Origin of the sequence: Bradyrhizobium sp. CCBAU 51745 (genome assembly GCF_028128715.1) — a bacterium.
Taxonomy (GTDB): Bacteria; Pseudomonadota; Alphaproteobacteria; order Rhizobiales; family Xanthobacteraceae; genus Bradyrhizobium; species Bradyrhizobium manausense.
Genome location: NZ_LBJP01000090.1, coordinates 1 through 57,671, shown reverse-complemented (window position 1 = coordinate 57,671; position 57,671 = coordinate 1). Strand labels below are relative to the sequence as shown.

General features: G+C 63.2%; 50 protein-coding genes (1 of these 50 running past the window's edge). 42 read left to right on the top strand and 8 right to left on the bottom strand.

Annotated features, from left to right (window positions below; genetic code table 11):
• The 9 genes from nuoL to mtnK all read left to right on the top strand — a co-directional run.
• Window positions 1-613: the 3' end of an NADH-quinone oxidoreductase subunit L gene (gene nuoL / locus XH98_RS31755; protein ID WP_271600535.1), read on the top strand. 1,496 nt of this gene lie to the left of the window's left edge; 613 of the gene's 2,109 nt are visible here — the last part of the coding sequence; its start codon lies beyond the left edge, outside the window; it ends in the stop codon at window positions 611-613.
• On the top strand, window positions 614-2,122 hold the full coding sequence (locus XH98_RS31750) for an NADH-quinone oxidoreductase subunit M (protein ID WP_057756185.1): 1,509 nt from the start codon (window positions 614-616) through the stop codon (window positions 2,120-2,122).
• 22 nt (window positions 2,123-2,144) lie between these two features.
• The gene (gene nuoN, locus XH98_RS31745) at window positions 2,145-3,581 is read left to right on the top strand and encodes an NADH-quinone oxidoreductase subunit NuoN (RefSeq protein WP_271600537.1); all 1,437 of its coding nucleotides are present in this window, start codon (window positions 2,145-2,147) and stop codon (window positions 3,579-3,581) included.
• Between the two features lies 1 nt (window position 3,582).
• Window positions 3,583-4,389, top strand: a complete 807-nt coding sequence (locus XH98_RS31740; protein WP_271600538.1) for a biotin--[acetyl-CoA-carboxylase] ligase — start codon at window positions 3,583-3,585, stop codon at window positions 4,387-4,389.
• Window positions 4,389-6,059: a ribonuclease J gene (locus XH98_RS31735; protein ID WP_271620967.1), complete on the top strand. Its 1,671-nt coding sequence runs from the start codon at window positions 4,389-4,391 to the stop codon at window positions 6,057-6,059. Before XH98_RS31740 ends, XH98_RS31735 begins: the two co-directional genes overlap by 1 nt.
• A gap of 42 nt (window positions 6,060-6,101) precedes the next feature.
• Complete coding sequence (gene mce / locus XH98_RS31730) at window positions 6,102-6,506, top strand: methylmalonyl-CoA epimerase (RefSeq protein WP_271600540.1); 405 nt, start codon at window positions 6,102-6,104, stop codon at window positions 6,504-6,506.
• 9 nt (window positions 6,507-6,515) lie between these two features.
• On the top strand, window positions 6,516-6,791 hold the full coding sequence (locus tag XH98_RS31725; RefSeq protein WP_271600541.1) for a DUF1467 family protein: 276 nt from the start codon (window positions 6,516-6,518) through the stop codon (window positions 6,789-6,791).
• 235 nt (window positions 6,792-7,026) lie between these two features.
• The gene (locus tag XH98_RS31720) at window positions 7,027-7,374 is read left to right on the top strand and encodes a hypothetical protein (protein ID WP_271620966.1); all 348 of its coding nucleotides are present in this window, start codon (window positions 7,027-7,029) and stop codon (window positions 7,372-7,374) included.
• A gap of 84 nt (window positions 7,375-7,458) precedes the next feature.
• Window positions 7,459-8,745, top strand: coding sequence for an S-methyl-5-thioribose kinase (gene mtnK / locus XH98_RS31715; RefSeq protein WP_271620965.1), 1,287 nt, complete (start codon window positions 7,459-7,461; stop codon window positions 8,743-8,745).
• A gap of 117 nt (window positions 8,746-8,862) precedes the next feature.
• Here the strand turns inward: mtnK and XH98_RS31710 are convergent, their stop codons facing one another.
• Entirely contained in the window at window positions 8,863-9,747 is an 885-nt protein-coding gene (locus XH98_RS31710) for a hypothetical protein (protein WP_271620964.1), read from the bottom strand.
• A gap of 215 nt (window positions 9,748-9,962) precedes the next feature.
• Between XH98_RS31710 and XH98_RS31705 the strand changes: the two genes are divergently transcribed.
• From XH98_RS31705 to XH98_RS31685, 5 genes are read left to right on the top strand one after another with little or no spacing between them, the layout of a single operon-like run.
• Window positions 9,963-11,552 carry an ABC transporter substrate-binding protein gene (locus XH98_RS31705; protein WP_271620963.1) on the top strand — a complete coding sequence of 530 codons (1,590 nt, stop codon included), beginning with the start codon at window positions 9,963-9,965 and terminating at the stop codon, window positions 11,550-11,552.
• A 60-nt stretch (window positions 11,553-11,612) separates the two neighbouring features.
• Window positions 11,613-12,536, top strand: coding sequence for an ABC transporter permease (locus XH98_RS31700; protein WP_271600586.1), 924 nt, complete (start codon window positions 11,613-11,615; stop codon window positions 12,534-12,536).
• On the top strand, window positions 12,533-13,354 hold the full coding sequence (locus XH98_RS31695) for an ABC transporter permease (protein WP_271600546.1): 822 nt from the start codon (window positions 12,533-12,535) through the stop codon (window positions 13,352-13,354). Before XH98_RS31700 ends, XH98_RS31695 begins: the two co-directional genes overlap by 4 nt.
• Window positions 13,351-14,331 (top strand): ABC transporter ATP-binding protein, encoded by a 981-nt coding sequence (locus tag XH98_RS31690; protein WP_271620962.1) that lies wholly within the window; start codon window positions 13,351-13,353, stop codon window positions 14,329-14,331. The genes XH98_RS31695 and XH98_RS31690 overlap by 4 nt, the downstream gene beginning before the upstream one ends.
• Window positions 14,324-15,346 carry an ABC transporter ATP-binding protein gene (locus XH98_RS31685; RefSeq protein WP_271620961.1) on the top strand — a complete coding sequence of 341 codons (1,023 nt, stop codon included), beginning with the start codon at window positions 14,324-14,326 and terminating at the stop codon, window positions 15,344-15,346. The genes XH98_RS31690 and XH98_RS31685 overlap by 8 nt, the downstream gene beginning before the upstream one ends.
• A gap of 231 nt (window positions 15,347-15,577) precedes the next feature.
• Here the strand turns inward: XH98_RS31685 and XH98_RS31680 are convergent, their stop codons facing one another.
• Window positions 15,578-15,889, bottom strand: a complete 312-nt coding sequence (locus XH98_RS31680) for a hypothetical protein (RefSeq protein ID WP_271600549.1) — start codon at window positions 15,887-15,889, stop codon at window positions 15,578-15,580.
• A gap of 112 nt (window positions 15,890-16,001) precedes the next feature.
• Here XH98_RS31680 and XH98_RS31675 point away from each other — a divergent pair, with 112 nt between their 5' ends.
• The 7 genes from XH98_RS31675 (at window position 16,002) to XH98_RS31645 (ending at window position 24,652) form a co-directional block, all read left to right on the top strand.
• Window positions 16,002-19,214, top strand: coding sequence for an adenylate/guanylate cyclase domain-containing protein (locus XH98_RS31675; RefSeq protein ID WP_271620960.1), 3,213 nt, complete (start codon window positions 16,002-16,004; stop codon window positions 19,212-19,214).
• A 279-nt stretch (window positions 19,215-19,493) separates the two neighbouring features.
• A complete protein-coding gene (locus XH98_RS31670; RefSeq protein ID WP_271620959.1) occupies window positions 19,494-19,916 on the top strand; it encodes a hypothetical protein in 423 nt (140 codons plus the stop codon).
• A gap of 298 nt (window positions 19,917-20,214) precedes the next feature.
• On the top strand, window positions 20,215-20,958 hold the full coding sequence (locus tag XH98_RS31665; RefSeq protein ID WP_271600552.1) for a sulfite exporter TauE/SafE family protein: 744 nt from the start codon (window positions 20,215-20,217) through the stop codon (window positions 20,956-20,958).
• Between the two features lie 152 nt (window positions 20,959-21,110).
• Window positions 21,111-21,704 (top strand): hypothetical protein, encoded by a 594-nt coding sequence (locus tag XH98_RS31660; RefSeq protein ID WP_271600553.1) that lies wholly within the window; start codon window positions 21,111-21,113, stop codon window positions 21,702-21,704.
• Between the two features lie 28 nt (window positions 21,705-21,732).
• A complete protein-coding gene (locus XH98_RS31655) occupies window positions 21,733-22,233 on the top strand; it encodes a GlcG/HbpS family heme-binding protein (RefSeq protein WP_271600554.1) in 501 nt (166 codons plus the stop codon).
• A 225-nt stretch (window positions 22,234-22,458) separates the two neighbouring features.
• Complete coding sequence (locus XH98_RS31650; RefSeq protein ID WP_271620958.1) at window positions 22,459-22,791, top strand: MmcQ/YjbR family DNA-binding protein; 333 nt, start codon at window positions 22,459-22,461, stop codon at window positions 22,789-22,791.
• A gap of 1,522 nt (window positions 22,792-24,313) precedes the next feature.
• Window positions 24,314-24,652, top strand: coding sequence for a hypothetical protein (locus tag XH98_RS31645; RefSeq protein ID WP_271600556.1), 339 nt, complete (start codon window positions 24,314-24,316; stop codon window positions 24,650-24,652).
• 502 nt (window positions 24,653-25,154) lie between these two features.
• On the opposite strand, the gene XH98_RS31640 is transcribed toward XH98_RS31645, so the two are convergent.
• The 4 genes from XH98_RS31640 to XH98_RS31625 all read right to left on the bottom strand — a co-directional run bounded on the left by XH98_RS31640 (window position 25,155) and on the right by XH98_RS31625 (window position 29,990).
• Entirely contained in the window at window positions 25,155-26,141 is a 987-nt protein-coding gene (locus XH98_RS31640; protein ID WP_271600557.1) for a serine hydrolase domain-containing protein, read from the bottom strand.
• A gap of 275 nt (window positions 26,142-26,416) precedes the next feature.
• Complete coding sequence (locus XH98_RS31635; RefSeq protein ID WP_220005612.1) at window positions 26,417-27,445, bottom strand: ABC transporter permease; 1,029 nt, start codon at window positions 27,443-27,445, stop codon at window positions 26,417-26,419.
• A gap of 12 nt (window positions 27,446-27,457) precedes the next feature.
• Window positions 27,458-28,960 carry a sugar ABC transporter ATP-binding protein gene (locus tag XH98_RS31630; protein ID WP_271600558.1) on the bottom strand — a complete coding sequence of 501 codons (1,503 nt, stop codon included), beginning with the start codon at window positions 28,958-28,960 and terminating at the stop codon, window positions 27,458-27,460.
• 7 nt (window positions 28,961-28,967) lie between these two features.
• Window positions 28,968-29,990, bottom strand: coding sequence for a sugar ABC transporter substrate-binding protein (locus XH98_RS31625; protein WP_057756120.1), 1,023 nt, complete (start codon window positions 29,988-29,990; stop codon window positions 28,968-28,970).
• Between the two features lie 771 nt (window positions 29,991-30,761).
• On the opposite strand from XH98_RS31625, the gene XH98_RS31615 reads away from it, so the two are divergent.
• The 10 genes from XH98_RS31615 (at window position 30,762) to XH98_RS31570 (ending at window position 39,738) form a co-directional block, all read left to right on the top strand.
• The gene (locus XH98_RS31615) at window positions 30,762-31,145 is read left to right on the top strand and encodes a DUF2946 domain-containing protein (protein WP_271620957.1); all 384 of its coding nucleotides are present in this window, start codon (window positions 30,762-30,764) and stop codon (window positions 31,143-31,145) included.
• Window positions 31,146-31,208: 63 nt separating this feature from the next.
• The gene (locus XH98_RS31610) at window positions 31,209-32,240 is read left to right on the top strand and encodes a hypothetical protein (RefSeq protein WP_271620956.1); all 1,032 of its coding nucleotides are present in this window, start codon (window positions 31,209-31,211) and stop codon (window positions 32,238-32,240) included.
• A 39-nt stretch (window positions 32,241-32,279) separates the two neighbouring features.
• The gene (locus XH98_RS31605) at window positions 32,280-32,600 is read left to right on the top strand and encodes a copper resistance CopC family protein (protein ID WP_271600562.1); all 321 of its coding nucleotides are present in this window, start codon (window positions 32,280-32,282) and stop codon (window positions 32,598-32,600) included.
• The gene (gene copD, locus XH98_RS31600) at window positions 32,597-33,547 is read left to right on the top strand and encodes a copper homeostasis membrane protein CopD (RefSeq protein ID WP_271620955.1); all 951 of its coding nucleotides are present in this window, start codon (window positions 32,597-32,599) and stop codon (window positions 33,545-33,547) included. The genes XH98_RS31605 and copD overlap by 4 nt, the downstream gene beginning before the upstream one ends.
• 27 nt (window positions 33,548-33,574) lie before the next feature.
• Window positions 33,575-34,093: a copper chaperone PCu(A)C gene (locus tag XH98_RS31595; protein ID WP_442868664.1), complete on the top strand. Its 519-nt coding sequence runs from the start codon at window positions 33,575-33,577 to the stop codon at window positions 34,091-34,093.
• A 31-nt stretch (window positions 34,094-34,124) separates the two neighbouring features.
• Window positions 34,125-34,643: a YcnI family copper-binding membrane protein gene (locus XH98_RS31590; RefSeq protein WP_271620954.1), complete on the top strand. Its 519-nt coding sequence runs from the start codon at window positions 34,125-34,127 to the stop codon at window positions 34,641-34,643.
• On the top strand, window positions 34,643-36,205 hold the full coding sequence (locus XH98_RS31585) for a copper resistance CopC/CopD family protein (protein ID WP_271620953.1): 1,563 nt from the start codon (window positions 34,643-34,645) through the stop codon (window positions 36,203-36,205). Before XH98_RS31590 ends, XH98_RS31585 begins: the two co-directional genes overlap by 1 nt.
• A 147-nt stretch (window positions 36,206-36,352) precedes the next feature.
• Window positions 36,353-37,672 carry a proline--tRNA ligase gene (gene proS / locus XH98_RS31580; protein ID WP_057756103.1) on the top strand — a complete coding sequence of 440 codons (1,320 nt, stop codon included), beginning with the start codon at window positions 36,353-36,355 and terminating at the stop codon, window positions 37,670-37,672.
• Window positions 37,673-37,745: 73 nt separating this feature from the next.
• A complete protein-coding gene (locus XH98_RS31575) occupies window positions 37,746-39,026 on the top strand; it encodes a lipoprotein-releasing ABC transporter permease subunit (protein WP_057756098.1) in 1,281 nt (426 codons plus the stop codon).
• Window positions 39,027-39,033: 7 nt separating this feature from the next.
• Window positions 39,034-39,738: an ABC transporter ATP-binding protein gene (locus XH98_RS31570; RefSeq protein ID WP_271600566.1), complete on the top strand. Its 705-nt coding sequence runs from the start codon at window positions 39,034-39,036 to the stop codon at window positions 39,736-39,738.
• A gap of 130 nt (window positions 39,739-39,868) precedes the next feature.
• Here XH98_RS31570 and XH98_RS31565 read toward each other — a convergent pair whose 3' ends face one another.
• Entirely contained in the window at window positions 39,869-40,948 is a 1,080-nt protein-coding gene (locus XH98_RS31565) for a quinone oxidoreductase family protein (RefSeq protein ID WP_271620952.1), read from the bottom strand.
• Between the two features lie 562 nt (window positions 40,949-41,510).
• Here XH98_RS31565 and XH98_RS31560 point away from each other — a divergent pair.
• The 6 genes from XH98_RS31560 to XH98_RS31535 all read left to right on the top strand — a co-directional run bounded on the left by XH98_RS31560 (window position 41,511) and on the right by XH98_RS31535 (window position 46,874).
• Window positions 41,511-41,882: a hypothetical protein gene (locus XH98_RS31560; RefSeq protein ID WP_271600568.1), complete on the top strand. Its 372-nt coding sequence runs from the start codon at window positions 41,511-41,513 to the stop codon at window positions 41,880-41,882.
• A 210-nt stretch (window positions 41,883-42,092) separates the two neighbouring features.
• Window positions 42,093-42,866, top strand: coding sequence for a helix-turn-helix transcriptional regulator (locus XH98_RS31555; protein ID WP_271600569.1), 774 nt, complete (start codon window positions 42,093-42,095; stop codon window positions 42,864-42,866).
• Window positions 42,867-43,037: 171 nt separating this feature from the next.
• Window positions 43,038-44,204, top strand: a complete 1,167-nt coding sequence (locus XH98_RS31550; RefSeq protein ID WP_271600570.1) for a serine hydrolase domain-containing protein — start codon at window positions 43,038-43,040, stop codon at window positions 44,202-44,204.
• 149 nt (window positions 44,205-44,353) lie between these two features.
• Window positions 44,354-44,914 (top strand): TetR/AcrR family transcriptional regulator, encoded by a 561-nt coding sequence (locus XH98_RS31545; protein ID WP_271600571.1) that lies wholly within the window; start codon window positions 44,354-44,356, stop codon window positions 44,912-44,914.
• A 70-nt stretch (window positions 44,915-44,984) separates the two neighbouring features.
• Window positions 44,985-45,842 carry a DMT family transporter gene (locus XH98_RS31540; RefSeq protein ID WP_271600572.1) on the top strand — a complete coding sequence of 286 codons (858 nt, stop codon included), beginning with the start codon at window positions 44,985-44,987 and terminating at the stop codon, window positions 45,840-45,842.
• 99 nt (window positions 45,843-45,941) lie between these two features.
• A complete protein-coding gene (locus XH98_RS31535) occupies window positions 45,942-46,874 on the top strand; it encodes a dihydrodipicolinate synthase family protein (RefSeq protein WP_271600573.1) in 933 nt (310 codons plus the stop codon).
• A gap of 14 nt (window positions 46,875-46,888) precedes the next feature.
• On the opposite strand, the gene XH98_RS31530 is transcribed toward XH98_RS31535, so the two are convergent.
• Complete coding sequence (locus XH98_RS31530; protein ID WP_271620951.1) at window positions 46,889-48,151, bottom strand: hypothetical protein; 1,263 nt, start codon at window positions 48,149-48,151, stop codon at window positions 46,889-46,891.
• Between the two features lie 284 nt (window positions 48,152-48,435).
• Between XH98_RS31530 and XH98_RS31525 the strand changes: the two genes are divergently transcribed.
• The 5 genes from XH98_RS31525 to XH98_RS31505 all read left to right on the top strand — a co-directional run.
• Entirely contained in the window at window positions 48,436-49,254 is an 819-nt protein-coding gene (locus XH98_RS31525; protein ID WP_271600575.1) for a transglutaminase domain-containing protein, read from the top strand.
• A 352-nt stretch (window positions 49,255-49,606) separates the two neighbouring features.
• Complete coding sequence (locus tag XH98_RS31520) at window positions 49,607-50,326, top strand: outer membrane protein (RefSeq protein ID WP_271600576.1); 720 nt, start codon at window positions 49,607-49,609, stop codon at window positions 50,324-50,326.
• A gap of 464 nt (window positions 50,327-50,790) precedes the next feature.
• Entirely contained in the window at window positions 50,791-54,294 is a 3,504-nt protein-coding gene (gene dnaE, locus XH98_RS31515) for a DNA polymerase III subunit alpha (protein WP_271600577.1), read from the top strand.
• Window positions 54,295-54,423: 129 nt separating this feature from the next.
• Window positions 54,424-55,164, top strand: a complete 741-nt coding sequence (locus XH98_RS31510) for a carbonic anhydrase (RefSeq protein WP_271620950.1) — start codon at window positions 54,424-54,426, stop codon at window positions 55,162-55,164.
• A gap of 153 nt (window positions 55,165-55,317) precedes the next feature.
• Window positions 55,318-57,671, top strand: a 2,354-nt coding sequence (locus XH98_RS31505; protein WP_271620949.1) for a caspase family protein, incomplete at its 3' end; no start/stop codon positions are given.

Sequence of the window (57,671 nt, the reverse complement as noted above, 5' to 3'; positions counted from 1 at the left end):
GTTCAAGACCTTCTTCGGCGAACCCCACGACCAGGAGCATTACGAAGCCGCGCATGAAAGCCCGATCTGGATGCTGATCCCGATCGGTGTGCTCGCCGTCGGCTCCGTGCTGGCCGGTTTCCCGTTCAAGGAACTGTTCACCGGACCGCACGGCGTGGAGGAGTTCTTCCGCGAGTCCGTGAAGATGAACCCGCATATCCTCGAGGATATGGAGCACATGCCGCATCTGCTCGGCTGGCTGCCCTTCGTGATGATGGTCGGTGGCTTCCTGGTGTCCTACACCTTCTACATCCGCAAACCGTATTTGCCGGTCGAGCTCGCGAACACGCAGCCGATGCTGTACCAGTTCCTGCTCAACAAATGGTACTTCGACGAGCTCTACGATCTCATCTTCGTCCGTCCGGCGAAGTGGATCGGCTACCAGCTCTGGAAGAAGGGCGACGGCTTCATCATCGACGGCTTCGGCCCCGACGGCGTCTCCGCCCGCGTGCTGGATATCACCCGCAACGTCGTCAAGATCCAGACCGGCTATCTCTATCACTATGCATTCGCCATGCTGATCGGCGCCGCCGGCCTGATCACCTGGTTCATGTTCGGCTTTGGAGGCCAGTAAATGACAACCTGGCCCATCCTTTCGGTCACGACGTTCCTGCCGCTGGTCGGCGCGCTGATCGTCTACCTGAGCCGCGGTGACGACGAGGCTAGCAGGAGCAATTCGCGCTGGATCGCGCTGTGGACCACGATCATCACCTTCGCCGTGTCGGTGATCCTGGTCATGCGCTTCGACCCTGGTAATGCCGACTTCCAGTTCGTCGAGAAGTCGGCCTGGCTCGCCACCGGCATCACCTATCACATGGGCGTCGACGGCATCTCGCTGCCGCTGGTGATCCTGACCACCGCAATCATGCCGTTCTGCATCATCGCGAGCTGGAAGGCGATCTCGAACCGCGTCCGCGAATACATGATGGCGTTCCTGATCCTGGAAACGCTGATGATCGGCACCTTCTCGGCGCTCGATCTCGTGCTGTTCTACCTGTTCTTCGAGGGCGGCCTGATCCCGATGTTCCTGATCATCGGCGTCTGGGGCGGTCCGCGCCGGGTCTATGCGTCGTTCAAGTTCTTCCTCTACACGCTGCTCGGCTCGGTGTTGATGCTGCTCGCCATCATGGCGCTGTACTGGAACGGTGGCACCACCGACATCCCGACCCTGATGCACACCGCCGTGCCGCGATCGTTGCAGACCTGGGCCTGGCTCGCCTTCTTCGCCTCCTTCGCGGTGAAGATGCCGATGTGGCCGGTGCACACCTGGCTTCCCGATGCGCACGTCGAGGCGCCGACCGCGGGCTCCGTGGTGCTCGCGGCGATCCTCCTGAAGATGGGCGGCTACGGCTTCCTGCGCTTCTCGCTGCCGATGTTCCCGCTGGCCTCGCACGACTTCGCGCCGCTGATCTTCACCCTGTCCGTGATTGCCATCATCTACACCTCGCTGGTGGCGTTGATGCAGGAGGACATGAAGAAGCTGATCGCATACTCGTCGGTCGCGCATATGGGCTTCGTCACCATGGGCATCTTCGCCGGCACCATGCAGGGCGTCGCCGGCGGCATGTTCCAGATGATCTCGCACGGCATCGTCTCGGGCGCGCTGTTCCTCTGCGTCGGCGTCGTCTACGACCGCCTGCACACCCGCGAGATCGCGGCCTATGGCGGCCTCGTCAACCGGATGCCGCTCTACGCGCTGACCTTCATGGTCTTCACCATGGCCAACGTCGGTCTGCCCGGCACCTCAGGCTTCGTCGGCGAGTTCATGACGCTGCTCGGCACCTTCAAGGTCTCGATCCCGACCGCCTTCTTCGCCACGACAGGCGTGATCCTGTCGGCTGGCTATGCGCTGTGGCTCTACCGCAAGGTCGTGTTCGGGGCGCTGGTGAAGCCGACGCTGATGAGCATGAAGGATCTCACCTTGCGCGAATGCGTGACCCTGTTCCCGCTGATCGCGCTGACGATCCTGTTCGGCGTCTATCCGAAGCCGGTGCTCGACATGTCGGCCGCCTCGGTTCAGCAACTCGTCAATAACTACAACACCGCTGTGACGGCCGTGAAGGCCGCCGCACTGCTCCAGTGATCGGGCAGGTCAGGATATCGTCATGAGCATTACGACTGCAGGTTATCAACTGGCGCCGGTGCTGCCCGAGATCGTGCTCGCGATCGGCGCCATGGCGCTTCTGATGCTCGGCGCTTATCGCGGGCAGGGGACCACCGGCGCGGTGACGACGCTCGCGGTGCTGCTGCTGATCTTGGTCGGCGTGCTCGAATACACGCTGCCCGCGGGCAAGCAGGTGACGTTCGGCGGCAGCTTCATCGTCGACGACTTCGCCCGCTTCATGAAGATCCTGGCCCTGATCGGCTCGGCCGTGACGCTGATCCTGTCGACCGAGTTCCTGGCTGACGCGTCGCGCCGCATCTTCGAATACGCCATTCTGGTGCTGCTCTCGACCCTCGGCATGATGGTGCTGATCTCGGCCGGCGACCTGATCTCGCTCTATCTCGGCCTCGAGTTGATGTCGCTCGCGCTCTACGTCGTGGCGGCCTCGAACCGGGACAACGCCAAGTCCACCGAGGCCGGCCTGAAGTATTTCGTGCTGGGCGCGCTGTCATCGGGCATGCTGCTGTATGGCGCCTCGCTGGTCTACGGCTTCACCGGCACCGTCAGCTTCACCGGCATCGCAACGGCCGCGACCGCCGCGAATGTCGGCCTGGTGTTCGGCCTGGTCTTCCTGCTCGCCGGCCTCTGCTTCAAGGTCTCGGCCGTGCCGTTCCACATGTGGACGCCGGACGTGTATGAGGGCGCGCCGACGCCGGTCACTGCCTTCTTCGCTTCCGCGCCGAAGGTCGCGGCGCTCGCGGTCTTCACCCGCGTCACGCTGACGGCGTTCCCCGGCATCGTCTCGCAATGGCAGCAGATCCTGGTGTTCGTGGCGATCGCCTCGATGGTGCTGGGCTCGTTCGCCGCGATCGGCCAGAGCAACATCAAGCGCCTGATGGCCTATTCCTCGATCGGCCATATGGGCTTTGCCCTGGTCGGCCTCGCCTCCGGCACCGTCGAAGGCGCGCAGGGCGTGCTGATGTACATCGTGATCTATGTCGCGATGACGCTCGGCTCGTTCTCGATCATCCTCGCCATGAAGCGCAACGGCCAGGCCGTCGAGCAGATCAGCGATTTCGCCGGTCTCTCCCGCACCAACCCGCTGCTCGCCTTCATGTTCGCGATGCTGCTGTTCTCGCTGGCCGGCATTCCGCCGCTCGCCGGCTTCTTTGCCAAATGGTACGTCTTCGTCGCCGCCATCAAGGCGAATTTGTTCACGCTGGCCGTGATCGGCGTGCTCTCCAGCGTCGTGGGCGCCTACTACTATCTGGCCATCGTCAAGACCATGTATTTCGACGAGCCGGCCGGCCAGGTTGATCCCGTCAGAGTCGAGGTCAAGACGGTGCTCGCGGTCGCGGGCCTGTTCAACCTGCTGTTCGCCCTGTTTGCGGGGCCGGTGGTGAGCGTCGCCTCCGCCGCAGCAAAATCGCTGTTTTAGGATGGGGTTCGCGCTCGGTCCTCGCGCGATCGCGGCCGGCTACAAGCTCGCCGCCCTTGAGCGGACCGGCTCGACCAATGCCGATGCCATCGAAGCGGCCCGCGCCGGCGAACGCGGCCCGATCTGGTTCGTCACATCGGAGCAGACCGCCGGCCGCGGTCGCCGCCAGCGCCCCTGGATCGCGCCCAAGGGTAATCTCGCCGCCAGCGTCCTCGAAGTCCTCGACGTCGCCCCTGCGGTGGCTGCTACGATCGGCTTCGCCGCCGGGCTGGCCGAGGAGGCCGCCTTGGAGAAGGTCAGCCTCGAGGCCGCGCTACGGCTCGGCGAGGGCAGGCCGCGCTACGCCCTGAAATGGCCCAACGACGTCCTCGCCGACGGCAAGAAGCTGGTCGGCATTGGCCTCGAGGCCGAAGCTGTCGGCGATCGCCTCGCCATCGTGGTCGGTATCGGCACCAACATCGTGGCGGCTCCCGAGGGCACGCCGACGCCCGCGGTGTCGCTCGCCGCCCTCGGCGTCCAGATCAGCGCGGAAGAGCTGTTCGCGGCGCTGTCGGACGCCTGGGTCGAATTTCGCGGCATTTGGGACAATGGCCGCGGCTTTGCCGAGATCCGTAAGCTGTGGCTGCAGCGCGCCGCCCGCCTGGGCGAGCCGATCGCGATCCATACGGGAACCACGGTCTTGGAAGGCATCTTCGACACGATCGACGAAACCGGCTGCCTGATCGTCCGCACCGCGGAGGGCCGCCTTGTGCCCGTGGCGGCGGGCGAAGTGTTCTTCGGGCCGGCCCGGTCGGTGGGAGCTGCGTGATGGCGAGGCCCGACGAACTGGTATTTGCGCCGCTCGGCGGTGTCGGCGAGATCGGTATGAACCTGTCGATCTATGGCCTTGGCAACCGCCACCAGCGTTCCTGGTTGGCGGTCGATCTCGGCGTCTCCTTCGGTGACGAGGAGCATCTGCCCGGCATCGATTTGATCATGCCCGACATCAGCTTCCTGGAGAAGGAACGCAAGAATCTGATGGGCCTGGTGCTGACGCACGCCCATGAGGACCATTTCGGCGCCATCATCGACCTCTGGCCGAAACTGAAATGCCCGATCTACGCAACGCAATTCAGCGCAGCGCTGTTCGAGGCCAAATGCGCCGCCGAGCGCAATGCGCCCGTGATCCCGGTCACCGTGGTCCCGTCGGGGGGCCGAATCGATGTCGGCCCATTCAATGTCGAGTTCATCCCGGTCGCTCATTCGATTCCGGAAGCGCATGCGCTGGCGATCCACACCGAGGCCGGATTGGTGCTGCACACCGGCGACTGGAAAATCGATCCGACCCCGACCTTGGGACGTCCGACCGACGAGAAGCGGCTGCGCGAGCTCGGCGAGGAGGGCGTGCTCGCTCTTATCGGCGATTCCACCAACGCGGTGCGCGACGGCCGCTCGCCGTCGGAAGCCGAGGTCGCCCGCACCATCATCGATCTCGTGAAGTCGGCAAAGGGCCGCGTCGCGGTCACGACCTTCGCCTCCAACGTCGCCCGGATCAAGGCCGTCGCCGATGCCGCGAAAGCTGCTGACCGCGAGGTCGTCGTGGTCGGCCGCGCCATGGAACGCGTGGTGCAGGTCGCGCGCGAGACCGGCTATCTCGACGGCGTGCAGAATTTCCGCTCGCCCGAGATTTACGGCCATCTGCCGCAGGACAAGGTGCTGGCGCTGTGCACCGGCAGCCAGGGCGAACCCCGCGCGGCGCTCGCCCGCATCGCCAATGACGACCACCCTGAGATCACGCTCAACCGCGGCGACAGCGTGATCTTCTCCTCGCGCACCATTCCCGGCAACGAGAAGGCGGTCGGCTCGATCATCAACAATCTGGTGCTGCAGGGCGTCGAGGTCCTCACCGACCGCGACCATCTGGTCCATGTCTCCGGCCATCCGCGCCGCGATGAGCTGCGCGACATGATCTCCTGGGTAAAGCCGCAGCTCCTGATCCCCGTCCACGGCGAAGCCCTGCACCTGAACGAGCACGCCAAGCTCGCGCGCGCCGCCGGCGTGCCGCGCGTGCTGGTCATTCGCAACGGCGACCTCGTCAAGCTCGGCCCGGGCGATCCCGGCGTGGTCGGCGAGGTGCCTTCAGGTCGGCTCTACAAGGACGGCACCATTCTCGAGGATTCCAAGTCCCGCGCCGTGGTCGAGCGCCGCCGCATGGCATTCTCCGGCTGCGCCTTCGTCGCCATCGCCATGACCGCGCAGGGCGAGCTTGCCGACGAGCCCGAGGTCGATCTGGTCGGAATCCCCGAAAAGAACAGGGCGGGCGAGACTTTTGACGACCTGGTTTTCGATGCCGTGATGTCCACGGTCGAGGGCCTGCCAAAGGCGCGCCGGCGGGATCCGGATGCGCTGGCGGAATCAGTGCGACGCGCCGTCCGGGCCGTCATCAACGAAAATTGGGGCAAGAAGCCCCCCTGTCTGGTCCACGTCCTGACAGTGTAGGCTGAGCGTGGTCTTCGCATCACGCGCTGAGGGAGAAGGAACATGCTGGGTCGCCTCAACCACGTCGCGATCGCGACCAAGGATGCCGTCAAGGCCGCAAAAATTTACGGCGCGGCGTTCGGCGCGGTGATCTCCGAGGCCGTGCCGCTGCCCGAGCATGGCGTTATCACCGTGTTCGCGACGCTCCCCAACACCAAGATCGAGTTCATCGAGCCGCTCGGCGAGGCCTCGCCGATCGCAAAATTCCTCGAGCGCAACCCCGACGGCGGCATCCATCACGTCTGCTACGAGGTCGTCGACATCATCGCCTCGCGCGATACGCTGGTGAAGGAGGGCGCGCGCGTGCTCGGCGACGGCGTGCCGAAGATCGGCGCCCATGGCAAGCCGGTGCTGTTCCTGCACCCGAAGGATTTTTCCGGCGCGCTGGTCGAGATCGAGCAGGCGTAAGACCGGATCATGGCCGTCCAGATTTCAACCGCGCTCGCGATCTACTTCGTCATCTGGTGGATCGCGCTGTTCTTGACGCTGCCGTTCGGCGTGCGCAGCCAGCACGAGGACGGTGTCGGCGCGCCCGGCACCGACCCTGGCGCGCCTATCCTGACCGGCATGAAGCGCAAGCTGATCTGGACAACGATCATCTCGGCGATCATCTACGGCCTCGGCCTTGCCGCCTATCACGCCGGCTATCTCTCGCTCGAGCGGCTGTCGAAGATGATGGGAATGCCGTTTTAGTTTCACCTCTCCCCGGAGGGGAGAGGTCGGATTGCTGCTGGCGATGCGAAGCATCGTCCGGTGCAATCCGGGTGAGGGACCGCAATAGACGGTGAGACCGTGACCCCTCACCCGGATCGCATCTTTCGATGCGATCCGACCTCTCCCTTCGGGAGAGGTACAGCACCACGGTGGGACCTTGTTTGGTCTCGCTACTCGCTTAGAATTTTGAGTCTGTTTGTTGTTGGGGGAACGAATGACTTTTCAGAGGATCGTCGTCGCGCTGCTGGTGCTTGTGGTCGCCGGCCTCGGAGCGATCGGCTATGTCGAGTGGAAGATGGCTGTGCAGGTGCGAACGCTGAAGGCGTTCGTCGAGGGCTATGTCTTCAACGAGGCCGTGTTGGCCTGCGAGCAGGCCAAGAGCTCGACGCCGTTCAAGTGGAACGGCGGCAAAAGCACCTCGGTGATCGGCCTGAACTCGGTCAAGACAGATAAATACAACGTCTATGCCAGCTACACGCTGGTGGCGGACAGCGTTTATTGTGATTACGATCCCATCAAAAGAAAGGCCGAGATCGGCTCGAGCTTCCTGGAGCGGGAGTAACGATCCGGACCATCAAGCATGATCCGGAAAAGTGTGAAGCGGTTTTCCGGGAAGATCATGCTCAAATAATGGGAAGGGATCGTCATGGCGCACGGGCAGGGGGATTACCGGATTCTTCAGGAAGCGGCCTTGCGGGATTATCTCGCGGGCCTGCCCGACATCGCGGCGCTGCTTGGCGGCGCGCCAACCGCCTGGTCCATCACCGAGGTCGGCGACGGCAATCTCAATCTCGTCTTCATCGTGAAAGGCGCCAGCGGCGGCATCGCCGTGAAGCAGGCGCTGCCTTACGTCCGCCTCGTCGGCGAGAGCTGGCCGCTGCCGCTGTCGCGGGCGCATTACGAATATCTGGCACTGTCCCGGCAGGCCAAGCTCGCACCTCGCCTGGTGCCCGCCTTGCTGCATCACAACGAGACACTCGCGCTCACCGTGATGGAGCTGCTCGAGCCCCACATCATCATGCGCAAGGGCCTGGTCGCAGGAGTGCAATATCCGCGCTTCGTCGACGACATCACCACCTTCATGGCGCGGACGCTGTTCTTCACCTCCGATCTCGCGCTTGCGGCCGCCGAGAAGAAGGAAGCCATCGCGGCCTTCGCCGGCAATCATGCGCTCTGCAAGATCACCGAGGATCTGATCTTCACCGACCCCTATCGCATCGCCGAGCAGAACCGCTGGACCGCACCCTATCTCGATGGCCTCGCCGCATCCTTGCGCGAGGACATGGAGCTCCATGTCGCGATCAGCAGGCTGAAGCTGAAATTCTTGGCAAGCCCAGAGGCGCTGCTGCATGGCGATCTCCACACCGGCTCGATCATGGTGACGGCGTCAGAGACGCGGGTGATCGATCCCGAATTCGCCTTCTTCGGTCCGATGGGGTTCGATGTCGGCGCGGTGCTGGCCAATCTCCTGATGGCCTATTTCGCCTCCGCCGGCCATGAGGGAGCGCCGGGCGTGCGGCGCGAATTCGAAGCCTGGGTGCTGGAGACGGTCGACCAGGTCTGGAACGAATTCGCGCGAAAATTCCTCGAGCTCTGGCGGTCGGAGGCGAGCGGCGATGCCTATCCGGTCTCGCTCTTTGCCGGCGAGAAGGGCGCGATGCGGCTCGAAGCCGAGCGGCAAGCCTACATGCAGCGCCTGTTCACCGACACCGTCGGTTTCGCCGCTGCCAAAACCATTCGCCGCATCTTCGGCCTCGCCCACAACATCGATTTCGAGCTGATCGAGGATCCGCGCAAGCGGGCGGTGAGCGAGGCGCGCGCTATCAGGCTCGCGCGCGGGATGATGGTGGAGGCGGCAGCGTTCCGGACGGTCGCCGACGTCACCGGCGCGGCGCGGAAGCTGCGGGACTGGCAGCCGGAGCTGACGGGCTGACGGAGCGCTTCTTTGCGCTCCGTCATTGCGAGCGTAGCGAAGCAATCCGGACTGCTGCCGCGGAAAGATTCTGGATTGCTTCGCTGCGCTCGCAATGACGGGGAGACAGCGTCGCGCTCAATACAGCCGTATCGGGAGCGGAGCGCCGTCCGGGCCGACCAGCAGACCCCAGGTCTCATTCGCTGCGACCTCGAGCTCCCGGCTCCGGGCCGCGTTGCCCTCGACCTTGACGGTGATCCTGTGCTTTCCCGGCGGCAGATCGATCTTTTGGATGTCAGACCCTTCGCTCGCTGCGTCGTCGGTATGCGCCAGTTTTTCTCCCACATGCGGCGCCAGGCTGATGGTCCGCTCGTTGACGTTGACGGCGGCCGCTTCATCGGTCTCATTGCCGAGCATCAGCCTCACTTGCCCCGGCTTGGGCGGGATACCGGCCGTCGCGTCCGCACGCTTGCGCACGGACAGGTCGACGATGGTCCTGTTGTCTTGGCGAGTGAGCCGGAGCATCGCCGGTCCGTCCGGTGTCGTGAAGGCGATCTCGGCCCTGTCAGGCGTGATCACCGCGCCGTCCTTCTCGATCCAGCCGCGCTGTCCGAGCGCGGCGCGATAGAAGCTGGCTACGGTTGCGAGATCGAGCGGCGTCTCTACTTGACCCGAGCGGATGAAGAAGGCGTTCTTCGCGGTCATCAGCTCCCAGCTGGCCGGCAGCGGCAGGCCGGCATCATCGGACATTTTGGCCTCGAAGGTCCGGCTGGCGGCCCGCGCCAAAATCCGCAGCGCGCCGCAGATCAAGCGTTCGCCGAGATAATCGGGCGTGCAGCGGTTCCTGGTCGCCCACCAGGTTTCGTCGACATAGGTGTTTGCTCCCGAACTGCGGTACCAGCCGACGTCGATGCCGTCAGCGGGGCCGTCCCTGTCAGGGTCCGGCGTGACGGGGATCGCCATCGCCGCCGTCGCGGCAACCAGGCTGCCCGCGAGCAAGATACCTAACGTTCCGCGCATCATTGTTTCGCGATCCCTGGGGCTCAGATAACGATCCCAGGCTTGGTCGCGTCGATCGCGAAAAATGTTCACTGCCCCTGGCGGCGCGATGACGCACCGCGTCATCAGGCGCCCTGCCTCAGGAACCGACATCGACCGCCCTCAAAACGAAGCTTGCGTTCGACGGGCAGTGAATGATCAAATCCGTGATCGAAATACCTGCGCTATTGGGAGACCACATGATGTTCAGGATGACGGCGATCGTCGCGGGGATGGCATTGGCACTTGCCGGATCGGCGGAGGCCCAGACCCCACGCAAGGGCGGGACCATCCGCATGACCGCGCCCTACGGTTCGAGCTTCACCAGCCTCGACATCCACACCACCCAGCGCGCCCAGGACGAGATCTACGCCAAGGCGCTGCATCGCTCGCTCTACACCTGGGACTCCGCGGAAGGAAAGCCGGTGCCAGAGCTTGCGAAGGAGGTCGTCGTCTCGGGCGGCGGTCTCGTTCACACCTTCAAGCTCCGCGACGACGCCTATTTCCACAATGGCCGCAAGATGACGGCCGACGACATCCTCTGGACCTTCAACCGCATCATGGACGGCACCAAGGCCTATCCCGGCGCGCGCTATGTCCGGATCATCGAGGGCGCAGCCGCGATCGAGAAGGGCCAGGCCAAGGAGATCTCCGGCCTGAAGAAGATCGACGATTTCACCCTCGAGATGAAGCTGACCGAAAAGGTCGATCCCGGCTTCTATTTCTTCACTGCGCTGACGTCGATCTATCCCGCCGACGAAGGCGCCAAGGACAGCTTCATCCAGCACCCGATCGGTCTCGGTCCCTTCAAGTTCGTCGAGCACGTGCCGGGCTCGCGCATCGTCTTGGAGCGGTGGGACAAGTTCTACAAGCCCGGCAAGCCCTATGCCGACAAGGTCGTCGTTTCGATCATGGGCGAGGCCGCGGCGCGTGATGTCGCCTTCCGCAACAAGGAAATCGACACCTCGGTGCTCGGACCGGCGCAGTACGTCGCCTATCAGGCCGACCCCAATCTCAAGGGCACCATCGTCGAGGTTGCCGAAGTCTTCACGCGCTACATGGGGATGAATCCCGCGTTCAAGCCGTTCGCCGACAAGCGCGTTCGGCAGGCGATCAACTACGCGATCGATTCCGATTTGATCATCAGCAAGCTGGTCAAGGACAAGGCCTATCGCGCCACCAGCTGGCTGCCGCTGACCTCGCCCGCCTACGACAAGACGATGAAGCCGTATCCCTATGATCCCGCCAAGGCCAAGCAGCTGCTTAGCGAGGCCGGCTATCCCCAGGGCTTCGAATTCGAATGGACCACCAGCCAGAATGAAAGCTGGGGCCTGCCGATCGTCTCGGCGGTCATCCCGATGCTGGACAAGGTCGGCATCAAGGCCAAGGTCAAGCAGGTCGAGACCGCGGTGCTGGCCGAGGTGGTGCGCACCGGCGACTACCAGGCCTACGTCTATTCCCAGCAGAGCGGACCGGATCCGCTGGCAGCCCTCAAATGCTTCCACTCGTCGACGCCACAGGCGGCCTGCAACTACACCAATTTCAGGAATCCCGACTTCGACAAGATCCTCGACGAGGCGGGACAGACCGACGACTCTGCCAAGCGCACCCAGCTGCTGCAAAAGGCCAATGCGTTCCTCTATGAGGAAGCGCCGGTCTGGTTCTTCAACTACAACAAGGCCGTCATGGCCGTGCAGCCCTGGCTCCACGGCATCCAGAAGAACCCGACGGAGCTGACCCATCAGAATACCGAGGAGCTGTGGGTTGACGACACTTCGCCCGCGAAATGACACGCATTCTCGTGCTCCCTCCATCGCGATCGAGCGGTGGAGGGACGGAAGAAAGTGCCGATGCTCTCCTTCCTGATCCGTCGTCTGCTGCAAACCATCCCGACCGTGCTCGCCGTCGTGTTGCTGGTCTTCGTTCTGTTCAGCGTCGTTCCCGGCAGCATCGTCTCGTCGATGAGCGATGACGCCGATCCGCAGGTCGAGTTGCGCTTGAAGAAACAGCTTGGCCTCGACGATCCCGTCTATGTGCGTTTCGGTGCCTATATCGCCAAGCTCGCCACCGGTGATTTCGGGACCTCGTTCCGGACACGCGAGCCCGTTACGGCGATGCTCGCCAAGCGGGCATGGCCGACGCTGCAGCTGATCTTCACCGCCATGGCGTTTTCCGTCCTGCTCGGGGTGCCGCTCGGCTTCATCGCCGCGTTGCGGCCGGGCGGCCTCGTCGACAGTGCGGCGATGATCGTCGCGGTGACGGGGCTGTCGATTGCCAAGTTCTGGCTCGGATTGGTGATCATGTATGTCTTCGCGCTGAAGCTCGGCTGGCTGCCGAGTTTCGGCTATGGCGATGGCGGCCTGAAATATCTGCTGCTGCCGGCCCTGACCCTCGGCGTCTCGCCGATGGCGCTGTTTGCCCGGACCACGCGCGCCGCCGTCCTCGAGATCATGACGGCCGATTTTGTCCGCACCGCACGCTCCAAGGGCATGAGCGAGACGCGCGTGGTGAAGTGGCATGTGATGCGCAACGCGCTCGTGATCATTCTCACCACCGTCGGCCTGCAATTCGGCGGGTTGATGGGGCAGGCGGTCGTCGTCGAAAAGCTGTTCTCCTGGCCGGGCATCGGCTCGCTGCTGGTGGACAGTGTCTTGCAGCGTGATATTCCTGCCGTCCAGGGCTCCATTCTCGTGGTGGTGCTGGCCTTTCTCGCGATCAACCTGCTGGTCGATTTGCTCTACGGCGTGATCGACCCGAGGATCAGATACGCATGAAGCTGCGCGCCAATCTCATCATCGGTGGCACGTTGTTCACGCTTGCGATCGTGGTCGGCGTGCTCGCCCCTTGGCTGGCCCATACCGATCCCGTCCTCGATGCCAACCTCATGAACGCGGAGGAGCCGCCGAGCTGGACCTGGTGGTTCGGCACCGACGACCAGGGCCGCGACATCTATTCCCGCGTCGTCTACGGCGCGCGCGTCTCGCTCACGGTCGGCATCGTCTCGCAGCTCATCAACAGCGTCATCGGCGTCGCCTTAGGCCTCAGTGCCGGCTATTGGGGCGGCTGGTGGGATGACGTCGTCAATGCCCTGACCAATGTCATGCTCGCGATCCCTTCGCTGATCTTCGCGCTCGCCATCATGGCGGTGCTGGGACCGGGCCTCACCAGCCTCCTGATCGCGCTTGGCCTCACCAACTGGTCCTTTACCTGCCGCATCGCCCGCGCCTCGGCGCTGTCGCTGCGGAACCAGGGCTATGTGCAGGCGGCGACCGTACTTGGCTATGGCGATCTGCGCATCATGATGACGCAGCTGCTGCCAAACATGCTTGGGCCGATCGTCGTCATCGGCACGCTCGGCATGGGCAGCGCGGTGCTCTCGGAGGCGGCCTTGTCGTTCCTCGGCCTCGGCGTCCGGCCGCCGTTTCCGAGCTGGGGCAGCATGCTGTCGGATGCCCGCGACCAGATCACCACGGCGCCGTGGCTGTCAGTGTTTCCGGGCCTTGCCATCTTCCTGACCGTGCTCGGCCTCAATCTGCTCGGCGACGGCCTGCGCGACATTCTCGATCCCCACTCGCGGAGCCGGCGGACATGACCGGCGCGCCGCTGATCGAGGTCGAGGATTTGCGCATCGATCTCGACGATGGCGAGAGGCGCGTTGCCGCGGCCGAGGGCATCTCCTTCCGCATCGACCGCGGCGAGACTTTTGGTCTCGTCGGTGAATCCGGCTGCGGCAAGAGCATCACGGCGCTCGCCCTGATCGGCCTGTTGCGGCCGCCGTTATCGATTGGCAGCGGGGTTATCCGGTTTGACGGTCGGGAGATCCAGCACCTCTCGGCGGCCGCACAGCGCGACCTGCGCGGCAACAGGATCGCCATGATCTTCCAGGAGCCGATGACGGCGCTGAACCCGGTCTCGCCGGTGGGATGGCAGATCGCCGAGATGTTCGTGCTGCACAAGGGCAAGAGCTGGCGTGAAGCCAATCAGCTCGCGGTCGAGGCGCTGGCGAGCGTTCGCGTGCCTGCGCCGGAGCGGCGCGTGAACGACTATCCGCATCAGCTCTCCGGCGGCATGCGCCAGCGCGTCATGATCGCCATCGCGCTCGCCTGCGGCCCGGACTTGCTGATCGCCGACGAGCCGACCACGGCGCTCGACGTCACCGTGCAGGCCGAAATCATCGAGCTGATGCGCAATCTCTGCGCCGAGCGTGGCACGGCGATCCTGATGATCAGCCATGATCTTGGCCTCGTCGCCAATGTCTGTCGCCGCGTCGCCGTCATGTATGCCGGCCGCATCGTCGAGGAGCGCGGCTCCGCCGATATTTTTCGCACGCCCTCGCATCCCTACACTCAGGGCCTGGTCGACTCGCTGCCGCGGCTCGGCAGTCGCGCAGCCCTGGGCCGGAGCAGGCTCAAGGAGATTGCGGGCGTCGTGCCCGCCATCACCAATTTCCCTGATGGTTGCCGGTTCAATCCGCGCTGTGCCCATGCCACCGACATATGCAGGAGCGTCGTGCCGACGGCGGACTTCCTGGAGGCTGGCGGCCTGGTGAGGTGCCACCACCATGCATGAGCCGCGGGGAAAGGACGATCTCATTCTCAGCGTCGAGGATCTCGCGGTTCATTTTCCTGTTGGAGGCGGCCTCTTGGGCCGCAACCGGCGGGTGCTCCGCGCCGTCGACGGCGTCGATCTCAATCTGAAACGCGGCGAGTGCCTCGGTCTCGTCGGCGAGTCCGGCTCGGGCAAGTCGACGGTCGCCCTGTCGATCCTGGGTCTTCTGGCGCCGACGCGCGGCCGCATCGTGCTGGACGGGCAGGTGATCACGGGCAGGCCGTCCGGCGATCGCAAGGCGCTCGCCCGTATCGTGCAGATGGTCTTCCAGGATCCCTATGCCTCGCTCAATCCGCGCCAGACGGTGCGCCGCACGCTGGAGGATCCCCTGCGCGTGCATGGCGTGACCGCAAGAAGCGAGATCGAGGATCGCGTCGCGACCATGCTGCGGCACGTGGGCCTGCGGCCCGAACAGGCCGACCGTTACCCCCACGAATTCTCCGGCGGCCAGCGCCAGCGCATCGGCATCGCTCGTGCCCTGATCCTCAACCCGAAGATCGTCATCTGCGACGAGCCTGTCTCCGCGCTCGACGTCTCGATCCGCGCCCAGATCATCAATCTGCTCTTGGAATTGAAGGACACGCTTGGTCTGTCCTACATCATGATCAGCCACGACCTCGGCGTCGTCGAGCATATGAGCGACCGCGTCGCCGTGATGTATCTCGGCCGCATCGTCGAGAACGGCGACTGGCGCGAGATCTTCGAGCGGCCTGCGCATCCCTATACGCGCGCCTTGATCGCGGCGATCCCCGATCCGCTCCACCATGCACCGCTGGCGACGACGGGCGGCGATCTTCCCAACCCGCTCAATCCGCCCAACGGATGCGCTTTCAGCCCGCGCTGCCGTTACGCGGAAGACGTGTGCCGCCACGAGCCGGGACCGACGCTGGAGACGCGGCCTGATGGGCATGCAGTGAGGTGCTGGCGGAGCGAGGAGATTGCCGGGCAGGCAGCTATGGCGTCAGCCGGGAGCTGAGATTCCTTCAGCTGAGGACCTCATGACGAGGAGGGGCCTTCGATATCGGCAGCCGGATGGTAGGCGCTCGCGCAATGAGAAGACGCAGCGCGCGTCGACCCGCTCGCCGGCGGAGCCGACGTATGGAGCATGCGCGTCCACGGCCCTTCGCGGTATCTGCATTGCGGCCAAGCGAGGCGGAAAACCGACGCTTGGCTCTCAAGACAACTCAGTGGCGCGGCGAACACCCAGCTATTTCGGTAAATAACACTTGAGCAATACGACCGTCTCGTCGCCGTTATTAAAAAGTTCGTGGTCAAGCCCGCGACCGGTTTTCCGTTCGTAGGTTACAAACGGCTTCAGCCGGATCTTGTCCTTTTTCGCTTTCGTACCCTTGGCTCCGGTGTACGTGTCCCTATCCAACGTACCGCCGGTCAAAGGTACAACTATGTACGGCCTGGACTCTACATGTCGGCCGGTCGTCGATTTAGCCGGCATGGTCAGCCTCACTATGGCGACACCACGACCTTTATGAACGACCCGCACACCAGCCTTTTTCGCCATGACTCCCCCTTTGACACACAACGTTCCAGGATGCAGCATAGCCGGGACATCCATTTAGTTCAACTGACACGTGTAGCGGTCGGCGGCGACTGTTGTTCAGCATGGGCGCTATATGTATTGCTTGGTGTGCGGTTCGGGAAATGAAGAAAGCGCCGGCTCCTGCGGCGTCTGCGGCGCGGGGCTGCACACCTACTGTGCGGCATGTGGCAATGTCGGAGATCAGAAGGCTCGATTCTGTGCTGCTTGCGGTACGCGGCTCAAGCCCGCGCTCTCCGAAGTGTCCGGGCCGGAGAAAGCAGCAGCCGGCAACTGGCTGGAAGATCTCGGACGAGCCGAGAGAAAGCATGTATCGGTTCTATTCGCAGACATCGTCTCTTCATTCGAGACCATTGCGAGCCGCGATATTGAGTGGACGGAGACATTCCTTTCAGATGCATTTCGCGGAATGGCGAATGCGGTTCATAGATACGGTGGAACGGTAAGCGGAACGCGAGGTGACGGAATACTGGCACTCTTCGGCGCTCCCGTCGCGCGGGAAGATCATTCGTCTCGAGCGTGTCTTGCCGCGCTAGCGATACTCGAGTTTGCCGCCCTGGAACGACAGCGTGGACGAAATTTGGTTGTTCGGGTCGGAATCAATTCCGGTGAAGTCATCGTCGGCGTGAACACGTTCGACTTATCGGTGCAATATGATGCCGTCGGAGAAACCGTACATCTTGCAGCTCGTATGGAGCAAATGGCCAAGCCCGGCACCGCCTTCTTAACGGCGAGCACCGTCAAAAGCACCGAGGGACTATTCCGCGTGCGTTCCCTCGGCGAAATGAGCGTACGAGGATTGCCAAAACCGGTTGAGGTGTACGAATTGTTGGGAGCTATCCCCAACGCGGCGCGTATACGCGCGCAGCCTTACCGCACTCCTACTCCATTCATCAACCGCGAAACCGAATATGCGACCTTTCTCAATTCAGCGAGCTTGGCAATATCCGGGCAAGGACGGATTGCGGCAATTGTCGGAGAGGCAGGAAGCGGAAAGTCGCGTCTGGTCGAAAAATTCGTCGGATCGGAAGCCATTGGTCCGTGGCATTTCTTGAAAGCCAGCTGCGTATCCTATGACAGCGCCACGGATTGCGCACCGTTCGCCTACCTTTTACGACGTCGCCTGAATCTGGAGTCGGAATACGACGCCGAGCGCTTGCGGACGACACTGTCGGCCTGGATAAATCGTCTTGGCTCCGGTCTCTCCTGGCTCACGGCGCCCCTTCTCGCGTTGTTTGGCGTGGATCCCGCTGATCAAGGATGGCTTCTCCTTACACCTGAAGAACGCCGGCAGAAGCTTATTGCGGCCATCAGCACGGCCTTGCTTCAAGAAGCGCGAAACGGCCCATTCTGCATACTTCTTGAGGATCTTCATTGGTCCGACATCGGGACACGCGAAGTTCTCGATCATCTCGCGGATGCTTTGCCGACTACGACACTTCTGTGCATCGTGACCTTTCGCCCAGGGATCAAGCTTGCATGGCAGGATCGAACCTACTGCACCACGATCAAACTTGCTCCGTTACACGCCAAGGAAGCGCGAACGTTGCTACAACACATTTTGGGATACTCCGCAGAGTTGCAGAACGCGATCGGTATCATTCTTGATCGAGCCAACGGAAATCCACTCTTTCTTGAGGAATGTGTCCGCTCGCTGGTCGACGAAGGCGTGCTGCTAGGTGAGTTCGGGGCGTTCCATCCCGCCAAAGAGATCAGCAACATTCAGCTACCACCTACGATCGCACTGGTGGTCGCCCAGAGAATTGATCTGCTCGACCCGACGGCGAAACGCGTTCTTCAAGCCTGCGCTGCAATCGGCGTGTGGATTCCAACCCTGATATTGGCTGAGATCGCGCAACTGCCGGAGCAATCGCTCGCGCAAGCGCTCGAACGGTTGTGTCGTGCCGAGTTCATCGAGCAAACGGGGTTTTTTCCTGAAGGTGAATATGCTTTTCGTCACGTCGTTCTAAGAGACGTTGCATATGATGGGCTGCTTCGCGAGCAGCGCACATTGCTACATCAGCGAATTCTCTCGGCAATGGAATCTCGGCTGTCCGAACGGAAGTGGGAGCTGGCGGAGCGATTCGCCCATCACGCAATCGCCAGTGGCAACGCCGAGAAAGCGATTATCTATGCCCAATCCGCCGGTCGCAAGTCGGCATCGCGCTCCGCATGCCGAGAGGCGGTAACATATTACGAAGAGGCCCTCCGTTTTGTAGAACGCCTGCGCGACGGGGATGACAGGAGTGCAATCGAGTTCGATCTGCGGCTCGATATGCGATATCCACTCTTTCAGCTTGGAGAGCTTTCTCGTGTTCACCGGCTTATGACCGAAGCGAATTCGATTGCATCAGCCGCTGATGACAAAGTTCGTGAAGCGCAAGTGGCTTTGTTCCTTAGCCATGTTTCGTGGCTGATGGGCGAGCACAGAGCTTCTATCGCCCATGGCAAGGCCAGTGCTCGGTTGGGTTCGGAGCTCCAGGACCAGGATCTGGTGCAGCGCGCGAACTTCTTCGTTGGTCTAGGCCACATGGGGCGGGGGCGGCTCTCCGAAACAGCCAAGCGCATGCGCGATACAGCGGACTACTTTCGCGCCCGGCCTCCTGAAGTCTCGCGTGGCTTGGGTGCGCTGGCCGGGGTTGCTTTGGGCTATTTGATCCGTGCACTCGTCGATCTGGGAAAGCTTGAAGCGGCAAAGGATCTTGTAAAAGAGGCGAGAAGGGTCTCCGAAGCGGAAGGTACGCTTAACACGATCATCACCAACGTCAGCACTGGGTATCTACACCAAGCGTGTGGAGAAATGGAGCTCGCATTACGTACCTTGCACGATGCATACGACCTATCGAGAAACTCGCGGGTTCGCCTCATGACTCCCGTCGTGCAAACCTATTTGGGCGGCGCCTACCTCGCAGCAAAGGATCCTCTCGCAGCAGCTCCTCTGCTTAGAGAGGCGGTAGAGGAGGCAGCCAATATAAAGCTTCTGTACTTTCAGCCCGTTCGTATGTCGCATTTGGCACGCGCTGAATTTTCTCTCGGAAGGCAGGAGAGCGCCTTGAAGCTTGCCAAGTCGGCTCTGGCTTTGGCCCGAACGCACGGAGAGGTGCAGTCCGAAATCCTATCTCTGCTCACGCTCGCCGAACTGTCTCCAAATGGGGGCCACGATCCGGACATAGACCTCGTAAGAGCAATTCGGAGCGCTCACAGGAAGGCGAGGATCCTTGACTTGGCTCCGGCTGCGGAAGAGTGCGAGGCCGTAATGGCTCGCCTTTACGGTTTCGGGATTAGCTAGCCGGAGCCTGATCTGGAAAGTGTACGACGGTTTTCCCTCGCGACATCAGCGGAACGCGCTTGCGCGGAGATCATGCTCAAACAAAGAGCTAAAGGGCGATGATGATTCAACCCAATTTCATCGCGCGTTAGCATCTCGCCTCCGACGAATCTTTGCTTCTTTCGACGCAACCGGGTTGACAGCCCGGCTGGCAGGGCTTTTATTCGTGGCACGGGGAATTGCGATCTCCCCGCGAGGCGACATGCCCAAGAATCGCGTCCTGATCACCAAGGGCGCTGCATGTCGACATCACATACCACGATTTCATCAAATAGGCTGTCTCGGCTGATCGGCGCGCCCAACGCGCCGGCGCCCATCGACGCGCGCATCGACGAGCTGCTGGCTCCCGCTGCACTGTACCGTCGTCGCCCTGAACCTGGGCTGGAGAGCAAGACCAGGAGAACAATGATCGGGAGGCTATTGGCGATCTCGATCCTCCGGGTGAGCGCGCCAGTCGCGGCCCACGGTTTGATGGTCCTCATTCGGCATGGTCGTGCCGGCGTGATCACCCTCGTTGTCCGCCTTCCAGTCGCGTCCGATCGTGACATCCCCCGCGCGGCTACGATCCTGCTCGCGGGATTGTTCCGACTGCTGCGGCGACTGGGGGTGTTGGACGGCGGTGGACTGCGCTTGTGTAGCGCTTCCGGTGAACACGAAACCTAGCGCCAGAACGGACAACAGGGCAGCTGATGTTGAATGTCTCATAGTGGTCTCCTTCCTTGCAGGAGGTACTGCACCAACTCGCCGTGACGAACTTTGTTCGGAAGGTACGCGCGTTTGCGGTGCGTGCAGTGCACCGGAACCGTTGTGCACGTTTCGGCGCATTGGGAGGTGGCACTGCTGAGGCAGGAGCCGGCACAACCGTTTCGGCAATGAAACTTTGCAAGTTTGGGGATCTGCGACCTCCCCATCAGATGGATTTCCATCCAAGCGTTCGCTGTCTCGTTCGGGAGAACGGCTCATGGATGCTCCTGTCTTTGCTATCTTTGCTCTTGCTGCCCTGGTCGGCGGCTTCGTCAGCGGATTTTCCGGATTTGCGATGGGCCTCGTCGTCTCGGGCGTCTGGCTGCACATCATCACGCCGATGCAGACCGCGACCTTGATTGCCGGTTACGGCCTGCTCACGCAGGGCTATGGCATCTTCAAGCTGCGAAGCAGCCTGGATTTGCGCAAGGCATGGCCGCTTGCGTTCGGGACAGTCGTCGGAATTCCCATTGGAGTGGGCATTCTCTCGTATCTGAACCCGGTCTACCTCCGGCTCTCTGTCGGCGTATTGCTGATGATCTACGCAGTCTACGGTCTGGCGCGACCGGTATTCGCGCCGATGAAGATCGGCACCGGTGCCGACATCGCGATCGGCATCTCGAATGGGCTTCTTGGCGGCTTGACCGGGCTCGGCGGCATTATCTCGACGATCTCCTGTCAATGGCGCGGCTGGCCGAAGGATCTGCAGCGGGCCGTGTTCCAGCCGGTGCTGTTCCTGGCGTTCGTGGTCATTTCGATCTCCCAGGCGGCCGCCGGCAGCATCACGAAGGACACGCTGGCATTGTACGTGCTGGGCGCGCCGTTCCTGGTCGCCGGTCTGTGGTCCGGTTTCCGGCTGTTCGGAAAGATTGACGACGAGACGTTCCGAAAGGCGGTACTGGCGCTGCTGTTGTTCGCCGGACTGTCCTTGCTCGCATCGACGCTTCCTTCGCTTCGCTGATTGACGAGGACATCATGCCGCTGAGGACGGCCCGAACATCGGGAGTGGGACGATCAATGACGTACACCGTCGCAGCCTTGCCGTCGCGATCTTCATTGCGCATGTGGCTCGCCGCGGCGTCTGTGCTGAGCTTGGTGATGGGAGGAAATGCCGTGGCCGAGACCCTGAATTTTGACAATGCTCCTGCCGGATTGCCGCCCGACGGGTGGACCTTGACGATGACCGGCAGGGGAGAGCCGAAATGGACCGTGGAGGCCGAGCCCTCGGCGCCGAGCAAACCGAACGTTCTCAAGCAATCCGGACGAGCGACTTTTCCGCTTGCGATCAAGAGCGACACCGCGATCCGCAACGGCTTCGTTGAAGTCAAATTCAAGGCCATCGCAGGGTCGGAAGATCGCGCCGCGGGACTCATCTGGCGCGCGAAGGATGCCAACAATTACTACGTCGTCCGGGCCAACGCCCTTGAGGACAATGTCGTGCTTTACAAGACGATCAAGGGTGTCAGGACGTCGCTGGAGATCGTTGGCCGCAAAGGCGGATATGGCGTCAGCACGCCGGTGACATCAGGGCAATGGCACGTGCTGCGTTGCGATTTCGCAGCAAGTCGGTTCAAGGTGACCTACGACGGAAAATCGCTATTCGAAGTGGAGGACGCCAGCATTGTTGATGCCGGCATGATCGGCCTGTGGACCAAGGCCGACAGCGTGACCTTGTTCGACGATCTGACTTACGGCGAGATCAAATAGGCATTCGTCCAACTTGGCGGGGATATCAATGAGAGTCAGACGTTTATCGATCGCGACGGCGCTGCTGATCGCGTCCAGCTGCCCAATGCGGGCGGTAGAGGCGTTGGTCGCCTATCAATCGCTCACGCCGGAGCTGGCGCTCGATCTGGCGACCGCCGCACTAACCAGCTGCCGTAGCCATGGTTACCAGGTTGCCGTCGCCGTTGTCGATCGCTTCGGCGTGACGCAAGTGGTGTTGCGCGACCGCTTTGCGGGCCCCCATACGCCAGCAACGGCATCCGGCAAGGCGTGGACGGCTGCGTCGTTCAAGACCAGCACGATGGAGCTGAATGCGGTCAGCCAGCCGGGCATGATGCAATCGGGCATTCGGAGTCTTCCCGGGGTGGTGGTCATAGGAGGAGGATTGATCGTCGAAGCGGGGGGCTCTCTGGTCGGTGCGATCGGCGTGTCCGGAGCGCCGGGCGGTGACGCGGACGAAGCGTGCGCGAGAGCCGGGATCGCGGCCATACGTGACAAGCTGGACTTCTGACGGAGGACGACGACAAACTATCGAACTGGGAGTTGCGAGGCCCTTCCCGGGAGCTTGGCGGGTGATCCACTGGTCATGGCAATCTCCATGCAGGAATGAAAAACGCAAGCGCACGATCGATGAGCCGCAGGTGGATGATGGTCGAGATGATGTTGCAATGGCCCGCGTGCGAGGTCACGCTGTGCGGGGGCCTGACCCACGAAACTGTTCTTCCATGAGTTGCCGATGGCCACGAGCGCAGACCTTCGCCGCATAGCCCTGTCGCTGTCCGGGACGACGGAGGCCCCCCACTTTGATCGGGCCGCGTTCAAGGTGGCCCGGATCTACGTGACCCTTGCTGCCGACGGCAAGACGGCCAACTTCAAGTTCACGCCGGACGAGCAGGAGCTCAAATGCCTCACGGCGCCGGAGGCGTTCGCTCCGGTGCCCAACGCCTGGGGCAAGCAGGGCTGGACCGCGGCGACACTGGCGAAGCTGTCACCGAGCGAGCTGAAGTCGGCCCTGGAGACAGCGTGGCGCCACGCTCGATCGAAAACGCGGAAACCCAGGCGCGGCTGAGCAGAGAGTGTCTCTTGGAATGCGCTGACGCGGGAGGCGCGTCGGGTTTCGCTCGATTCCAAACCAAATTCGCGGACAGGTGACCAAGATCATGCTGGCCGCTGATGGCTGCTTTTGGCCCCTACCTCACATCGGCAGCCATTGAACCTTAGGGTCCGGATCGCAGACGTAGCAACGAGCGGGATTTTTGGAAGTCGTCCAATTGACTGGAATTGGTGCAGCATGACGCGGCTCGTATCGGAAGACCGCGCAGTTTGAACTAACGCAATTTGAAGGGATCACGGCGCTAATTTCTTGCTTTCTTAGAGAAATTGCAATGACTCAAATGCACTCGATGACCGCCAACTCGGCGACCACATTGATCGTGCTACTGGTCTCGCACTTGGCAGCGAACGCGCACGATCCTAACCGACCTGAACTCAATCATTGGTTCGAGAGCCTCAAAAGTGGCAAGGGGCCATGCTGCTCAAACGCGGACGGAATAGCAGTTGCCAGCCCCGATTGGGAGAGTAAGGGCAGCGGATACCGCGTCCGTTTGTACGGACAATGGTGGGATGTGCCACCGGAAGCGGTGATTGTCGGACCCAACCTCACCGGGCGGACGATTGCGTGGCCCGTGTATGAGTATATCGATGGCATGCCAGCACGCGTAACTGATATTCGCTGCTTCATTCCGGGTCCCATGATGTGATTCAAAATCAGCAGCGTCACTTCCGCTTGTGCGACCCATGCGTTTCCACACAACCAAGGCCCGCAGCTGCTGGCGACGCCCTCGGTTTGCCTTTGATCCACGTCAAAAAATTATACGAGCCGGCATCATAAGCTTACGTCACTTCAAAGAAGCCGAGGTCAGCGCTCAATCTTGCGGGGTTGACGGATGCTGTCATGGTTGGCGAGGCAGGCAATGCGACAAACCAGAATCACCTTGGCCGACCTTGACAAGTCCCTCTCTGACTTAGGCGACGGAGCTCTCCACAATTTGTCGACGGACGACTACAAGCGGCTCTTTGGCGAAAACGACGCGGCTCTGAGCCGCCTTCGTCATTTCGTTAAGGGGCATGGATGCGTTGCAAGCTTCTCGGATGACAGCATCGTCTTTCGGAAGCTAGTTTCGACCCCGCCGCAATCCTGCATTCAAAATATTGAATAGGCCGCATCGGCAAGATGATCGGTGTGGATATTGAAGAGCGGCCGAGTTCCTTAAGAAGGCCCGGACGAAACTGAACGCCGCCTCGTTGGAATCAGCCTACGCATTTTCGCTTCTGGCCGCTGCCAACCCGCGCGCAATACGCCGATCCGCGCGCGAGGTCTGTACGGCATGACAATGAGCGGGATCGCTGCGGTAATCCGTTCTTGCGCTTCCCAACAACCCAACTTAAGTTAACTCGCCGGAGCAGGCGACTGTACGGCTGATCGGCGTCATGTTGCAGGGGCGTTTCTGCGGTGGAATAATACTGGTTGCCCGCCAGCGTCGTTTCGGCAAGTGCCGCTTGATGTAGATGAGCGAATCGGGAGTGGCGTCATGCACCGATACGTGGCCCGAGCGAATGTGGATCACTATCTCGATCTCCTGAATGGCGATGACCTTGCACCGCACAATCGGGCCACCATCACCAAGCTGCTCGTCGAGGAAGAAGACAGGCTCAGCCACGATCTGGAGCATCTTGAGTTCGCGGAAACCCGCGCCGCCAATGGCCGCCAAAGAGTGAACCACGTAAGGCGCCTGCGTAATGCCTTCGCGTTTGACACGGCGGAACGCGCACAGGCAGATCGCCTATTGGTCAACTGCGAAAATCTGCAGACGCTCCTGGAGGATTTCTGCCATCACCTGCGTGCGAGGATCGACTCGCGCGAGCTCTGACACTCCGGGCTCAAGAACGGCTCCTCAAGGAAGCTGTCGCTTAATGTTCGTTTCCAACCGCTGCTCCAACCCACTGTAGTTCGCTTCTGGCCCATTGCGTCTGTTGGTGCGACGCAGAGATGTTTCTGGAGTTGGACCGGAAGTGTCCTATCAACCGCCGGAGATTCGCCAATGACCCGTTGCAGCCCCCGGACTCGCAGCCAAAGTTGCAGGAATCCATAGAGCGACGGATGGCAATAGCGATCAACGTCCGAGCCGATGGCGACTCCGCAAGTGCGGTCGAGCAGTTTTGGGACCAGGTTGCGGCATTCGAAGATGAACCCTCGATGCGCACTCTCGGCTACCGGCCACATTTTGAAGCTGCCAGCGGGCGCGCGGTAGGAAGGAAAGCCGCTTGTGGCCCCGTAGCGGATACCCATTGCACGAACTCGAGCGCTATGGGGGATAGGCGGACATTACCTTCGTCGCATGATGCCGCGGTGCGGGGGCGTGGTCTGGCAAATCAATTGGCCATCGTCACGATCTGTCGAACGAGGTCGAGAAAAGTCGCGCTATGAATTCCCTTCTGGCTCCGGTCCAGTTCGACGAGTTGAACGGCAACCAGACGCTTCTCCGGCACGATGACGATCAACTGTCCGCCGTAGCCCGACGCAAAGATTGCGTCTCGTCCCCAAACGCCGGCATCGAGTGTCCACCATAGATAGCCATAGCCGCGGTCTTTTCGATCGGTCTCCGAATAGGCCTTGGTCGACTCGGCCGTCCATTGCGACGGAACGACGGAAGCGTCATTCCATCGTCCCTTGTTGAGGAACAGTAATCCGAAGCGTGCAAGATCCCGCGCGCTCATGCTGAACACATAGGCGCGGTAAAGCGAGGAACTATCTCCAACGAAAGCCCCGTCGTGGGCGGTGAAATCCTGCATCCCGATGGGACGCGCAATCATTTTGTCGAAGCTATCGAAGATGTCCGAGCCCGTTGCCCTTTCATAGATTGCACCCAGGGCGTTGAAGTCCCAGTTGTTGTAATACCAGAACGTGCCGGGCCGATGGGAACCCCGCGGCGGCCGATTCGATTTCTGGTCGCTCGTCTCATAAGCTGCGGGATGATAGACCCCGGAGCGGGCCATGAGCAATTGACGAACAGTTGCCTGCTTCTCTCCGGTCGTCAGCGATGGCGAGGTGTCGTCGATCCCCAATTGGTCGAGCGTGCCTTCGAGTTTGATCTGGTCGCGTTCGATGGCGATTCCGTAGAGAGCACTCAGGAAGCTCTTTCGAACAGAGCGCACGTTGACCTTGCGGGTGAGGTCGCCTGAGGTCGCGACCACCAGGCCGTCTTGCACGATCATGATTGCGGTCGGCTTGTACTTTCGCGCGTAGCTTTCGACGGTGCCTTGAATCGGCGAGGTCTGCGTCTGTCCGGTAGCGAGGAATTGCCATTCAATGCCGGGCTCGGCACGTGCCCATCCCGAGAAGAGCAGCAAGGTCATCATGACCAGAGCTGCGTGCCGCATGACCATGGATTATGCTCTGAGATTTGGCGAAAATATCTGGAGGGAGACGACTGCTGGTTGTACCGAGATCTCTGGGCCAAGCTTGAGCTAGCGGCTGCGCAGATACCCGGTGGTTGCCATCATGACATCCTACTCCTGTTTTGCCCGACGCGTCAAACCAAATTTCGGGAATAGCGAATAATTCCTGCGCATCAAATTCCGCAATGATTTTTACTGTGCATGGGGTTGTTTTCGCGCTTTTGTTTTGAGGGCGTCTATTCCGCCGCTTTTTCTCGCAACCGCTGTGCATAGACGTTGATGATCAGCGCCGCCAGCAGGATCAGGCCGCGGATCAGGATCTTCAAGAAACTGTCGATGTTGACGTGGTCGAGGCCGTTATTGAGAACACCGAGAACGAACAGGCCGACGATGGTGTTGCCGATGCCGCCGCGGCCGCCGAATAGGCTGGTGCCGCCGACCACGACGGCGGCGATGGAGTCGAGCAGATAGGTGTCGAACTCGTTCTGCTGCGCGCTGCCGAAATGGGCGACGCCGAGCATGCCGCCGATGCCGGCGCACACCGCGGAGATGATCATCACGCTGCCAAGGATGAGCTTGACGTTGAGGCCGGAATATTCGGCCGCCTCGCGATTGCCGCCGACCATGTAGACGTAGCGGCCGAAGCGCGTGTAGGTCAGCACGAGGTGCCCGCCAAGCAGCATGACGGCGGCAACAATGACGATCCAGGGGATGCCGCCGATCGAGCCCGAGCCGAGCGTCGAGATCAGGCTCGGGACCTTGTAGGCGATCTGGCCGCGCACCAGCAGCGCCGAGATGCCGGCCGCGATCTGCATCATCGCCAGGGTCATGATGAAGGAGGGGATGCCGATCACGGTCAGGCCCAGCGCGTTGACGAGGCCGAGAGCCGCGCAGAGCAGGAGCGACAGGATGATCGCGATCGCGCCGGGCAGGGGGATGTTGGCGATGTTGACGTAAGATTCCTGCAGCGTGAAGTAGGCGACCGCGATGCCGGTGACGTTGGCGATGCCCGCGATCGACAGGTCGATCTCGGCGCAGAGGATCACGAAGGTAAGGCCGACGGCGATGATGCCTGTCACCGACACCTGCGTCAGGATATTGCCGAGATTGTCGATGGTCGCGAAGGAGGGGCTGGCGACGGCGAAGAAGGCGGACAGGAAGATCAGCGTCAGGAACGGCGCGATGTTGCGCATCTGCGAGCGCAGGAACGTCGCAGCGCCCCGTGCGCGCTGGCTTGCTGCTGGTGCCGTCTCACTGCTCGCCATTGTGCTTCTCCGTCACGCCGCTTCCAGCAGGCGGTCCTTGCTGACCGGCTCGTTCCTGAATTCCCGCACCAATGCGCCGCGCTTGAGCACGAGGATGCGGTCGGCCAGCGACAGCACCGTTTCCGGCTCGGTCGACAGCACGATGATCGCGAGCCCCCTGGCGCGGAGGTCGCGGACGATGTTGATGACGTCGTTCTTGGCGCCGACATCCATGCCGCGGGTCGGCTCGCACAGGACGAGCAGCTTGGGCGGGTAGGTCAGCCATTTTGCCAGCGCAACCTTCTGCTGGTTGCCGCCCGAGAGCATGCCGAGGTCGAGGCCGACCACCGGCGGCCTGATCTGCAACTGCTCGACCTGGCGCCTGGCGATATCACGCTCCTGCGCCGGTTTGAGCAGCAGCGACGAGATGCGCTCGAGGATGCTGATCGAGATGTTCTTGTACACCGGCTCCTGGTGAAACAGCATGGCGCGCCGGCTCTCCGGCACCAGCGCGATGCCCGCGCGCCGCGCCGCCGCCGTGCTGGCGAAGGTCTTCGGCCGGCCCTCGACGATCAGCGTGCCGGCGTCCGGTTTCAGCTTGCCGAACAGGATGCGGGACAATTCTTGTTGCCCGCAACCCATGAAGCCGTAGATGCCGAGCACCTCGCCGGCGCGGGCCTCGAACGAGACGTCCTTGAGGCTGCGCGCCAGCGACAGCTGGTCGACCTTCAGCACGACCGAACTGTCGCTCGGCCGCGGCAGCATGAGATCGTCGGTGTAGCTGTGCTCGAGCGCCTCGCCGCCGCGGCCGATCATGGCCTCGATCAGCGCGCCCTTGGTGGTCGCGGCGCTCGCGGTCTCCGCAACCTTCCGCCCGTTGCGAAACACGGTGACCGTATCGGACACGCGAAGAATGTCCTCGATGAAATGGGAGATGAAGACGATGGCGGTGCCTTCCTCACGCAAGCGCCGCAGCGTCGTAAACAGCCGCTCGACCTCGGGCGGGGAGAGGGCGGAGGTCGGTTCGTCCAGGATGACGATGCGCGCGCCCGAGAACAGCACACGGGCGATTTCGATCAGCTGCTGCAGCCCGATCGGCAAGTCGCCGAGCCTCGACATCGGATCGACGTCGATGCCGAAGCGGGCGAGCTGCTCGCCGGCCTCGTGCGCCATGCGTCGCCATTGCACGAGGCCAAGCGCGTTGGTCGGCTGGTTGCCGAGGAAGACGTTCTCGGCGACCGTGAGATCAGGCGCGACCGAGAGCTCCTGATGCACCATGGCGATACCCGCGGCATGCGCATCGCGCGCCGAGCGGAAATGGGTCTCATGGCCGTCGATCAGGAAGCGGCCGGTAAATTCGGTGTGCACGCCGGCGATGATCTTCATCAGCGTGCTTTTTCCCGCGCCATTCTCGCCGACGAGGCCGTGGATCTCGCCGGGGAGAAGCGCGAAGTCGACACCACGAAGCGCTTCGACGCCGCCGAAGCTCTTCGTGATGCCCTGCAGTTCCAGGATGGGCCGTCGACCCTCAGGCATGGAGATTTCAGATCAGGAAGTGATCCTGCATCCACTGCATGCCCGCGGCATTGGCCTTGGTCACGACAGGGCCGTCGGTGACGACGTTCTTGGGAATGCCCTGGCCGCTCTTCTCGCCGCCAACGACGGCCGCAACGCCCGCAATGATCGCGCCGCCGTGGATGCGGCACGACGGATTGCGCACGGTCGCGTACATCCGGCCCTCGCTCACCGCCTGGATCGCCGGCGGCATCGCGTCCACACCACCGATCAGGATGTTGGTGCGGTTGTGGGCCTTCATGATGTTGGCAGCGGCCAGCGCCATGTCGTCATTGTGGAAGAACGCCGCGTCGATCTGCGGGTACTTGGTCAGATAGGTCTCCCAGAGCCGCGCGGTCTTGGAGACGTCCCAATCGGCCGGCTGGGTGTCGAGCACCTCGATGGCGGGGAATTGCTTCACCACCGAGTTGAAGCCTTTGGCGCGGCCCTGCGCGCCGGTGTGGCCGAGGGCTCCTTGCGTCATGATGATCTTGCCCTTGCCACCCATCGCGTTGCAGAGCGCCTGCGTCACCGAGGCGCCCATGAACTCGTTGTCGGGGGCGAGGAAGGAATGGACGTTGATCTGGTCGAGCGGCGCAATCAGCGTGTCCATGTCGATGACGGGCGTGCCGGCGTCGATCATCTTCTGCACCGGCTGGGTGAGGGTGCCGATGCCGAACGCCTGGATGGCGACGAAATCCCATTTCTGCGAGGCCATGTTGTCGATCGCCGCGCGCTGCTTCACCGCATCGAGCTGGCCATCGAACCAGGTGACTTCGACATTGAACAGCTTGCCCCAGAATTCCGCGGCCTGCTTGCCCTGCGCGCACCAGGTGGCCTGAAGGCCTGCGTTGGAGAACGCCGCCTTCAGCGGCTTCTCACTGCGTCCCATCTCGGCTGCCAATGCTGGGTTTATGCCCATGCTGCCGAGGATGGCAGTCGCGGCGCCGGCGGTCGCAGCCGCCTGAAGAAGATCGCGCCTCGTCGTCGAGAAATCTTTCGTCTCGGACATCGCTCGCTCCCATATATCTTGTCGTCGGCGCGTCATTGGTTGCGCTACCGATCTGGAAAGTGTCTCACAATCGACGAGTTCACGCCACCCAATCTGCAACGCGAGAGTTGGTGCAGCGCAAAGCGCGCTACGCTGCAAGTCCGCTGCGCTCGCCTGCGAAGTCGAGAATCGGCTTGATGGTCAATGCAAGCATCGATCTCATCACGGGCCCGCTGCGCGTCTCAGGATGCTCATCGAACGGCCGTTGGTAGACGAGGGGCGGCAGATCGGCGTAACGCGAGGCTGCGAGCCTAAAGCTGTTCGATCAGATTGGGAGAGGCAGATAAAAAAAGAGCGGGGCCCTGGCCCCGCTCAAAAATTGTGTCGACCCTATTATCCCCGATTCTAAGATTTGATCTTGATTGACGGGGCGACGCTGCGTTTTGCGCGCCAGGGGCTCCTCCCGAGACTTGGACCACCAGACTTCGACCTCACGGCCAGCCTGAGCAAGAGGGATGCTAGATCAACTTTTCTCACTTGTCATCATTTTCGGCAACGATTGTTCAAAATTCGAGCAGCTGACGAAACGATCGGGCTGTTATGGGTCGTAAGTATATGACAAATATAAGAATTCTGTGGAGATCGCCGGGCGATGCCGCTGCCTCAAATGCCGGACACTGCCCCCGGACGGACGCCCCCCGAAAACATTTTCGAGAAATATGCGCCGCCGCCAGGGCAGCCGATGTGATCTCGACTCGGGCCAAGCGTGGTGTTTAGTTAGCAGGCGAACGAATGGTTCGGCGGATGGGCGCACGGCTGCAAAAATTCCTACCGGTTGTCCTGCTCGCGCTCGTGATGCAGGTGCTGGCTCCAATTGCCGCCTGCTGGGCGGCCGGCCAAGCCGTTGTCGACCCGCTTGGTACCGGCATCGTCTGCCATAGCGTCAGTGAGCAGGGCGCCCCGAATGACCAGGGCGCGCCCTCGGCGCATGCCGGCACGTGTGCCCTGTGTTGCTTGGCGCAGGCCAATGCGTCCTTCGATTCGCCGCCGCAGGCGACACTCCCCATTCCCTTACGCCACGCTGAGCGCGTGGTGTGGCGCGAGGCGGATGCGAGCGCAGTCACTGCACATGGCAGGTCCAGCGCCCAGGCGCGTGCGCCTCCGCATTTGACGTAAGCGTAGCGGCCGGATCGGCCGCTTGACCCTGTACGTCATTTTGCTTTCTTGCGGAGACATCTCATGTCTATCAGTCGCACGCGCGCGGGCCTGTGGGGCCTCGCTATTGCGCTTTGCTCTCTTTCCCCGAGCCTTGTTTCCAGAAGCCTTATCTCCAGAAGCTTTGCCCACGAGATCGTCGGCAACCGCTTCTTTCCGGCAACGCTTGGCATCGACGATCCCGGCGTCAACGACGAGCTCTCGCTTCCCACCTTCGACAGTTTCAAGACCGGCGACGTTCCGCCCGTTCGGCAGCGCGACGTGTCCGGCGAGTTCTCCAAGCGCATCACCGACGATTTCGCCATCTCGTTTGGCACGACCTACACCTTCCTCGGTCCGATCGATGCGACGGTTCCCGGGGCCAACGGGTTCCAGAATCTGGAGACCACGTTCAAGTACCGCGTGTTCAAGAACGCCGCGCATGAATTCGTGATGTCGGTGGGCCTGAGCGTGGAATGGGGCGGCACCGGCGCACAAAGCGTCGGGGCGGATCCGTTCAACACCTACACGCCCACGATCTATTTCGGCAAAGGCTTTGGCGATCTTCCTGACACGCTCTCCTGGCTTCGGCCGGTCGCGATCACCGGGCAGGTCGGCTACGCCATTCCGGGCCGGAGCTTCACCACCACCTTCGGGATCGATCCCGACTCGGGACTAAGCACTGCCGACACTGAATTCCATCCACGGGTGCTGAACTGGGGCGGCACCATCCAGTACAGCATGCCCTATTTGAAATCTGCGGTCGTGGATCTCGGCCTGCCGGATTTCATCAATCACCTGGTCCCGCTCGTCGAAGCCACCCTGCAGACCCCGGTGGCGAACACGCTTACCTCGGGCACGATGACGACGGGCACGATCAATCCGGGAGTCATCTGGGTCGGCAACAAGTTCCAGATTGCCGCGGAGGCGCTGATCCCGATCAACAGGCAAAGCGGAACCAATGTCGGCTTCATCGCTCAATTGCATTTGTACCTGGACGACGTTGATCCGCGCGGCATCGGCAAGCCGATCTTCGGTGGACCTGTCCAACCTGCCAGCCCATTTATGAGGAATTGAGCTATGCGAGCGTCTTTACTTTCCTCGATGATTCCGTTGTTGCTGCTGCTCGCCTCCGGTGAAGCCGCGGCTCACGCGACGCTTGATTATGCCGAGCCGCGGGTCGGCAACAAGGTCGCGAACCTGCCGCGCGCGGTGACGCTGACCTTCACGCAGAAGCTCGAGGCTGCATTCAGCTCGATCACTGTCACGGGGCCGAATGGGCAACGCGTCGACGCCGGGAAGGCGAGCGTCAAGGACAACCAAATATCTGTTCCATTGAAGCCGGGCGGCGCCGGCACCTACCACGTGAACTGGCACGTGCTGTCGGTGGATACGCATACGACCGACGGCAGCTTCACCTTCCAGGTCGGCCCTTGAAGGCCCAACTGCCGATGGATTGGTCAACGTCCGATGCGCCCCTGGTCGCGATCCGTGCTGTCCATCTCGCGTCGACGGCGATGCTGGCGGGAAATATCCTGTTTCAGGTTTCCGTCGCCGGGCCCGCTTCGCGTGAGTTGGCAGGCGTGGCAGAGCGTGCGCGGATCCGTGCGTTACGGATCTCGTGGGGATGCCTTGCCATCGCCGTGATCTCGGGCGGGATTTGGCTGGCGCTTCAGGCGGTGTCGATGAGTGGCATGCCGCTCGGCGAAGCGCTGAATCCTGACGTGCTGTCTACCGTTGTCAACGAAACGCAGTTCGGCCGAGTGGCAGCCCTCCGGGCCTGCACTGCGGTCTGTTTGGCGATCTGCCTCATCTGCGATCGTGCGGCGATCGCGCGATGGCTTGGACTTGCGGCGTCGCTCGCATTTGCTGCAATGCTGGCCTGGACCGGACATGCCGGCGCGACCTTTGGTATCGTCGGCTACCTGCATCTTGCTGCGGACGCGCTCCATATTCTGGCCGCTGCCGGCTGGATCGGTGGCCTGGTGCCGCTGATTCTCTTCCTCGCCGCCGCCCGCTATGGTAGCTCGCCGTTGCTCGCCCGCGACGCTGTTGGGCGATTTTCGACGATGGGCATCATCAGCGTGGCAACGCTCATACTGACGGGCGTGGCCAACACCGTGGTCCTGGTCGGCTCTGTGCGTGGGCTGATCGCCACGGAGTACGGCCAATTGTTGTTGGTCAAGCTCGCCGTGTTCGCCTTCATGCTGACATTCGCTGCGGTCAACCGGCTGTCACTGACCCCGCGGCTGGGCAAGTACGGGGATGCTGCGCGCGCCTCTCTCGTGCGCAACAGCACCATCGAGCTCGTTCTCGGCCTTGTCGTTTTCGCTATAGTCGGGCTGCTCGGCACGCTGCATCCCGCCATCCACCTCGCGAACTGAAATCAACAAGAGGAGCACAAAGTGTACATCAATAAAGCTTCGTTCGGATCAATCGCGGGCGCCGTCCTGCTCACTCTCGCCCTGCGTGCTCCCGCCAGCGCCGACGATGTGAAGGCCGGTGACCTCGTCATTTCGCAGGCGTGGAGTCGTGCAACACCCGGAGGCGCCAAGGTCGCGGGAGGCTTCCTGACCATCGAGAACAAGGGGACGGCGCCCGACAAGCTGATCGCCGTGTCGGCCGAGATCGCCGGCAAGGCTGAGGTCCACGAGATGGCGATGGACAATGGCGTGATGAGGATGCGCCCGCTGGACAACGGCCTCGTCATCGAGCCCGGCAAGACCGTGAAGCTTGCGCCCGGCGGCAGCCATCTGATGCTCCAGGACCTGAAGGGCCCGTTCAAGGAGGGCCAGAAGGTGCCGGTGACGCTCGAGTTCGAGAAGGCCGGCAAGGTCTCCGTGTCGCTTGACGTCCAGGGCGTCGGCGCGCCCGGTGGCGGAGGCATGATGATGAAGAAGATGCCCGACCATTCGGGAATGAAGATGTGACAGACGCGATCCAATGTCCGGGAGATAGAGCATGTCGAAGGCACCCTGGCTGATCCTGATGGCTGCGCTCGTCGCATCGCCGGCGGCAGCCCACGTATATCTGGAAGGCAAGCAGGCCACGGTCGGCGCGTCCTACAAGGCCGTCTTCGCCGTGCCGCATGGCTGTTCCGGCTCGCCGACCGTCAAGATCCGCGTGCAAATTCCGGAGGGCGTGATCGCCGTGAAGCCGATGCCGAAGGCCGGCTGGAATGTCGATATCGTCGAGGGCCAGTATGCCAGCGCCTACGACTATCACGGCAACAGGCTGACCTCGGGCGTGAAGGAAATTGTCTGGTCCGGCGGCAAGCTGCCGGATCACAATTACGACGAGTTCATTGCCAGCAGTTTCCTCACCGACAGCCTGAAACCGAACACCACGCTGTATTTCCCTGTCGTGCAGGAATGCGAGAAGGGTGTCAGCCGTTGGATTGAAATCCCGGCCGAGGGTTCCGCGCATTCGCGTGAAGACAAGTCGCCGGCGCCTGGCGTGAAACTGTTGCCCAAGCCGTAATGCGTCTCGTCGCCGCGCTCGTCACGCTGCTCTCGATTGTCGGCACTGTGACCGACGCGACGGCGCATGCGGCGTTGATTTCGGTTGAGCCGGCGAGCGGCAGCATCCTGGCGACCGCGCCGAAGGCGGTGGAATTTCGCTTCAATGAGGCGGTGACCCCGGGCGCGATCCAGTTGATCGACGGCGCGGGCAGGGCGCGCGACGATGCGCGCGTCACGGCATCGGGCGAGGGCATTTCGGTTGCGATGCCGCCGGACCTGCCGCAGGGCACGGCGGTCGTGAGCTATCGTGTCATCTCGCAGGACGGCCATCCTGTGGCGGGATCGGTGATCTTTTCCGTCGGTGCGCCGACGGCCACGCAGCCTACGGCCAATGCCGACGGCCTGTTGAAGGCTCTGATCTTGATATCGCGGATCGGTGTCTATCTCGGGCTGTTCGTCGGCGTCGGCGGCGTGTTCTTTGGCCGCTGGATTGCGCGGTCGATGACGGGCATGGGCACGCCGCGCGCGGCGCTTCTCATCGGCATCCCGAGCGCGATCGTATCTCTTGGCGCGCTGGGCCTGGATCTTCTTGGCCTGCCGTTGCCAGCGGGTCTGACGACGGCGCCTTGGACCATCGCATTCGCGACCAGTGCCGGCCCCGCCTTGCTTCTCGCCATCGCGGCGATGCTGCTGGCGCTGATGGCGCTGAACCGGGCTTGGTACGCGCGCGTGTTTGCCGCGATCGCGTTTGCCGTCGTCGGCCTGTCGCTCGCGATAACCGGACACGCCGCGACGGCATCGCCAGAGTGGCTGACGCGGCCGGCGATCTTCGTCCATGGCCTCGCAGTCGCCTTCTGGATCGGCGCGTTGGCGCCGCTGGTAACGCTGGTGTCGAAGCCGACGCCGGCCCTGCTACCGCTCCTGAATCGCTTCTCGCGCATCGCCATGCCCGTGGTCGCAGCGCTGGCGCTGACTGGGCTTACGCTTGCGATCGTTCAACTCGAAAAGCCGTCGGCTTTGATAGAGACCGCTTACGGCCTCATTCTGTCGGTCAAACTGGCGCTGATTCTGTCTTTGTTGGTACTGGCTGCGCTCAATCGCTTCCGATGGACGCCGGCGCTGGCGAAAGATCGCAGGGCTGCGTCCGCGCTCAAATGTTCCATCCTGCTGGAGTGCGGGGCCGCGCTCGGCATCTTTGCCGTCGTCGCTGGCTGGCGCTTCACGCCGCCGCCGCGGACCATGGTGCCGGAGACGCCGCTGGCGATCCACATCCACAGCGATAAGGCGATGTTTCAGGTGCTGGTGTCCCCGGGGAAGGCCGGCATGGACGATTTCGTGCTCCAGCTCATGACCGGCGAGGCGACGCCGCTGAACGCCAAGGAGGCGACGCTGACGCTGAGCCTGCCGGAGCGCGGCATCGAGCCGATGGAACGCGACGCCGAGCTCGGGCCCGACGGTTACTGGCATGTGGGCAAGGTCGAGCTGCCCTTCGCCGGCCGCTGGCATGTGCGGATCGACGCGCTGGTGACCGATTTCGAGAAGGTCACGCTCGAGGACGACCTCGAGGTCGCGCCGCCTTGAGACCGAGGCGGTTCAAGTCGAACCTGAAGTCGACGGAAAAATGACAGGAATTCCGCCGCGTTAGCGGCTTTTCCTCATTCCCGGTCTTGTGTTTTCGCTCCCAATCCGGTTTCACTGCAACCCCTCACTGATTCCCAGAGTATTGCCATGCGGTTGTCGCGGTTCTTTCTGCCCATCCTGAAGGAAAATCCGAAAGAGGCGGAGATCGTCTCGCATCGGCTGATGCTGCGCGCTGGCATGATCCGGCAGGAGGCCGCCGGCATCTATGCGTGGCTGCCGCTTGGCTTCCGGGTGCTGAAGAAGATCGAGCAGATCGTGCGCGAGGAGCAGGACCGCTCCGGCGCGCTGGAACTGTTGATGCCCACGCTCCAGCTCGCCGACCTCTGGCGTGAGAGCGGACGCTACGATGCTTACGGTCCGGAGATGCTGCGCATCGCCGACCGCCACAAGCGCGAGCTTTTGTACGGGCCGACCAACGAGGAAATGATCACGGAGATCTTCCGCGCGTACGTGAAGTCCTACAAGAACCTGCCGCTGAATCTCTATCATATTCAATGGAAATTCCGCGATGAGCAGCGACCGCGCTTTGGCGTGATGCGCGGCCGCGAATTCCTGATGAAGGACGCCTATTCCTTCGACCTCAACGAGGCCGCCGCGCGCGTCGCCTACAACAAGATGTTCGTCGCCTATCTGCGCACCTTTGCGCGGATGGGGCTGAAGGCGATCCCGATGCGCGCGGAGACCGGCCCGATCGGTGGCGATCTCAGTCACGAGTTCATCGTGCTCGCCGAGACCGGCGAATCCGGCGTGTTCATCAATCGTGACGTGCTGGACCTGCCGGTGCCGGATGAGAATGTCGACTATGACAGCGATCTGACGCCGATCATCAAGCAATGGACCTCGGTCTACGCCGCGACGGAGGACGTCCATGATCCCGCCCGCTTCGAGCAGGAGGTGCCGGCCGAGAAGCGCGTCAACACCCGCGGCATCGAGGTCGGTCAGATCTTCTATTTCGGCACCAAGTATTCCGAGCCGATGAAGGCGATGGTGGCGGGCCCCGACGGCGTCGACGTGCCGATCCATGGCGGCTCCTACGGCGTTGGCGTCTCGCGCCTGCTGGGCGCGATCATCGAGGCTTGCCATGACGATGCCGGCATCAAATGGCCGGAGGCGGTGGCGCCGTTCCGCGTCGCGATCCTCAATCTGAAGCAAGGCGATGCGGCCGTCGATGGCGCCTGCGAGAAGCTCTATGCCGAACTGACCGCCAAGGGTGTCGACGTGCTCTACGACGACACCGACCAGCGCGCCGGCGCCAAATTCGCCGCCGCCGACCTGATCGGAATCCCGTGGCAGATCATGATCGGGCCCAAGGGGCTGGCCGACGGCAAGGTCGAGATCAAGAAGCGCAGTGACGGCGCCCGCGAGACCATGTCGCCTGCGGACGCGGTTGCGCGCCTGGTCGGCTGAATATTGTTCATCGCCCGATATCGCGGCCGCCAATCCGGCCACAATTGACCCCGAATCATGGGATTATCGAGCGATGGATGAAACCATGACCGAAACCGTCCAAACTGCGCCGTTCGCGCCCTTCGAGTGGATGCTCTCGGCCCGCTATTTGCGGGCGCGGCGCAAGGAGGGATTCATCTCGGTCATCGCCGGGTTCTCCTTCCTCGGCATCATGCTGGGCGTCGCCACGCTGATCATCGTGATGGCGGTGATGAACGGCTTCCGCAAAGAGCTGCTCGACAAGATCCTCGGCCTGAACGGCCACATCCTGGTGCAGCCGCTGGAATCGCCGCTGACCGACTGGAAGGACGTTGCCGAGCGCATCAGCCAGGTCCAGGGCATCCGGCTCGCGGCTCCCGTGGTTGACGGCCAGGCGCTGGCCTCCTCGCCCTGGAACGCCTCGGGCGTCCTGGTGCGCGGCATCCGCTCCGACGACCTCAACAACCTCACCTCCATCGCCAAGAACATCAAGCAGGGTTCGCTCGAGGGCTTTGACGACGGGCAGGGCGTCGCGATCGGCCGGCGGCTTGCCGACCAGCTGTCGCTGCATGCCGGCGACAGCGTGACCCTGGTTGCGCCGAAAGGCGCGGTGACGCCGATGGGCACGACGCCGCGGATCAAGCCGTACAAGATCGTCGCCGTGTTCGAGATCGGCATGTCCGAATACGACCTCGGCTTCGTCTTTATGCCGCTCGCCGAAGCGCAGGCCTATTTCAACCGCAGCAGCGACGTCACCTCGATCGAGGTGTTCACCACCAACCCCGACAGGATCGACGCCTTCCGCAAAGCGGTGACGGAAGCCGCGGGCCGGCCGGTGTTCCTGGTCGATTGGCGCCAGCGCAACTCGACCTTCTTCAACGCGCTCCAGGTCGAGCGCAACGTGATGTTCCTGATCCTGACCATGATCGTGCTGGTCGCAGCGCTCAACATCGTCTCCGGCCTGATCATGCTGGTGAAGGACAAGGGCAGCGACATCGCGATCCTGAGGACGATGGGCGCCTCGCAGGGCTCGGTCATGCGGATCTTCCTGATCACGGGTGCCTCCATCGGCGTGGTCGGCACGCTGGTCGGCTTCTTCGTCGGGCTCGTGATCTGCCTCAACATCGAATCGATCAGGCAATTCCTGTCCTGGCTGACCTCGACTGAATTGTTTTCGCCGGAGCTCTACTTCCTGTCGAAGCTGCCCGCCGAGATCGACGTCGGCGAGACCACGGCCGTCGTCATCATGGCGCTGACGCTGTCGTTCCTGGCGACGCTCTACCCGTCGTGGCGCGCCGCGCGCCTCGATCCGGTCGAAGCGCTGCGCTACGAGTGAGGGGCTGATGGAGCAGCAGCATGGGGCTGAGGATGTACCGGTCATTTATCTCCACGAGATAAGGCGTCAGTACCTCCAGGGCGAAGCGGCGCTGACGATCCTCGACAACGCCAAGCTGGCGCTGTGGGCGGGACAGTCCGTGGCGCTGGTCGCGCCGTCGGGGTCGGGAAAGTCGACGCTGCTGCACATTGCAGGCCTGCTCGAGGCGCCCGATTCCGGCGAGGTCTATGTCAACGGCGCGCCGACCTCGCAGCTGCCCGACATCGAGCGCACCCAGCTGCGCCGCAGCGATATCGGCTTCGTCTACCAGTCGCACCGGCTGCTGCCGGAATTCTCGGCGCTGGAGAATGTGATGCTGCCGCAGATGATCCGCGGCCTGAAGAAGTCCGAGAGCGTCAAGCGCGCCAAGGAGATCCTTGGCTATCTCGGCCTCGGCGATCGCATCACCCATCGGCCCGCCGAGCTGTCGGGCGGCGAGCAGCAGCGCGTCGCCATCGCGCGTGCGGTCGCCAATGCGCCGCGCGTGCTGCTGGCGGACGAGCCGACCGGCAATCTCGATCCGCACACGGCCGATCACGTGTTCCAGGCCCTGATGCAGCTGGTCAAGGCGACCAAGGTCTCGATGCTGATCGCGACCCACAACATGGAGCTCGCCGGCCGCATGGACCGGCGCGTGTCGCTCTCGAACGGCCAGGTCATCGAGCTCGAATAGGCAAAACGCGAAAACAACCCCATGCACAGTAGACGGACGCGGCCGGCTACATCAGGGGTGATCGCTTCCAGCTATCTGATCGGTCAGGCCTATCCGCCGCGGCGGCGCATCGCCGCAGCGGGCAGGGCATTTACGGCCGGATCACCGTCATCTTGAACGGCCCGCCATTGGCGGCGGCATGCGCGATGGCCTCGTTGACATGGTCGAGGTCGAAGTTCGTCGTCCGGTATTCGTCGAGCCGCAACAGGCCCGCGCGCACCATCGCGATCAGACGGCCCGCCGCATCCGGCGGATACATCCAGACGCCATGGATGGAGATGCAGTTGCGCATCAGCCAGGGGTAGGGCAGCTCCAGTCCCGCGCCGCCCGCCATGCCGACGCCGCCCATCAGGGCGACGCGGCCGTAAGCGCGCACCGTCATGACCGCCGCGCGCACCACGCTGGTTGCGACCGAGGGCGGCATGATGTCGAGCACGCAGTCGATCGGGCCGCCCGCCGCGCGCTTCATGGCCTCGCGATCATCGTCCTCGTTGCCGGACAGCCTCACCGGCTTCACCCGCGCGCCGAAGCGGCGGACGAGGTCGGCGAGAACAGCCTCGTTGCGGCCGGGCGTCACCACACAGGCCGCGCCCATCGCGAGCGCGACCGAGACGGCGGCGCTGCCGAAATTGCCGGTGGCCCCGCTCACCAGCACGGTCTCGCCCGGCTGAAGCTTTGCGGCGAGAAAGCCGCCATAGGGCACCAGCGCGTTCCCCAGCGCGCACCATTGCGGGGCTTCCTCTGGCGTGATCTGGCCGAGCTTCCTTACATTCTCGGTCGGCACCCGCATCTGCTCGGCGAACGAGCCGTGGCGAAAATGCCGTTGCAGCTTCATGGCGCCGGGGCCGGGCGCCGTGAGCCCCTGCAGGGCGATATCGGGCGCCACGACATCGTCGCGCGACCGCACCGTCGGATCGCAGAACACCCAGTCGCCGACGCTGAGCTTGGTCGCATCGGGGCCGATCGTGCGCACCCGGCCGACGGCGCCGGGGCCCGGAATGATCGGCAGCTCGAGCGCATAATTGCGCTCCCCGCTGAAGACCTCGTTCATGTAGGACAGGACGCGCGTGGCGACGACGTCGACGATGACCTCGCCGGTGCCGAGCACCGGGTCCGGAGCAGTCTCGACCACCAGCGGCGACCCCAGGGATTTCAATACGGCAGCTTTCATGATGTTCACCTCAGGGATGGGTGATACCCATCTAAGGCGCCCTCGAAGGGACAAGAAGGCCTGGTATTATCCTAGTATTGGAGTGGCCCTGCATGCGATGCGCGGCCATGCGATATCCTCTGAAACGAGCGTGGTTCGCTGGCTGAGGCGGAAACCGCTTCGGACTTTTCCGGATCATGCCTTAGTCACGGAACGGTTAGCCAAACGGCACGTTAAGTCCACGTCGCAGCCACGATATCGCCGCAGCGCACCGGCATCCCTGCCCAGGAGGGCTGGCCTTGCAGGAGAATTCATGGAAGAGACTGCAATCACGTTCGTGGCTGTCGCCGCCGTTGCTCTCGCGGGCTTGGTCTTCATCGCCAGGCCGTCGCTGACCTTCTGGCAGAACGACGAAAGCTGACGCTATCCTCGTTCCTGCGACGCAGCCCGCACATCATTGCGGGCTTTTTTTCGTCCTGAACGCAGGAAGCGAGGCAGCGGCCAGACGGGGGTGGAACAGCACTGATAGATTGCTGTCGCGACTGGAACCATCTATCGTCACGTCTTTAACTGGAAGTCGACAATGAGGTTTTTCGCCTGCGCGGCCAGCATTTTTTTCTGTGTTACCAGCGCCTCTGCCGAAGATCGGATGACGATAGACTTCTCCTTCAATGGGACGAAGGGCTGCGTCAGCCTATACCCAAATCCCGAGATCCGAATTACGCATGCGCCTCCTGGAACTCGGAAGGTCCTGCTTCGTCTGATCGGACCGAAAAACCGAGAACTCGGCGGTCAGGAAACCGAGCTCCCCGCCAACGGGATCGTTCCGGCGGGATCGATCCGCACGTTCGCGCCGTGCAACCAGGGTTTCTATACCTATCAGGCCATCGTCAAGGCGAAGGATGGCGCGACCATCGCGACAGCCGAGATGCCGCGCTTCTTTCCGTTCGAATAACTTCCTTTGTCCCGATGTCGCGGCGTTGACGGTGATGCCATTGATGATCGGTATGTCGGCTTTCATGTAGATCTGATCGCCGGGCGACAAGTTCGTAAAGCGATCGGCAGTAAGCGGAACACCAACAGCTTTGCTGCGCTCAGTTTGCGGGAGACGAAGGGCCCTGGTATTATCCTAGTATTCCACGAGCCCTCCATCACGGACCACACCATGGCTGACCCCCGCCGCATCGAATTCGGCGATTTCCTCCGCTCCCGCCGCGAAAAGCTGTCGCCGAAGAGCGTCGGCCTTCCTGCGGGGCAGCGGCGGCGCACGGCGGGGCTGCGGCGCGAGGAGGTGGCGCAGCTCGCCGGCATCGGCGTCGATTGGTACATCCGCCTCGAGCAGGGCCGCACCGTCAGCCCGTCGGTGACGACGGTCGATGCGCTGGCGCGGGCGTTGCGGCTGAGCAAGACCGAGCATGCGCATCTTAGGGATCTCGCGCGCGATGGTGCGAGGGGCCCCTTCACCCGCGAGGTGGTGCCGCCGGCCATTCGGCGCCTGGTCGAAAGCCTGCCGCATCCGGCCTACATCACCGGCAGGCGATGGGACGTGCTGGCCTGGAACGAGGCCGCCGAGGAGGTCTTCGCGTTCGGGCGGCTGCCGGAGGAGGATCGCAACACGCTGCTGTTGATGATGACCAACAAGAAGACGCGGAAATCCTACGGCGCAGGCTGGGCTGACGTCGCCAAGCGCATGGTCGCGATGTTTCGCGCCACCCACGACGTCTGGGCCGGCGATCCCGCCTTTGCCGAATTGCTGACCCGCCTGCGCGAAGGCAGCCCCGAATTCGTCAAATGGTGGGGCGCGCACGAGGTGCACGGCACCTTGTCGGGCCGCAAGACCATGACCCATCCGACCAAGGGCGTGCTGCATTTCGAGCACACCAGTTTTCAGGCCAACGACGATCCGGCATTGAAGCTCGTGATCTACACGCCGGTGTGAGGCTCGATGGCGGGCCCGCCGGGGCGGGCATGAGGTCGCGCTCGCTGGTGCCTCAACCCATCGTTGCGGTTGAGGCAGATTAATGTTACAATCCGTAGCATACATCGTGCGCTGTCAGGCTGTGGCGCGACGGCACGGCGATCGAAAAAATGGGTCAGGAGAGAGAGCCGGATGCAACGTCGGCAATTCATGTCGCTGCTTGGTGGGGCAGCCCTGACGCCGGTCGGCGCGACGCCTGTGTTTGCTGCCGCTCATGCCAATTGTGCTGGCCCGGCGAGGCGTGAGGACGGCTGGTCCGTTCCGTCTGCCAGCGCAGATAACGACATCAACCTGGCCGCCTTGTGCGGGATGGCCGATCGGCTCGAAAGCTCGGGCGCCAACATTCATGCCGTGCTGGTCGCACGTCACGGCAGGCTGGCGTTCGAGCGATACTTCAACGGATCTGATGAGGTCCCCAGTCGCTTCTTCGGCGTCCGCGTCAAGGACATCAGCTTCGACGCCGATACGCTGCATAATCTGAAATCGTGCTCGAAGAGCGTCGCGTCGCTGGTCATCGGGATCGCGATCGACCAGGGCCTCATTCGAAGCATCGACGAACCGGTGTTCAACTTCTTCCCCGAATTGTCCGACCTGCGGTCCCCGGACAAGGATCGCATCCTGCTCTCACATCTGCTCACCATGTCGCTGGGCCTGAAGTGGGTGGAGGCGACGCCAGCGACGGGCGACGACAACGACGAGGTGCGCATGCATCTGGCGCAGGATGCCTGTCGCTACGTCCTCGGCCTTCCCGTGACCGCACCGGCCGGGCAGGAGTTCTTCTACAACACCGGCGCGCTTGCGGTGCTCTCGGCGATCATCCGCAAGGCCGCCGGCCGTCCGCTCGATGAATTCGCGCGTAGCGTGCTGTTCGATCCCTTGGGCATCACTGAATTCGAGTGGCGCAGGTTCAAGGGCGACAGCGACGCCGGTGGGGGATTGCGCCTGCGTCCGCGCGACATGGCGAAGATTGGCCAACTCGTCCTCGCGGGCGGCCGCTGGAACGATCGGCAAATCGTGTCCAAGGCATGGATCGAGGCATCGACGGCAACGAAGCTCAAGGCGAATGACTATCAATCCTACGGATACTTGTGGTGGTTGGGACGCTCTCGCCTCAATGGACGGATGGTCCCGTGGATGGGCGCACTCGGCCGAGGCGGCCAGTCGATCCGCATCGTCCCGGAGCTCGATCTCGTCGTCGCGGTGACCGCGGGATATTATCAGGATTACAGCCCGGAAGCCTTCAAGCTGCAGTACGATGTGTTCAGGGACGTCTTGCAGGCGATCTCGCCTCCGGTCTGAATGCGGAACTCGCGTCAGCGTTTGACCATGGAGCAAAGTCTGCCCGGGAAAAGTGGTTCTTCCATTTTAAGACCATTCGGTCTATATATACTGCCATGCGCCGCCAAACCCCCGAGCCATCGCCCCGTGGCCGTCCCCGAACGTTCGACATGGAAGCTGCCGTCGAACGCGCGATGAATGTGTTCTGGACGCGCGGCTACCACGCCACGGCGCTGCCTGATCTTCTTCGCGCGACCAGGCTGTCGCGCGGCAGCCTTTATGCCGCCTTTGGCGACAAGCACTCGCTCTTCCTGCGTGCACTTGATCGCTACATTGCCGATGCCCTCGCTCGCATGGATGTCGAGTTTGCTCCCGATAGAGAGCCGGTCGATGGCTTGCGGGCCTACTTTGCCGGCTATGTTGAGCGCAACAGCGGCGCCAATGGTCGGCGCGGATGCCTGCTGGTCGCCACAGCCATGGAACTGGCTGGCCGTGACACCGAGGTTGACCGTCGCATCGCGAACTTCTTCAAAGCGATGGAGGCGAGGGTGGCTGATATACTGTCTCGTGCGAAGGCCGCGGGCAAGCTCGCCGATGGCGTCGAGCCTTCGAGTGCCGCCCGAATTATCGTCTGTTTCGTCGAGGGCATGCGGGTGATCGGGAAAACGGCACCCACGCGAGTCATCTCGCAAGCCACCGTCGACGCTTTGCTCGACCGCTTCATCAGGTAAACATGCCATGGACGTTTCCGCTGCTCGCAGGCCTATATCTGGACCGAATGGTCTTGAAAGTAACGACGCCATGTCCGCCATCCAGGTCGTCTGTGCTGTGGCCGTCCCCTTGCTCTGGGGTTATCAGTTCGTGGTCATCAAGGTCGGCGTGACGGAGTTTCCGCCGCTCTTCTTTCTGGCGCTGCGCTTCCTGGCCATCGCGCTGCTGCTCGTTCCTTTCGTCAGGCGGCCGACGCGGCAACAATTCGGTCCTGTTGCAGCGATTTCGCTTTTCCTCGGCGGGCTGAATTTCGGGCTCTTCTATGTCGGTCTTGGGCTCGGCTCGGGAAGCCTGTCGGCCGTCGCATACCAGCTTGCCCCGCCGTTCACCGTCCTGTTGGCCTGGCCGCTGCTGGCGGAGAAGCCGTCACTCACCACCTCTGGCGGCGTCGTGATCGCGTTTGCCGGTGTGGCCGTGCTGGCTGTGGGGCCCGGCCCGTCGGCCAACGCGCTTCCGCTGCTGCTCGTGGTCGGAGCCGCATTCGCGTTCGCGGTGTCCAACGTCCTGACCAAGCGCTATGGCCCCTTCGATCCCCTGATGCTGATGGGATGGTCGTCGCTGCTCACGGTGCCGCAGGTTCTGGTGATGTCCTTGCTGCTTGAGCATGGACAGCTCGCAAGCCTTGTCGTCGCGGATGAACGTGGTTGGCTGGCGTTGGCCTACACGATCTTCATCGGAGGGATTGTCGGGTTCGGCCTCTGGTTCTGGCTGATCGCCCGGTGCTCCATGGGCCGCGTCGCGCCGTTTGGCCTGCTGCTGCCGGTGTTCGCGTTGATATCGAGTGTGGTGTTCCTCGGCGAGCAATTGACGCCAAAGCTTGTCGTCGGCGGGCTGCTCGCGATATCAGGTGTTGCCATGACGCAGCTGCGAGCGGCGGCTCGTTCGTGAGCGTGGACAGGGCGCAGCCATGCACCGAACCACTTTGCGAAACGACGAAGTTTCGGGGTAGGCTCGTCGGCATCGTCGGATGCTGTTTGGAGCCCGCCCGTGACCATCGCCCTCAAGGGCATCATTCCCGTGATGCTGACGCCGTTCACCGAAGCGAACACGATCGATTTTTCCGGCCTCGAACGGCTGATCGAATGGTATATCGCAGGCGGTGCCGATGCGCTGTTCGCGGTCGCGCAGTCGAGCGAGATGCAGTTCCTGACGCTGGACGAGCGCATCGCGCTGGCGCGGTTCGTCGCCAAGACCGCGGCCGGCCGGCTTCCGGTCATCGCCTCCGGCCATATCAGCGCCTCCAGGGAGGACCAGCTTACGGAGCTAACGTCGATCGCGAAGACCGGTGTCGACGGCTTGGTGCTGGTGACGAACCGTCTTGCCTCGCGCGATCAGGCCGGGACTGATTTCACCGACAATCTGACCTGGCTGCTCGAACGGCTGCCCAAGGAGATGACGCTTGGCCTCTATGAATGCCCGGCGCCATTCCGCCGGCTGCTCTCCGACGACGAGCTGGCCTTTTGTGCGGACAGCGGCCGCTTTGCCGTCCTCAAGGACGTCTCCTGTGACCTGCCGACCGTGCAGCGCCGCGTCAGGCTGGTCAGCGGCTCGCCACTGACCATCGTCAACGCCAATGCGGCGATCGCCTTCGACGCGATGAAGTCAGGCGCTCCCGGCTTCACCGGCGTGTTCACGAACTTCCATCCCGATCTCTACAAATGGCTGCTGACGCAGCACCAGAAGCATCCTCAGCTGGCGAACGAGCTTTCGGTGTATCTGGCGCTCGCCGCGATGGCGGAGCCGATGGGCTATCCCAAACTGGCAAAGCTCTATCACCAGCGGCTCGGCACCTTTTCCTGCATCGAGAGCAGGGCGGTGGATTTCGATATCCGCGAGCGGTTCTGGGCGCTGGATGCGCTGATCGACAAGATCGTCGAGGGACAGCAGGCGTTCCGCGCGAGGATCGCGGCGGCAGGCTGAGCAAGACCTCGAGCTTACGGCGACGGCGCCGCGGAAGGCGTCGCATCGACCTTCGGTTGGGGGATTGCCGGCCACGGGCCTCTCGGGGCGGACGTCGCCGGCGGCGGGCAGGATTCCGAAAGTTGCGTCCAGGCCGAAGGCAGGCCCGTGGCGTCGATGTCGAACTTGGTCGTGTCTGCCGTTTGGTCCGGCTTCTGCGTGGTCTCCCGGACATGCAGGGAGCGGGACGCCATGATCGCCCTGAACGTGCCGAAATCGAGCGAGCCGCTCCACATTTCGTATTTGCCTGACCGCACCGGACGTCCTCCGGCTTCCTCGGTGGGCGCTGCGTCCGCCGTCATCATGACGATGTGCTGGCCGCTCGCCGCCTCGTCGATCTCGGCCGCGAACATCAGCGGCACGCGATTTTTGCTGTCGCAGTACAGGCGCCATTCCATGGTTCGGAACGACGGACCGTTATCGCCTCTGAGCGTCGCGAACTTGCTGATATAGGGCCGCCCTCCCTTCACCAGCCGCCACATCGTCTCGGCAACGGGACGCGTATCGACGCCGAACCTGTCGAGCTCGGCGCGCGTCAGCACGTGCAGGTTTTCGAACTTCACGGTGCGAATTAAATCGTCAAGCTCGCGGCTGATGCCCATCGCCGCGATATAGGCCGCGCGCTGGTGGTCGGCGCTTGCGGTCTGACGCCGCCTGAATTCAGCGACCAGCGCCTCTGGCGGATGGCCGTGAATCGCGAAGACGAGCCTGGAATTATGCACCGCCAGCGCAGCGTCGGGCGCCACTTCGCGCGATGTCGCGCCGAGAAACACGTAAGCACAGGCCGAGTTGCACATCGCACGATAGGTGGTGAGATCGGCCTCGATCTCGTCGCCTGCGTTCTTCGCCTTCAGGCAGGCCGCGTTGACCTGCGTGCCTGCGGCACATGCCGATGCGATCGTCTGGCCCACGCGAGCGACCGCCTTGCGGCTGCGCAGCAGCCGTCCGATGACATAGGACTGCTCCACATTGCCGCCGGGCGAATGCAGGTAGATCGGGCGCTGCGTGTCCTTGACGGCGGCGAGGAAGCGGCGAACGCGCGAGGCCGCATTTGCGTCGATCTCGCCCTCGATGGCGATCCAGCGATCGCAGCCCGGCCCGCACGCGCCGGGTGGCCCCTTGGCAAGATAGATCGTCAAACTGGGGGCAAACCCGGCTTTCTCGGTTGCCGTCTGCTCTGCGTGCAATGCGCCGGGGAAGGTCAGCAAGGCGGCGAGAAGCAGAATGCGGGCAAGCATGAAATGCGGGGACCATGCAAGGGTAGGTTACAAGTGTGATGTTATACGGTGACCAGCGCAATCACAACTTTTAGTAGCGTGAAGGAGCGCTGTGAGCCTATTCTGCCAGAGGCCGAAATTGGCGATCGAAAGTGCATTCATGGCAATCGAGAGTTTGGAGAATTTAGAGGGCGGAATCCGACCAGTGAGCAATGTCTGGTTCGAGCGGCTTGGCTGGGTGGTGGTCGCGCTCGCGGCCGCTCCGGCCGTCTCGGACCGAGCTGCTCTCTTCAAGTAGGTGCTTGATGCGTGAACCTGCCCCTTTCAACTATTACGCCCACCACAGTGCGCTCAGCGACCCCCGTGCTCATGGCGGGTTGATCAGTAGCTTGCCGCCAGATGTTCCGGCGTGGTGCCGCATCTTGCAGGGGCTGCTGATCCACGAGGCCTGGATCGAGAGACAGGGTTTTGACACTGCCGCGTTTGCCGGCCAGAGCCGTGCTACGTTGCCGGTGTCCGAACGTCTGGATCAGCTTTTGGCCATCGATCCGCGCCCGCTGACGTATGAAAGACAAGGAGAGTGCCGCGCCTTGGCGACGTGCCGGGACTTCGCGCTGATGCTGTGCGCGATTCTGCGTCAGCATAGCGTGCCCGCCCGCGTCCGCTGCGGTTTCGCAACGTACTTTGCCGGGCACCCCTATCACGATCACTGGGTGTGCGAATATCGGGCGCGGGACCAGCAACGGTGGGTTCTGGTCGATGCCGAGATCGACGAGGCGCATCGCAAAGGTCTCGAAATCGATTTCGAGCCAACCGACGTGCCGCGCACGGCGTTCATCACCGGCATCGAGGCTTGGAAACGATGCCGATCCGGCGCGATGAATCCCGAGCATCTGGGGCACGGGACGACGACCGGTCTGTTCTTTGCTCAGGTGAACCTTGCGCGTGATCTGCTCGCGCTCGCCAAGCGTGAGACCTCGCAATGGGACACCTGGCGCACGGCGCGCGATCCGCATCTTTGGTTGGATGAAGCCGCTTTGTTGCGCTGTGATGATCTGGCGCAGCGAGGCGAGGAGAGGGCGGTCGAGATCGCGCCGTCCTTGAGTATTCCACCTTGGCAATAAGAGCAGTGCATCCCGAGACCGCGCCTGCACGCGCGCGGCGAATGCAAATGTGGCGAACGCGCGCGAGAATGTGGCGGCAATGCGGAGAGAAAATGCTCGTCGCTTTTCCAATTCACGGAATCGTGCGTGCGACCTCGTTACGCGGGATTCCGATGCAAGGCGGGTGTCGACGTTGGAATCGCTGAATACTCTTGTTTCAAAGGGTTTCCGCGCACGCGCTGCTAAACACTCGTTAATGAAGCCGGGCCCTTTGGCGCGAACTGTTGCGTCGAGGTTACAGCAATTTCGTCGATCATTGTTATGAGGACGCCAAGGCCGGGGGGCCTAACGACGAAACTGGAACGGGATTCAAATGAACAAGAATTTGTTGCTCGCTGCTGTGAGCCTTGTCGCGATCACCGCGGCCGCGCCGGCGCTGGCTGCTGACCTCGCTGCGCGTCCTTACACCAAGGCGCCGGCGATGATCGCCACGGTCTATGACTGGAGCGGCTTCTATATCGGCATCAACGGCGGTGGCGCTTCGGGTCATTCGACCTGGGATCTGACCGGCGTCGGTCGCGAAGGCTCGCACGATGCGACCGGCGGTACGGTCGGTGGCCAGGTCGGCTATCGCGTGCAGTCCGGCCAGTGGGTGTTCGGCCTCGAAGGCCAAGGCAACTGGGCTGACTTCACCGGCGACAACACCAGCGCGCTGCTCGCTCAGCGCAACCGCACCAAGATCGACTCGTTCGGTCTGATCACCGGTCAGGTCGGTTACGCCTGGAACAACGTGCTCGTCTACGCCAAGGGCGGCGCGGCCGTCGTCGGCGTCAAGAACGAAGTGTTCAGCACCGCGACCGGTGGTCTGCTCGCCTCGAACAGCGACACCCGCTGGGGCGGCACGGTCGGCGCCGGCCTCGAGTTCGGCTTTGCGCCGAACTGGTCGGTGGGTGTGGAGTACAACCACATCTTCCTGGCGGACAAGGACGTCACTTTCGCCGGCCTGAAGACCGACAGCATCAAGCAGGACGTCGACATGGGCCTCGTCCGCCTGAACTACAAGTTCGGCGGCCCTGTTATCGGCAGGTACTGAGAATAGTCGCTCTGGAAAGATGACGTCGAAAGCCCCGGCCTTGCGCCGGGGCTTTTTATTGCGCGAATTCAGCGAGTTAACCATTTCGCTGCGAGGGGGCTGAGTTGGCTTGACTCCCGAGAACGAAATGAGAACAATGTTCCTCATACGTTCTGGTGATGGAGCAAGCCATGTTCAGGATTTTCGTGGAAGAAGCCGCTGCACTGACGTCGATCGCGCTGTTCGTCGGGATGATCGCGATCTGGGCCCAGGTCATTCCGCAGCTTTAGCCGGCGGGTCCTCTGGCTGACCCCCTTGGGGAAAAGCGGGATGAGGCGGCGAAGCGGCAGCTACAGCGTGGACTCTGGCGCGGCGAGCCCCCACCATTGTGAGGCGAGTCGGCAAGGGTACTCCAATGGCGAGTGGATGATGATCCCGATGCCGGCGACCGCTCCATCCCATCTGCAAGAGGCCGTTACCCGACCATGCCGAGCGCCGGATTTGTCCACCTTCACGTTCACTCGGCCTATTCGCTGCTCAAGGGCTCGATCAAGATCGCCAAGCTCGGCGAGCTCGCCAAGAAGGACCACCAGCCGGCGCTGGCGCTGACCGACACCGACAATCTGTTCGGTGCGCTCGAATTCTCCGACAAGATGGCCGGTTACGGCATCCAGCCGATTGTTGGCCTGGAACTCGCAATCGATTTCGGCGACCAGGATCCCAACGCGCGCAACGCGCTGCCGCCCTCGCGCGTGGTGCTGCTGGCCGCCCAAGAGCGCGGTTATCGCAGCCTGATGCGGCTGAACTCGCGCGCCTTCCTCGAATCGCCCGACAGCCACGCGCCGTTCATCAAGTTCGACTGGTTCGACGGCGAGACCGAAGGCCTGATCGCGCTGACCGGCGGCCCTGACGGACCGATCTCGCTGGCGCTCGCGAGCGGCCAGGCCGAGGTTGCGGCCGCGCGCTGCGAGCGTCTCGCCGGCCTGTTCGGCGATCGCCTCTATGTCGAATTGCAGCGTCACAACATCGACAAGGAGCGGCGGATCGAGAGCGCCCTGATCGACCTCGCCTATGGCAAGGGCCTGCCGCTGGTCGCGACCAACGAGCCGTATTTCGCCTCGACCGACGATTACGAGGCGCATGACGCACTGCTCTGCATCGCCGGCGGCCGGCTGATCGCCGAGACCGAGCGCGAGCAGCTCACGCCAGACCATCGCTTCAAGACCCGCGCCGAGATGGCGGTCCTGTTCGCCGACATTCCGGAAGCGCTGGCATCCACCGTCGAGATCGCCGAGCGCTGCTCGTTCCGCCCCCTGACGCGCAAGCCGATCCTGCCGTTCTTCACCGTTGGCGCCGCCGGCAGCACCGATGCGGCCGCGGTCGAGGCGGCCGAATTGAAACGGCAGGCGGAGGAGGGGCTTGCCAATCGCCTACGCGTGCACGGCCTGTCGCAGGGGACCACGCAGGAAGACTACAACAAGCGACTGGCGTTCGAGCTCGACGTCATCATGCGCATGAAATACGCGGGCTACTTCCTGATCGTGTCGGACTTCATCAAATGGGCGAAGAGCCAGGGCATTCCGGTCGGGCCGGGCCGTGGCTCCGGCGCCGGCTCGCTGGTCGCCTGGGCGCTGACCATCACCGACCTCGATCCGATCAAGTTCGGGCTGCTGTTCGAGCGCTTCCTCAATCCCGAGCGCGTCTCGATGCCGGACTTCGACATCGACTTTTGCCAGGATCGCCGCGGCGAGGTGATCAAGTACGTCCAGGAACGCTACGGCCGCGACCAGGTCGCGCAGATTATCACCTTCGGTACGCTGCAGGCGCGCGGCGTGCTGCGCGACGTCGGCCGCGTGCTGCAGATGCCCTATGGCCAGGTCGACAAGCTGACCAAGCTGGTGCCGCAGAATCCGGCGGCGCCGGTGACCCTGGCGGCCGCGATCGAGAGCGAGCCGAAGCTGCAGGCCTTCCGCGATGAAGATCCGATCGTGGCGCGTGCCTTCGATATTGCCCAGCGCCTCGAAGGCCTGACGCGGCACGCCTCGACCCACGCGGCCGGCATCGTGATCGGCGATCGCCCGTTGAGCGAGCTGGTGCCGCTCTACCGCGATCCCAAATCCGACATGCCGGTGACCCAGTTCAACATGAAATGGGTCGAGCCGGCGGGCCTCGTGAAGTTCGACTTCCTCGGTCTGAAGACGCTGACCGTGCTCGACGTCGCCTGCAAGCTGCTCAAGCCGCGCGGCATCCATGTCGATCTTGCCACGCTACCGATCGACGATGCCGAGAGCTATCAGATGCTGGCGCGCGGCGAGGTGGTCGGCGTGTTCCAGGTTGAAAGCCAGGGCATGCGGCGCGCGCTGGTCGACATGCGGCCCGACCGTTTCGAGGACATCATCGCGCTGGTCGCGCTGTATCGACCGGGCCCGATGGCGAACATCCCGACCTATTGCGCGCGCAAGCACGGCGACGAAGAACCGGAATATCTGCATCCCGTGCTCGAGCCGATCCTGAAGGAGACGTTCGGCGTCATCATCTACCAGGAACAGGTGATGCAGATCGCGCAGGTGATGTCGGGCTATTCGCTCGGCGACGCCGATCTGCTCCGCCGCGCCATGGGCAAGAAGATCCGCGCCGAGATGGACAAGCAGCGCGACATCTTCGTCGCGGGCGCGGTGAAGAACGGCGTGCCGAAGGGACAGGCCGAGACCATCTTCGAGCTGCTCGCCAAGTTCGCCGATTACGGCTTCAACAAGAGCCACGCGGCGGCCTACGCGCTGGTGTCCTACCACACCGCCTATATGAAGGCGCATTATCCGGTCGAGTTCATCGCAGCGTCGATGACGCTCGATCTCAACAACACCGACAAGCTCTCCGAATTCCGCTCCGAGGCGCAGCGCCTCGGCATCAAGGTCGAGCCGCCGAACATCAACCGCTCGGGTGCGACCTTCGAGGTCGGCGAGAAGACGATCTACTACGCGCTTGCAGCGCTGAAGGGCGTCGGCATCCAGGCGATCGAGCAGATCATCGAGGAGCGCACCAAGCGCGGGCTGTTCACCTCGCTCGCCGACTTCGCCGCGCGCGTCAATCCGCGTGCGATCAACAAGCGCATCATCGAGAGCCTCGCCGCCGCCGGCGCGTTCGACACGCTGGAACCCAACCGCGCCCGCGTGTTCGCCGGCGCGGATTCGATCCTGGCCGCCTGCCAGCGCGCGCATCAGGCCGAGACCAGCGGCCAGAACGACATGTTCGGCATGGCGGCGGACGCGCCGACCATCATGCTGCCGCAGATCGAGCCGTGGCTGCCGGCCGAAAAACTCCGCCGCGAATACGATGCCGTCGGCTTCTTCCTGTCGGGCCATCCGCTCGACGATTACGCCACCGTGCTGAAGCGGCTGCGGGTGCAGTCGTGGGCCGAGTTCTCCCGCGCGGTGAAGACCGGCGCCACCGCCGGCAAGGTCGCGGCGACAGTGGTGTCGCGCATGGAGCGGCGCACCAAGACCGGCAACAAGATGGGCATCATGGGGTTGTCCGATCCCACCGGTCATTTCGAGGCGGTGCTGTTCTCCGAGGGCCTCGCGCAATATCGCGACATGCTGGAGCCGGGCGCCGCCGTGCTGCTCCAACTCGGCGCCGAACTCCAGGGCGAGGACGTCCGCGCCCGCGTGCTGCATGCCGAACCGCTCGATGACGCCGCCGCCAAGACGCAGAAGGGCCTGCGCATCTTCGTGCGTGACACCAAGCCGCTCGACTCGATCGCCAAGCGCCTGGCCGGCCCCGAGGCGGCTGGCGCAAACGGCGCCGCGCCGAAAATCGGCAGCCCCGGCATCGCGCCGCGCGGAAATGGCGACGGCGAGGTCTCGCTGGTGATGATGCTCGACCTCGAGACCGAGGTCGAGATGAAGCTGCCCGGCCGCTTCAAGGTCTCGCCGCAGATCGCCGGCGCCATCAAGGCCGTCGCCGGCGTGGTGGACGTGCAGCAGATCTAGCTCCGGTCGCGATATGTCCGCGGCGTGCAACGCCGTGGATGCGGTAGTTTCGTTGTTCAATCTGCGCTATCATGATTGCGATGGTGCTCATTTATAAGGGCACGTCCGTTGCGCCGGGAGGAGCGGGACATGTGCGACCAATGCTCTGGAGCCATGCGGGACAAATTCGCGCCGTCGCGGCGATCGGCGATGCTGCTGGCGGCTGCCGCGCTTGGCACCGCCTTCAGTGGCCGCGCCTTCGCCAAGGAGACCAAGGCGCCGCCCAAGCCGCAGAACGTGCTGTCGCCGGACGCGGCGCTGAAGCGGCTGATGGACGGCAATGCGCGCTACGTCGACGGCGTGACGCGGCGCCATGATTTCAAGCACGAGCGCGAGGCGCTGGCGGGCGGGCAGAATCCGTTCGCGGCGGTGCTGAGCTGCGCGGACTCGCGCATCGCGCCGGAATACGCCTTCGACACCGGACGCGGCGATCTCTTCGTCTGCCGCGTCGCCGGCAATTTTGCCGGCACCGAGACCGTTGCCAGCATGGAATACGCGGTCGCGGTGCTCAACGCCCCGCTGATCCTCGTGCTCGGCCATGACGCCTGCGGTGCGGTCGATGCAACGCTGAAGGCGCTCAAGGACGACAAGCCGCCGCCGGGACATATCCCCTCTCTGGTCGATGCAATTGCGCCGGCTGCGAAGAGCGCGATGCAACAGGGCGGGGACGCGCTCGACAAGGCGATCCGCCAGAACGTGATCGACAATGTCGCGAAGCTGAAGGCTGCGGCGCCGATTCTCAACGGGGCCGTGGAGCAGGGCAAGCTGAAGATCGCCGGGGGCATCTACCGGCTCTCGACGGGAACAGTGGATCTGATCGCGCAAGGCTAGGGCAGACGCAAAGGCGGAAGCTTACGCGGAGCTGACGCGACTGGCCGATGCCATGCCGCCGCCTCAATCCGAGCCTTTCGTTCAACTGCCGTTCAGCCGGCCGCGCGTCTCATGCGTGGTGGACACTCAACAACAATAACGGGCGAGCAAGCCATGCGCGGGACACACAAGGCCTTCCTTTGCTTCCTTCTACCAATCCTCTTCGTTGCAGGCGTGATTGCTCCGGCGTGCGCCCAGCAGCAGGAAAAGCGCATCGCGCTCGTGGTCGGCAACGGCGCTTATTCCAAGTCGCCGCTGGCAACCGCCGCCAATGACGGCGGCCTGATCGCGCAAACGCTGCAGGCCGCGGGCTTCGACGTGGTCGGCGCGCGCGATCTCGACGGCGACACGCTGCGCAAGAGCCTGCGCGATTTCATCCAGAAGGCGCAGGCCTCCGGACCCGGCACCGTCGCGATGATCTATCTGTCCGGCTATGGGGTGCAGCTGGCCGGCGAGAACTATTTCATCCCTGTTGATTCCAACATCACGCGGGACACCGACATTCCGACCGAGGCGCTGCGCATCAGCGACTATGCCCGCCAGCTCGCCGCCGTCCCGCTCAAGGCCAACATCATCGTGCTCGATGCCGCGCGCGCGCAGCCCTTCGTCGAGGGGGGCCAGCAGCCGATCGCGAGCGGCCTTGCGCTGGTCGAGCCGGATCCGAACATGCTGATCGCCTTCAATGCGGCGCCAGGCACGGTGGCCCCCGAGGAGCCGGGACCCTACGGCATCTATGCGCAGTCGCTCGCCGAGATGATCCGGACCGGCGGCCTGTCGTTGCCCGAGGTATTCGACCGCGTCCGCCTGCGCGTCAACGAGGCCTCGAAAGGCGCGCAGGTGCCGTGGGACGACCACAAGATCTCCGCACAATTCACCTTCTTCGAGCGCGCGCCCGATGCGCCGCCGGCGGCCGCGCCCGACCAGGTCGCCGCGGTCCGCAACAAGCCGATCCGCGAACTCGGCGTGCAGGACGCCTATGCCGCCGCGCTCGAGCGCGACACGCTGCCGGCCTATGAGGATTTTCTCGCCGCCTATCCCGGCGATCCCCTGGCCAAGCGCGTGATGGCGATCGTCGCGGCGCGCCGTGAGGCGATCACCTGGCGGCGGACCTACCGCGCCGACACGCCGGACGCCTATTGGTCGTATCTGCGCCGCTATCCGCGCGGGCCGCATGCGGGCGATGCACGGCGCAGGCTTGCGATCCTGACCGCGCCGATCGAGCCGCCGCCGACTTTCGCGATGATGGATTACGACGTGCCGCCGCCGCCGCCGGAGGAGGTCGTCTATGTCGATCGTCCGGTGCTGTATTTCAGCGATCCCGTGTTCGACTTCGTGCCGCCGCCGCCGCCGCCGGTCTATTTCTGCCCGCCGCCGCCGCCTGATTTCGTGGTGCTGCCGCCGCCGCTGCCGGTGGTCGGCCTGTTCGTGCTGCCGCAGCCGGTCTTCGTGCCGATCCCGGCGTTCTACAATCCGCCGGCCTATGTCGCGCCGCCGCCGAACAACATCATCGTCAACAACATCCATAACACCACGGTCATCAACACCGTGATCAACCAGCCGCCGGCGCCGCCGCCGGCCGGCAATGCCGCTGCAGCCGCAGCTGTTGCCGCCAATGGCCCAGGGCGCCCGAGCGGGATGACGCAGGTGCCGAAGGTCGTGCAGCAGCAGGCGCAACAGATCCAGGCCAATCCGACCCAGCGACTCACGCCGAGCCAGCAGGCGCTGGTCAGCAACCCCACGGCAAAGCCGGCGGCGATGAAGGTGATGCAGGTGCACGCGACGCCATCAGGGACCGGGACGCCGACCGGAGCGGCGCCGCCGGCATCTCCGCCGGCCGGTCATGCGCTTCCTGTTCCGGGGACGCAGAACACGCCGGCTGCGCCGGCCGGTGCGGCACAGGTCCCCAACGGCAAACTGGCGCCGACGGCCGCAGCGCCCGCCAGCGGTCAGCCTCAGGGCCATCCCAATACGGCGACCACGACCGCCCCGGCCGGCGCCGCAACCACGCCGGCCGCACCTGCCGGCGCAACGCAGGCCCCCAACGGCAAGCTGGCGCCCACGGCAAATGCACCCGCCAATGGCCAGCAGCAGGGCCATCCCAATACGGCAACCGCGCCTGCCACCACGACCGCCCCGGCCAACGCCGCAACCACGCCGGCCTCCAAGCCGCCCGTGGCACAAACACCGCCGACGGGCGCGCCGGACCCGCATGCCAAATCACTGGCGCATGAGCCGGCGGTGACGCCGCCGACCACGACCCCGCCAGGCAAGCCGGCGGCGACCGCGACGAACCCGGCCGTGACCACGACCACCGTGACCAACGGGAAACCGACGTCCCCGGCGTCGCCGACTTCGCCGCCAGTCGCGGCGCGGGAGCCGATCAAGCCGCAGGGGCTGCGGCCTGCAACGCCGTCGCCCGCGCAGGTCACGCGGACGCCGCCGCCGCAAGCGCCGCACCCGCAGGCGCT

Bases quoted from the DNA above. Each gene is read 5' to 3' on its own strand.
- XH98_RS31750 (WP_057756185.1), top strand. From the start codon at position 614: ATGACAACCTGGCCCATCCTTTCGGTCACGACGTTCCTGCCGCTGGTC.
- nuoN (WP_271600537.1), top strand. From the start codon at position 2,145: ATGAGCATTACGACTGCAGGTTATCAACTGGCGCCGGTGCTGCCCGAG.
- XH98_RS31740 (WP_271600538.1), top strand. From the start codon at position 3,583: ATGGGGTTCGCGCTCGGTCCTCGCGCGATCGCGGCCGGCTACAAGCTC.
- XH98_RS31735 (WP_271620967.1), top strand. From the start codon at position 4,389: ATGGCGAGGCCCGACGAACTGGTATTTGCGCCGCTCGGCGGTGTCGGC.
- mce (WP_271600540.1), top strand. From the start codon at position 6,102: ATGCTGGGTCGCCTCAACCACGTCGCGATCGCGACCAAGGATGCCGTC.
- XH98_RS31725 (WP_271600541.1), top strand. From the start codon at position 6,516: ATGGCCGTCCAGATTTCAACCGCGCTCGCGATCTACTTCGTCATCTGG.
- XH98_RS31720 (WP_271620966.1), top strand. From the start codon at position 7,027: ATGACTTTTCAGAGGATCGTCGTCGCGCTGCTGGTGCTTGTGGTCGCC.
- mtnK (WP_271620965.1), top strand. From the start codon at position 7,459: ATGGCGCACGGGCAGGGGGATTACCGGATTCTTCAGGAAGCGGCCTTG.
- XH98_RS31710 (WP_271620964.1), bottom strand. From the start codon at position 9,747: ATGATGCGCGGAACGTTAGGTATCTTGCTCGCGGGCAGCCTGGTTGCC.
- XH98_RS31705 (WP_271620963.1), top strand. From the start codon at position 9,963: ATGATGTTCAGGATGACGGCGATCGTCGCGGGGATGGCATTGGCACTT.
- XH98_RS31700 (WP_271600586.1), top strand. From the start codon at position 11,613: ATGCTCTCCTTCCTGATCCGTCGTCTGCTGCAAACCATCCCGACCGTG.
- XH98_RS31695 (WP_271600546.1), top strand. From the start codon at position 12,533: ATGAAGCTGCGCGCCAATCTCATCATCGGTGGCACGTTGTTCACGCTT.
- XH98_RS31690 (WP_271620962.1), top strand. From the start codon at position 13,351: ATGACCGGCGCGCCGCTGATCGAGGTCGAGGATTTGCGCATCGATCTC.
- XH98_RS31685 (WP_271620961.1), top strand. From the start codon at position 14,324: ATGCATGAGCCGCGGGGAAAGGACGATCTCATTCTCAGCGTCGAGGAT.
- XH98_RS31680 (WP_271600549.1), bottom strand. From the start codon at position 15,889: ATGGCGAAAAAGGCTGGTGTGCGGGTCGTTCATAAAGGTCGTGGTGTC.
- XH98_RS31675 (WP_271620960.1), top strand. From the start codon at position 16,002: ATGTATTGCTTGGTGTGCGGTTCGGGAAATGAAGAAAGCGCCGGCTCC.
- XH98_RS31670 (WP_271620959.1), top strand. From the start codon at position 19,494: ATGTCGACATCACATACCACGATTTCATCAAATAGGCTGTCTCGGCTG.
- XH98_RS31665 (WP_271600552.1), top strand. From the start codon at position 20,215: ATGGATGCTCCTGTCTTTGCTATCTTTGCTCTTGCTGCCCTGGTCGGC.
- XH98_RS31655 (WP_271600554.1), top strand. From the start codon at position 21,733: ATGAGAGTCAGACGTTTATCGATCGCGACGGCGCTGCTGATCGCGTCC.
- XH98_RS31650 (WP_271620958.1), top strand. From the start codon at position 22,459: ATGGCCACGAGCGCAGACCTTCGCCGCATAGCCCTGTCGCTGTCCGGG.
- XH98_RS31645 (WP_271600556.1), top strand. From the start codon at position 24,314: ATGCACCGATACGTGGCCCGAGCGAATGTGGATCACTATCTCGATCTC.
- XH98_RS31640 (WP_271600557.1), bottom strand. From the start codon at position 26,141: ATGATGACCTTGCTGCTCTTCTCGGGATGGGCACGTGCCGAGCCCGGC.
- XH98_RS31635 (WP_220005612.1), bottom strand. From the start codon at position 27,445: ATGGCGAGCAGTGAGACGGCACCAGCAGCAAGCCAGCGCGCACGGGGC.
- XH98_RS31630 (WP_271600558.1), bottom strand. From the start codon at position 28,960: ATGCCTGAGGGTCGACGGCCCATCCTGGAACTGCAGGGCATCACGAAG.
- XH98_RS31625 (WP_057756120.1), bottom strand. From the start codon at position 29,990: ATGTCCGAGACGAAAGATTTCTCGACGACGAGGCGCGATCTTCTTCAG.
- XH98_RS31615 (WP_271620957.1), top strand. From the start codon at position 30,762: ATGGTTCGGCGGATGGGCGCACGGCTGCAAAAATTCCTACCGGTTGTC.
- XH98_RS31610 (WP_271620956.1), top strand. From the start codon at position 31,209: ATGTCTATCAGTCGCACGCGCGCGGGCCTGTGGGGCCTCGCTATTGCG.
- XH98_RS31590 (WP_271620954.1), top strand. From the start codon at position 34,125: ATGTCGAAGGCACCCTGGCTGATCCTGATGGCTGCGCTCGTCGCATCG.
- XH98_RS31585 (WP_271620953.1), top strand. From the start codon at position 34,643: ATGCGTCTCGTCGCCGCGCTCGTCACGCTGCTCTCGATTGTCGGCACT.
- proS (WP_057756103.1), top strand. From the start codon at position 36,353: ATGCGGTTGTCGCGGTTCTTTCTGCCCATCCTGAAGGAAAATCCGAAA.
- XH98_RS31575 (WP_057756098.1), top strand. From the start codon at position 37,746: ATGGATGAAACCATGACCGAAACCGTCCAAACTGCGCCGTTCGCGCCC.
- XH98_RS31570 (WP_271600566.1), top strand. From the start codon at position 39,034: ATGGAGCAGCAGCATGGGGCTGAGGATGTACCGGTCATTTATCTCCAC.
- XH98_RS31565 (WP_271620952.1), bottom strand. From the start codon at position 40,948: ATGAAAGCTGCCGTATTGAAATCCCTGGGGTCGCCGCTGGTGGTCGAG.
- XH98_RS31560 (WP_271600568.1), top strand. From the start codon at position 41,511: ATGAGGTTTTTCGCCTGCGCGGCCAGCATTTTTTTCTGTGTTACCAGC.
- XH98_RS31555 (WP_271600569.1), top strand. From the start codon at position 42,093: ATGGCTGACCCCCGCCGCATCGAATTCGGCGATTTCCTCCGCTCCCGC.
- XH98_RS31550 (WP_271600570.1), top strand. From the start codon at position 43,038: ATGCAACGTCGGCAATTCATGTCGCTGCTTGGTGGGGCAGCCCTGACG.
- XH98_RS31545 (WP_271600571.1), top strand. From the start codon at position 44,354: ATGGAAGCTGCCGTCGAACGCGCGATGAATGTGTTCTGGACGCGCGGC.
- XH98_RS31540 (WP_271600572.1), top strand. From the start codon at position 44,985: ATGTCCGCCATCCAGGTCGTCTGTGCTGTGGCCGTCCCCTTGCTCTGG.
- XH98_RS31530 (WP_271620951.1), bottom strand. From the start codon at position 48,151: ATGCTTGCCCGCATTCTGCTTCTCGCCGCCTTGCTGACCTTCCCCGGC.
- XH98_RS31525 (WP_271600575.1), top strand. From the start codon at position 48,436: ATGCGTGAACCTGCCCCTTTCAACTATTACGCCCACCACAGTGCGCTC.
- XH98_RS31520 (WP_271600576.1), top strand. From the start codon at position 49,607: ATGAACAAGAATTTGTTGCTCGCTGCTGTGAGCCTTGTCGCGATCACC.
- dnaE (WP_271600577.1), top strand. From the start codon at position 50,791: ATGCCGAGCGCCGGATTTGTCCACCTTCACGTTCACTCGGCCTATTCG.
- XH98_RS31510 (WP_271620950.1), top strand. From the start codon at position 54,424: ATGTGCGACCAATGCTCTGGAGCCATGCGGGACAAATTCGCGCCGTCG.